We start from the raw sequence: 56277 nt of genomic DNA on the forward strand, positions 1-56277 counted from the left end.
CAAATCGCACGGGCCCTCGATCGATCTCGCCGAGAAGCTGGTGGCGCTCGCGCCGGTGCCCATGAGCAAGGTGTTTTTCACCAATTCCGGCTCGGAGGCGAACGACACTGTCCTGAAGCTGATCGCCTACCGCTCCAACGCGCTTGGCCAGCCACAGCGCAAGAAGGTGATAAGCCGGATGCGCGCCTATCACGGCGTCACCATCGCGTCCGCCAGCCTGACCGGGCTGCCGAACAACCACCGCTCATTCGACCTGCCGCTGCCGAACATCCTGCACACGGGCTCGCCGCATTTCTACAAGGACGGCGCGCCCGGCGAGAGCGAGGAAGCCTTCGCGACACGGCGGGCCGAGGAGCTCGATGCGCTGATCCAGAAGGAAGGCCCGGACACGATCGCGGCCTTCTTCGGCGAGCCGGTGATGGGGGCGGGCGGCGTCATCGTGCCGCCGGCGACCTATTGGGACAAGATCCAGAAGGTTTTGAACAAATACGACATCCTGCTGGTCGCCGACGAGGTGATCTGCGGTTTTGGCCGCACCGGCAAGATGTTCGGCTGCGAGACCTATGGCATCAAGCCTGACGCGATCGTGGTCTCCAAGCAGATCACCTCGAGCTATTTCCCGCTGTCGGCAATCCTCCTGAACGAGCGCATGTTCGAGCCGATCGCGGACGAGAGCAACAAGATCGGCGTGCTCGGCCACGGCTTTACCGCGGGCGGTCATCCGGTCGGCTCGGCGATTGCGCTGGAGAATTTGAAGATCATCGAGGAGCGTGGCCTGGTCGCACATGCCGCCGAGCTCGGCGGCTACATGCAAGCCAAGCTGCGCGAACTCACCAGCCATCCGCTGGTCGGCGAGGTTCGCGGCGTCGGCATGATCGCTGCGATCGAATTGGTACTGGATAAGGGGCGCAAGACCGCAGCGGCGACGCCCGGCGCCGTTGGCGGCATGGCCAGCCGCATGCTGCAGGAGCGCGGCGTCATTTCGCGTAACATGCTGGACGCCATCGCCATCTGCCCCCCGCTGATCGTCACCAAGGCCCAGATCGACGAGCTGATCGCGGCGATCTCAGGCGTGCTGGATGACATGAAGCCGGAAGTGGCGAAACTGACGCCGGCGTAGGCTCTCGCTTCGTACGGCGTTCGGTCTGACACCGTCACCCCCGCGCAACGGCGAAGCCGTTGTCGCTGGAGGTGCTCGCCCCTTTGGCGAGCCTCGAAGGGCGACGGCCCGACTGCGGCAGCGGGGCCGTGCATCCTTCCGAGGCTCCCCGTGCGATGCTTCGCACCGCGCGCCTCGCACCTCAGGATGACGGTGCAACACTGTTTTCGCGTTGGCAGTTAGCGACTTGCCTATTCCGCCCGCTGAACCCCGATCACGCGGCCTTTCTCGACCGCCAGCGCCAGCTCGCCGCGCTTCAGTTTCAGTGCGGCTTCGCCGAACAGTTCGCGGCGCCAGCCGCGTAGCGCCGGCACGTCGGCCTCGTCGCTGGCCGCGATCTCCTCGAGATCGTCGACGGTCGCAATCACCTTGCTGGCGACCGCATGGCGCTCCGCGGTCATCCGCAGCAGCACCTTCAATAGCTCCACGATCGCGGCGCCATTGTTATTGTTGCGCGGCTTCTCCAGCTTCGGCAGCGTGGCGGGATCCCGCGCCAGCCCGCGCTCGACCGCGGCGACGATGTCCGCGCCCCATTTTGATTTCTCGAAACCCTTCGGCACGGAGCGCAAGTTTGCGAGCTTTTCGATCGTGTTCGGCGCGTGGGTCGCGATGTCGCTGACGGCCTCGTCGCGCAGCACGCGGCCGCGCGGCACGTCGCGGCTCTGCGCCTCCTGCTCGCGCCAGGCGGCGACCTCCATCAGGACCGCAAGGTCCTTGGGCTTGCGCACCCGCGTCTTGAGCCGTTCCCAGGCGCGTTCGGGGTGGAAGTCGTAGGTCTTCGGCGAGGTCAGGACCTCCATCTCGATGGAGACCCACTCGCTGCGGCGGCGCTTCTTCAGATCGGCATCGAGCGCGGCGAACACGTCACGCAGATGCGTGACGTCGGACACGGCGTAATGCATCTGCTCCTTGGTCAGCGGCCGGCGCGACCAGTCGGTAAAGCGGTGGGTCTTGTCGGGCCGGTGGCCGGCGACCTTCTCGACCAGCGCGTCATAGGCGATGCTGTCGCCGTAGCCGAGCACCATGGCCGCGACCTGGGTGTCGAACACCGGGTGCGGAATGATGTTGGCCTGGTGCCAGATGATCTCGATGTCCTGGCGGGCGGCGTGGAACACCTTCAGCACGCCCTCGTTGGCCATCAGCTCGAAGAACGGCTTGAGGTCGATGCCCTCGGCCAGGGTGTCGATGACGATCGCTTCCTCGGCGCTGGCCATCTGCACCACGCACAGCAGCGGGTAATAGGTGGTCTCGCGCAGGAACTCGGTATCGACTGTTATGACGGGGTGCTTGGCCAGCCGGCTGCAGGCAGCCGCAAGGTCAGCGGTGGTGGTAATCAAATCCATGAACGGCCCATGACAAGTCCATCAGCCGTTCTGCCGAAAGCGCTGTGATGTCAAGGGGCTCTAAGCGAATTCGAGCCTTGCATTTGGGCCGGAATCGCATTTTCCGACGATAATCCTATTCGTAGCGGACCCGCCGCGAGGGTTTTCGGGCGCAAGGCAGTGCCACCACGACCACGCACATGGCGACCAGCGCCAGTCCCAGGAACTCGAAAACCAACAGATCCATGGCAAAACCCCTCGGAAACATTGCTAAACTTGTCCGGGGCGAATTGAGGGTCTGTTAATTCTCGTGGTTACCGGCGGCGGGCCGGGCCGGATGGTGGACGCGGGGTTAACGGGACTTGAGGCCCACGATCACGCCACGACCGCGGCGGCATCGGCGATCGCCTCGAGATCGTCGAGCCTCAGCCTGCCTGAAGGCATGATCTCGCGTGGAGGCCGGTCTGTTTGCGGAAACAGCCACGGCCGGACACGCCCCGCATCATAGGTTACGCCTTCGGCTAATCTAATCCTACAAATTGAACGTCCTCACGTCCCGCAGAACGTCTGCAACACCCGTTGGTCCGGCAGCGGCGGATCGGCGTAGGCCGCGTACTCGGGCTGGTCCTCGTAGGGCTTGGCCAGCACCTTTACCAATTCCTCGAACGGCGCGTAGTCGTCGTTGTTCACCGCGGCCAGGATCACGGCTTCGACGCGGTGGTTGCGGGGAATGAACATCGGGTTGATGGCGTGCATGGCGGCTTGCCGCTCGGTTGCAGACTGCGGCTCCAAAGCCGTGCGCTCGTGCCAGCGCCTGGCCCACTCGTCGAAGGCTGTGGGGTCCGTGAACTGCGCGCGCGCCTCATCCGCAACGAGACTGCCTGCGGCGTCGCCCAGCTTGCGGAAGGTGAGGGTGAAATCAGCCTGGTTCTTCGCCATCGCATCCAGCAGGTCCTGGATCAGCGCCTCGTCGCCGTCGCGCTCGGTGAATAGCCCGATCTTCCGGCGCAGGCCTGCCTGATAGGCTTTGCTGAAGGTGTCCGGAAATGCGCCAAGGATCTCCTGCGCCTGCTCGATCGCCTTTTCCTGCTCTTCACCAAACAGCGGCAACAGGCATTCGGCCAGTCGGGTCAGATTCCACAACGCGATGCGCGGCTGGTTGGCATAGGCATAGCGGCCCATCTCGTCGATCGAGGAAAACACCTGCGCGGGATTATAGGCGTCCATGAAGGCGCACGGACCGTAATCGATGGTCTCGCCGGAGACGGAGCTGTTGTCGGTGTTCATCACGCCGTGGATGAAGCCGACCAGCAGCCAGCGCGCGACGAGGCCGGCCTGGCGCGCGACGACACCGGCGAGCAGCGCGTGGTAGGGCCGATCGACGCCAAGCAGCTCCGGATAGTGCCTGGCGATGACGTGGTCGGCGAGCCTTCGGATCGCGTCGGTGTCGCGACGGACGGCAAAGAACTGGAAGGTGCCGACGCGGATGTGGCTCGAGGCCACGCGGGTCAGCACCGCGCCGGGCAGCGCGGTCTCGCGAATGACGTGCTCGCCGGTGACGACGGCGGCGAGCGAGCGGGTGGTCGGAATGCCCAGCGCGAACATCGCCTCGCTGACAATGTATTCGCGCAGCACCGGCCCGAGCGCGGCGCGGCCATCGCCGCGGCGGGAAAACGGGGTGGGGCCCGAGCCCTTGAGCTGGATGTCGCGGCGGATGCCGTCTTTGTCGATGACCTCGCCGAGCAGGACCGCCCGGCCGTCGCCGAGCTGTGGGACGAATTGCCCGAACTGGTGGCCGGCATAGGCCATGGCGATGGGATCGGCGCCTGCGGGAACCGTCTTGCCGGCCAGGATCTCGGCGCCCTCCGGCGTCTCCAAGACATCAGGGTCGAGTCCGAGCTGGAGCGCCAGCGGCCGGTTCAGCTTGATCAGCCGGGGCGCTGCCACCGGCGTCGGTGCGACCCGGGCGAAGAAGCTGTCCGGCAGCGCCGAATAGGAGTTCTGGAAGGGGAAATGAACCGTCATGGCCTCAAGATAGGCGTGGAACGCCTGATGGCAAAGGCTTGAGCCCAGATTGACCAGAAATGGGCACTTCCAGCCGAAAACAGGGCGTTCCCTTGGTTGCCGCCTTGGGCCCCGTCGGGTAAACCCTGCCGCAACTTTGGACCGGCCGTTTTCGGCGGTCCGATTCGATCCTCCGACATTGATTTTGGGACGACCATGCATCGCTACCGGTCACATACATGCGGCGCGCTCCGCGAGAACAACATCGGCGAGACGGTCCGCCTTTCAGGCTGGGTCCATCGCGTTCGCGACCATGGCGGCGTGCTGTTCATCGACCTGCGCGACCATTACGGCCTGACCCAATGCGTGGTCGATCCGGACTCGCCGGCGTTCTCGCAGGCTGAAAAGCTGCGCTCGGAATTCGTGGTGCGGATGGACGGCAAGGCCCGTCGTCGCCCCGAAGGCACCGACAATGACGATTTGCCGACCGGCAAGATCGAGATCTATGTCAGCGAGATCGAAGTTCTGGGCCCGGCCGGCGACCTGCCGCTGCCGGTGTTCGGCGAGCAGGAATATCCCGAAGACATCCGCCTGAAGTACCGCTTCCTCGATTTGCGCCGCGAGAAGCTGCATCAGAACATCATGACGCGCGTCGAGATCATCAAGTCGATGCGCCGGCGCATGGAGGGGCAAGGCTTCTTCGAGTTCAACACCCCGATCCTGACCGCGTCCTCGCCGGAAGGCGCGCGCGACTTCCTGGTGCCCTCGCGCATCCATCCGGGAAAATTCTACGCGCTGCCGCAGGCGCCGCAGCAGTACAAGCAGCTCTTGATGATGTCGGGCTTCGATCGTTACTTCCAGATCGCGCCCTGCTTCCGCGACGAGGATCCGCGTGCCGACCGTCTGCCCGGCGAGTTCTACCAGCTCGACGTCGAGATGAGCTTTGTCACGCAGGAAGACGTCTTCGCGGCGATGGAACCTGTCATCACCGGCGTGTTCGAGGAGTTCGCAAAGGGCAAGCCGGTGACCAAGGGCTGGCGTCGGATTCCGTTCGCCGAGTCGCTGCGAAAGTACGGCAGCGACAAGCCGGACCTGCGCAACCCCATCGAGATGCAGGACGTCTCCGAGCATTTTCGCGGCTCGGGTTTCAAGGTGTTCGCGCGCATGCTCGAAGATCCCAAGAACCAGGTCTGGGCGATCCCCGCGCCGGGCGGCGGCAGCCGTGCCTTCTGCGACCGCATGAATTCATGGGCGCAGGGCGAAGGCCAGCCGGGCCTCGGCTACATCATGTGGCGCGAGGGCGGCGAGGGTGCCGGTCCGCTCGCGAACAACATCGGGCCCGAGCGCACTGCTGCGATCCGCGCGCAGATCGGCACCAAGGAGGGCGATGCCGCCTTCTTCGTCGCCGGCGATCCCGACAAGTTCTGGAAGTTTTCAGGGTTGGCCCGCAACAAGGTCGGCGAGGAATTGAACCTCACCGACAAGGAGCGGTTCGAACTGGCCTGGATCGTCGACTTCCCGATGTACGAGTACAACGAGGAGGACAAGAAGGTCGACTTCTCGCACAACCCGTTCTCGATGCCGCAGGGCGGCTTGGAAACGTTGAAGTCGCAGGATCCGCTGACCATCAAGGCGTTCCAGTACGACATCACCTGCAACGGGTACGAGATTGCCTCGGGCGGCATCCGCAACCACGTACCGGAAGCCATGGTGAAGGCGTTCGAGATCGCCGGCTATGGCGAGCAGGAAGTGGTCGATCGCTTCGGCGGCATGTACCGCGCTTTCCAGTACGGCGCGCCGCCGCATGGCGGCATGGCCGCGGGCGTTGACCGCATCGTGATGCTCTTGTGCGGCACCAACAATCTGCGCGAGATCTCGCTGTTCCCGATGAACCAGCAGGCCATGGATTTGCTGATGGGCGCGCCGTCGGACGCCAGCACCAAGCAGCTCCGCGATCTGCATGTGAAGGTGAGCCTGCCGCAGAAGTGAGGCTGTCTCCGCAATGACGCCGACAGAGCTGCGCCTCGTTTCCCTACAGCCCCGTCGACGCCTCGATATTGAACTGCGCCAGCGTGCCCTCCGGGTCGGCATTGAAGAGCTGCATCAATTGCATCAGCGGCACCTTCGCGCGCGGCGTGACTTTGACGACGAGCGTCTGGCCCGGCGTTTCGATGAAGCTTGCGACCGCATCCACTGCCGTGCCTGCCTCCGGATTGGCGGGCGATATCTGCTCGGTAGGCTTTGACGCTGTCGACGAGTGTCTGGCGCGCGGCGTCGCGGCTGACATTTCGCCCCCGTGCATTCTGCGTCACCGCGGAATCGACGAAACCATTGTCGCGCACTGAGAACTCGAGCGCGACAGCCTCAATCCGGGCCGCTTGACCCATCAGTTGGGCGGGATCGGTCGAAAACACTTCGCGTCGTACGTTGCTGAGCGCGATACGCAATTGCACTTTTGCGATCCCGATGTCGAGGGTCGCGGGCGTCAGAACGAAGCTGTTGGACTGTTCTGTCCACGCCGCGCCGAGATCGAGGTCGATCGCGAGCTTGTCGATCCCGCTGAGCATCAATGTAATCTGCTTCGGGGCGGATGGATCGGTGGGCATGACCATCTTGGCGACCGCATGTACCTTGCTCGGGATCGAGCCGATCATCTAGATATTTGACCGCGCGCCCTGTTGATGGGGCCGCAATCGGATGTTGCCACCGGGGCGCCCGCCGTGCTTCATCCCGTTTCCATGACCCGGAAATACCACCCGAAGGCGGGCCGGTCAGGACAACGTAGTTTGAGGCCGGTAACGCGAGGCGAGACACCGCATGTCGTCTTATTCCGATGATCTCCACCAGGCGGCGCTGGCCTATCACCGTCTGCCGCGCCCCGGAAAGCTCGAGATCCAGGCGAGCAAGCCGCTCGCCAACCAGCGCGACCTCGCGCTTGCCTATTCTCCAGGCGTCGCCGCCGCCTGCATGGAGATCGCCAAGAACCCGGCGGAAGCGGCGACGCTGACGATCCGCTCCAATCTGGTCGCCGTGGTCTCGAACGGCACCGCCGTGCTTGGTCTCGGCAATATCGGCCCGCTGGCCTCGAAGCCGGTGATGGAAGGCAAGGCGGTCCTGTTCAAGAAATTCGCCGGCATCGACGTGTTCGACATCGAGATCGCCGCCGACACTATCGATCGCGTGGTCGAGACCGTGGCCGCGCTCGAGCCGACCTTCGGCGGCATCAATCTCGAGGACATCCGCGGACCGGAGTGCTTCGAGATCGAGGCGCAGCTCAAGGAGCGCATGAAGATCCCGGTCTTCCACGACGACCAGCACGGCACTGCGATCATCGTTGCCGCCGCCATCACCAATGGTCTCAGGCTGAACGGCAAGAAGCTGTCCGACGTCAAGATTGTGGCGTCGGGGGCAGGGGCCGCAGCGATCGCGACGCTGAACCTGCTGGTGTCGATGGGCGCGCAGCGCAAGAACATCTGGGTCTGCGACATCGACGGCCTCGTGCACGAGGGCCGCAACACCACGATGGACCGCTGGAAGGCGGTCTATGCGCAGAAGACCGACAAGCGCACGCTGGCCGACGTGATCGGCGGCGCCGACATCTTCATCGGCCTGTCGGCACCGGGCGTGCTCAAGCCCGAGATGGCCAAGGTGATGGGCGACAAGCCCCTGATCATGGCGCTCGCGAACCCGACGCCGGAGATCATGCCGGAAGAGGCGCGCAAGGCCCGCCCTGACGCCATGATCTGCACCGGGCGCTCGGACTATCCGAACCAGGTCAACAACGTCCTGTGCTTTCCCTTCATCTTCCGCGGCGCGCTCGACGTCGGCGCCACCGCGATCAACGAGGAGATGAAGCACGCCGCCGTGGAGGCCATCGCACAGCTCGCGCGCGAGGCGCCGTCCGACGCGGTCGCGCAAGGCTTTGACACCGGCGAAACGCAGGGTTTCGGACCGGGCTCGCTGATCCCGAGTCCGTTTGATCCCCGATTGATCCTGCGCATTGCGCCGGCGGTAGCGAAAGCGGCGATAGAATCGGGCGTTGCGACCCGGCCCATCACGAATTTCGACGAATACACCGCGCTGCTCGAGCGCTTCGCCTTCCGCTCCGGCCTCGTCATGAAGCCGATGTTCGCCAAGGCCAAGACCCAGCCGGTGCGCGTGATCTACGCCGAAGGCGAGGACGAGCGCGTGCTGCGCGCCACGCAAGTGGTGCTGGAAGAGAAACTGGCGACGCCGATCCTGGTCGGACGTCCGTCGGTGGTCGAGGCGCGCATCAAGCGCTTCGGCCTCTCGATCAAGGCCGGCAAGGACTTCGACCTCATCAATCCCGAGGACGATCCGCGCTACCGCTCCTACGTGCAGTCCTATGTCGAGGTCGCCGGCCGCTGCGGCGTCACGCCGGATGCGGCGCGCACGGTGGTGCGCACCAACAACACCGTCATCGCCGCGCTCGCGGTGGTGCGCGGAGAGGCCGACGCCATGCTCTGCGGAGTCGAGGGGCGCTACATGAGCCATCTGCGCCATGTCCGCGAGATCGTCGGGTTCTGCCCGGGGATCAGCGACTATGCGGCGCTGGCGCTGCTGATCACGAGCAAGGGCGCCTTCTTCATCGCCGACACCCAGGTGCGGCCCAATCCGAGCGCCGAGGAGCTCGCCGAGATCGCTTCGCTCGCGGCGGTTCACGTCCAGCGCTTCAACATCAAGCCGAAGATCGCCTTTGTGTCGCATTCGGATTTCGGCAGCTACGACACGGACTCCTCGCGCAAGATGCGCCGGGCAACCCAGCTCCTGAAGGAGAAGCATCCGGAGATCGAGGCCGACGGCGAGATGCAGGGCGACACCGCCCTCTCGGCCGCGGCGCGAAAAATGGTGCTGCCGCACTCCAAGCTCGAGGGCGAGGCCAACATTATGATGATGCCGAGCCTCGACACCGCCAACGTCGCCTATCAGATGATCAAGTCGCTGGCGGACGCGCTCCCCGTCGGCCCGATCCTGATCGGCCCGGCGCGCCCGGCCCACATCCTCACCCCGTCGGTGACGGCACGTGGCATCCTCAACATGACCGCGGTGGCCGTGGTCGAAGCGCAGGAGCGCGCGGCCCGGCAGCAGCCGACGTTGTTTACCTGAGGCGAACTGAAGCGCCGCCGGAGGTGCAATCCCTTCTCCCCTTGTTGTGGGAGAAGGTGGCGCGAAGCGCCGGATGAGGGGAAGTTCGTGCGCGGGGCTATTTTTGAATTACTTGCAGTTAGCGATTTCCCCGTTTGTAAACCGGCGAATGACTCTTCATAATCGCTCGGTGCTTTCGTCAAGGTTGCGATTTCAGAAAGCCTGAGCCAAGAGGCCGATCATGCCAGCGTTCGTGACTTTCGGGCGAATCCTGTTCGCCGTGCTGTTCATCTACACGGGCGCGGCAAGACTGTTTGCCATGCAGGCGACGGTTGATTTCATCACCGCCAAGGTCGTGGTGCCCGAGATGATCGCGCCTTACGCCAAGCAGATCGAGACGGCGACGGCCATGTCCACGCCGCAACTGCTGGCGATCGCGGTCGGCGTGCTCGAGATCATCGGGGGGGTGATGATCGCGCTGAATTTCGGTGCGCGCTTCTTCGCGATGCTGATGATCATCTATGTCGCGGTCGCGACCTTCCTGTTCTACGACTTCTGGAACCAGGCGGCGCCCGAGAACGCCAAGATGCTGGTTGACGCGCTCAAGAACCTCTCCATCATCGGCGCGCTGTTCATGATCATGGGCTACGGCCGCGCCACGCGTCCGGCCGAGGCGGCCTACGGGGACGTGTGAGGCTAAACCACCTACGTCCTACGCCACGGCGTGACGGTTACGTCATGCGCCGCATCGAGCAGATACGGCGTGCCCGGCTTCATCCCGTGTGACGCAAGCACCTCGTGCGGCGTCCGCGCCGGTACATCCACAAAACAGCCTTCGCCGCCGGGCAGCCGCAGATGGGGGGCTTCCGACAGCCAGAACGTGTCGTAGCGGTCCATGAACATGTCGAACACGACGGGGCCGCCGATGATCGCGATGGTGCCGGAGGCGACATCGGCGAAGGCGCAGGCCTCCTCGAAGCTCGCATGATCCGGATTCCACAATGTCGCGTTCGGCATCTCGGGATCGACGGTCAGAGCCTTGATCTTGCGGGTCAGGATCAGGCGCTTGCGCTTGGGTGAATTCGGCTGCTGCTCGTGGGAGTGCCGGCCGTGCACGACCAGCGCGGCGCGATCGAGCGCCTGTTCGAAGAACAGCTTGTCGCCTTCGAACTTCAGGCTGTCTGGCATGACGTGCGCCGGATCGGCGAGCATGCCGTCCGCGGAGACGATGACGTAGCCTTCGAAGCGGAAAGACAATTGCCGGCTATTCGGAAACTGTCGTGACGACGCTGTTGACCGGCCGGGTGCTGACTGTCGGCAGCTTGACGTCCTTGAGCAGCTCCTGATCGTATTCGGGCAGCGACGAAGCGGGGAACTTGGCGCGCATCGCCACCACCTTGTAGCCGCCCGCCTTCAGGCGCTTGAGCAACTCGGGCAAGGCCTCCGCCGTATGCTTCTGGAAGTCGTGCATCAAGATGATGCCCTTGCCCTTGCTGTCGAGCTTCTTCATCACGGTCTCGATCACCTTCTCGGGCTTCGAGGCCTTGAAGTCGAAGGAGTCGATGTCGCAGGAGAAGATCGCGACGTTGCGGTTGCCGAGATAGGTGACCATCTCCGGCGGGTGCTGGAGCGCCGGGAAGCGGAAGAACGGCGAGGGCGAGATGCCGCCGAGCGCCCATTTCACCGCGGAAAGACCCTTCTCGATCTCTTCCTTGCGCTGCTGCTCGCTGAGCTTCTTGTTGTTGAGGTTGGCGTGCGACCAGGTGTGGGTGCCCACGGTGTGGCCGGCCGCGTAGACCTGCTTCAGGATCTCCGGCTCATAGGTCGCGTGCTTGCCGATCGAGAAGAAGATGCCGGTGGTGCATTCGTCGGCGAGCGCCTTCAGCACAGCGGGTGTGTTCTTCGGCCAGGGACCGTCGTCGAAGGTCAGCACCACCTCCTTGTCGCGCAGGAAGTCGAGCTCCTTGAAATGCTCGAAGCCAAAGCCGGGGCCCCCCGTGGTGTCGATCTCGACGGTGCGGGCGACGCCGAGCGCGCCGGGCGTGTTGCAGGCGGCACGGGCAGGCTGCGGCGCTTGCTTCGGCGGCGGTGGGAAGGCCGGTTGCGCCGGTGCGGCGGCTGCAGCCGCGGGAGCAGCAGGTGCTGGAGCGGGCACAGCGGCGGGTGCCGCCTGGGTAGCGGCTGCAGGTTTTGCCGCGGGGGTCTGCGACCATGCCGCGCCTGTCAACGCAACTGACATCGCGCTTGCCAAAATCAGTCCTGCTGCCACACGCATGGTGTTGTCCTCGAGATTGATCCCGTTGTTCTGCCGTGGCTTTTCGCTTCCGGCAAAACCATCCTGCCCCAAACAATCCTAGCCTAGATGGTGGGCCCTCGCCATTGCAACGGCTGTTTGGCGCCTCACAACAATTGTGCCCAACCGGATTGGGCTGCGGCCCGTCAGCTGTCGGCCAGCGTCTTGGCGATTGCCGTCTTGATCCGCGTGTCGGCCGGCTCGACCGTGGATGCAAAGACGTCGGCGATGTAGCCGTCACGGCCGATCAGATATTTGTGGAAGTTCCATTTCGGGACCTCCTTTGGCCGCGCCTCTGCCGCCCATTTGTAGAACGGATGCGCCTTCGCACCGACCACGACGGCCTTGGCCGCAATCGGGAAGGTAACGCCATATTGGTGGTGCGCGGTCTCCGAGATCTCGCTGATGCCGCCGGGCTCCTGTCCGCCAAAATCGTTGGAGGGAACGCCGATCACGGTGAGCCCGCGTTCGCGAAACTCGCTCCAGATTTCTTGCAGGCCGGCATATTGCGGCGTGTAACCGCAGAGCGAGGCGGTGTTGACCACCAGCAGCGGCTTGCCGGTGAAAGCCGCAAGGCGGATGTCGTCGCCTGACAATGCAGGGAAGGAAAAGGCGTAGGCCGGTATACGGCTCATGCCGCCGTTGGCCAACGCGCGCGTTGCCGATGCGGCCGTCATCAGAAGCGCGGCGAGCATGGTCCTGCGGTTCAGCATGGCGGCGTCCCCCGACCTGATCCGGGACTCACCTTACTCCGCCGCGGCGATCAGCCTGCTCAACACCACGTTATCTGACGGGGCGAACTGCTCAGTAGAGCCGCACGATGAAGTCGGTGCCTTCGCCGGTCTCGCCCTGGTTGATGCCCTGGTCGGAGATGATGATCGATCCGCCCGATGTCAGCATCTCGTTGATCTTGACCATGGTGTCGGCAGGCATCGAGACGCGGTCGAGCGCCTCGGCCGGGCTGTCCGGTGTCACCACCGGCTTGATGGCGACGGGGATGACGGCGGCACCACGCTGGCGGCGTGTCGCGCGGCCGTCATCTTCGCGCGCGGCAGAGCGGACGGACACCGGCAAGGACACCACCGACCAATGCAGCGCATTGGCATCGGCCTTGTCGACTTCGGCGGTGAAGACATGCGTGCCGAGCGGCCGATCGCTCGCTGCGATCGTGACGGGCACCTCGAATAGCGGCGCAAAGTTCTGCCGCACGTAGAGCTTGGAATCCTTGCGGCTGATGAAGACCGCGATCTGGCCGGCGCGCTTGGGCGCTTCCGGCTTTGCGGCCGGCGCCGGATCGGCGGCGTGGGCTTCGTCCTTCTTGACGTCGGGCATGGCGGCCTGTGCCGGCGCGGTGGCCGGTGCATCGGACGTCTTCGCGGGCTCGGACTTTGCGGTGTCAGACTTTGCGGCGTCAGACTTTACGGCGTCAGACTTGGCAGCCTCTATCTTGTCTCCGGCAGCCGCCGAAGCCTTGGTCGTTTCTTTGGTCGTTTCTTTAAGCGCCTCCGCGGCTTCGACAGGCTTCGCTTCGGTGGTCGCGGGTTCCTGTGGCTTGGCCGCGTCAGATGCCTCAGCGGTCTTGGTCTCAGGCTTTGCCGTCGGCTCGGTCTGGGCCGATGCCGCGGCTTCGCCGCGGGTCGGCGCATTGCCGGTGGTCACGTCCGACATTACGGTGTGGCCTACCGACGAGCGCAGCTCGAGCTCGCCGGCGGCGCTGGCGGTCTTCGTTTCAGCCGGCTTGGCTTCGGCGGCCCAGGTATTGGCCGCGTCCTTGTCGGCCTTGTCGCTGGCATTGGTCTGCGGCTCCAGGCTGGCCGCGGGTTGCGGCGGCACGCGCACGGAGGCGAGCAGCGGATGTGAGAAGTTCTGCGGCGATATCTGGCGGGGCGAAACGATCACGCGCGCGCCCATCCTGGTCCAGTTCCACATCTTCACCGCGAACGCCATCGGCATGCGGATGCAGCCATGCGAGGCCGGATAGCCCGGCAGCACGCCGGCATGCATGGCGATGCCGGACCACGTGACCCGCTGCATGTACGGCATCGGCGCGCCGCTATAGATGTTGGAGTGGTGGAATTTGTGCTTTTGGATGACACTGAACACACCCATCGGCGTCGAATGGCCCTTCATGCCCGTCGACACCGGAGATTCCGCGAACACGCCGTTGGTGTCGTAGACCGTGACTCTCTGCCGGTCGATCGAGACGACGATGACGAGAGGACCTTGCGGTTTCGTGCCGGCTTCTTTCTCGGCAACGACGCCTTTCTTGCCGGCCGCGCCGCGCTTCTGTGGCTTCTGGCGCGGGACTTCGGAATGGCGCTCCTGGCGCCCGTAGAACCCGTCGGAATAATCGGTCCAGTAATAAAACGCTGCGTCTGCCTGGCTTGCGGTACCGATCGCACCCGCCGCCGTCAAAATGGCGACCTGCCAAAGCCGCGTCGGTTTGGCAGAAAAACCGGACCCTTTCACGCTATTCATCTTCCAATCCACAATCCAAATCAGATGTTAGTCTCTCAGAGGGGATACGCGTTCACCAGCACGGCAGTTCTGCCATCAGCTACTTTTGTCCAAACCGTAGCAAGAAAGCCTCACGGAGCGGTAAACGGCGGGCGTGTCGGATTGCGGGCCGTCTTCCTGATCGGCCGCCAGATGCCTACATTGCAGGGACTTGTTACCGGAGAACTTCATGTCATCTCGTTTCCCCGGTCTTTCCGGCATCCGCTTGAAAGGCCTCGCTTTATTCTTCCTGGCGCTGACCGGGTCGGCAACGTCTGCCTCCGCCGCGGACGAGCCCGATCTGATCTTCCGCCGATCGACCGTGTTCAAATGGATGAGCCCGAACGACAAGCTCGCGACCTACGGGTTGGACGATCCTGAGGTCGAGGGCGTGGCCTGTCATTTCACGATACCGGAGAAGGGCGGCTTCAAGGGCTGGTTGGGCCTTGCCGAGGAGGTTTCGGACATCTCGCTCGCCTGCCGTCAGGTCGGCCCGATCAAGTTCAAGAACAAGATGGAGCAGGGCGACGACATGTTCCGCCAGCGCCGCTCGCTGTTCTTCAAGAAGATGCAGATCGTTCGCGGCTGTGACGCCAAGCGCAACGTGCTGGTCTACATGGTTTATTCGGACAGGCTGATCGAGGGTTCACCGAAGAACTCGACCTCGACCGTACCGATCATGCCATGGGGGCCTGCGGACGCAAACGTCCAGAAGTGCGGCGAATTCTTCACTCAGTGACGCGCTTGCGTTCACTCAATGACGTTTGCGTTCACTCAGTGATGCCTGCGCGGCAGGCGCGGGGCTTTGCAAGATGCGAGCCGGTCAGCCGCACGAACATCTGTGGCACGGCCTCAAAGCCGCGGCTCGATTGCAGCACCATTTCGCCCGACGAGGCGGCGCCGCTGCGAACGGGTCGTTGATCTCCGCGGTCTGTCCGTAGGTCCGCATCGCGCGGCCGTGCGCGATCTTGCGCCATCATGATGGCCATTCCTCAAATGAGCGCGCCCAGTGATCCGGACGTCCAGGTTTCGATGGCTTGGGTCGCAGCCGAAGCGCCCCCAGTTCAACAGGGCCCAGCCTTCGTTCGGCTTCTCTTCAGCAGAAAAACGTAAAATGCATGTGAACCGTGTGAGGCGGGACCATGACGGCGCCTATCGTCCGGCGCACGTCCGAGCTCGCACGGAACCTGCCAACGACATTGGGCAGCGGCACGACCCATTTGAAAAGACTGAGATTTTCCGTCGAATGTGTCGTCGCCCCGAGCGGGACGAAACAATTCTCACGGAGATGAAACCATTTTCGGCCTTTGGCGCATCACACGCGAAACCGCCCATGGTTATCACCTCACAACGACGACGGTTCACCGCCGGCCACCGAATTCGGAGACAAGTCCATGCGCACGCTCAGCCTCATCCTTGCTTTTGGTTTCGTGCTCGCCGGCTCCTCGTTCGCAGGCTCGCCGGACGGCAATCTCCCGGGTGTCGGCACCTTCCGGTACAGCGGCTCGCCAATCACGACCACTGCGCCGCAGCCGATCGTGGTCGCCGCGCGCTTCTGATCGCCAACAACAAAAAAACAGCCGATAAAGGCCATCATGCTTGTTCGTTTCGGCGCTGCGGCGTTCATATCTGTTCTGATGATCAGTGCCGCCCAGGCCCAGGTGCGTTCGCCCGCGAGGCTGCCGGATCCCCGCACCGAATTCGTGCGTCAGTGTGCGCCGCGCATGCTCGGGCGCTGGGAACATCCGGAGGAAGTCTGCGGCTGCCTGCACGACCATGCCGCCGCGGTCGTCGAGGATCGGGATTTGCGCGAGGCGCTGCTGCGCGGCATCAGCGAGACCGGCGTGCCGACGATCGAGACCGATTGGGTGCCGACGTCCAAGCAAGGCGAGATCGGGCCGACCTTCACCAAAATCGCCAAGCCGACCCTGCAATGCATGTTCGATCCGGCCAAATCGTAGCCGTCACCTCGATCTTGGACCGTGTCGCGGCACGCAGACGCTGGTCCGCGCCACGCCCTTCTCGGTCATCTTGGCGCCGCGCACTTCCTTGATCTGTCCGGCGGGGCAGGTTCCGTCATCCACCTGAACGCGCTGGCCGAGCTTGAGATCGACGATGTCCTGCTCGCGTCCGATCGTGCCTGCGTGCGCCGTCGCGGCGAGTGCGATGGAGATCAGGAGCGAGAGTCCAGTCGCACGGCACAGCAGCATGGTGTGAGGTCCCCATCGATGCCGCAATGTAGGGAGCGGCAGCCGATTCTCATAGTGAACGTTCGTCATGCCCGCCGGGCCGGCTTGCTCCTCGCACGCAAGGCCGCGCGCGATTCCCGCGCGAGCCGCTCGGCGGAAGCCACGAGCTTCGGAACCGAGTGGCCGGAAAATCCCAGCACGAAACCGGGCAGGGGACGTGCCCGTGAATAGGTGTCGGCCAATAGCCAGCCTTCGGCGCCGGCGGCCTGCTTGGCTTCTGCCGCAACGGGCAGGTCCACCGAGGGATCGAACCGGGCGACAAGATGCAGACCCTGTGACGGGACCGGCACCGACAGCACGCCGTCGGATGCGGCTTCCAGGGTCTCGGCCAGCGCGTCGCGCGCCTCGCGGTACAGCTTGCGCACCCGCTTCAGGTTCGCGGCAAACGCGCCGGAGTTGAGCATGTCGGCCACCGCGCCCTCCATCAGCGTGCCGGGAAACCGGTCGAGCGCGGCCCGCGCGGCGGTGACGTCCGCGATCAGGCGCTCGGGCAGGGCGCAATAGCCGATGCGCAGGCCCGGAAACAGCGTCTTGGCGAACGTGCCCATGTAGATCACGCGCTGGAGGTGATCGATGCCTGCAAGCGACATCAGCGGCGCGCCATCATAACGGAACTCACTGTCGTAATCGTCCTCCAGCACGAAGGCGCCAGCCTGCTTCGCCCAGTCCAGCAGCTCGAGCCGCCGCGGCATCGACATCTGCACGCCCAGCGGAAACTGGTGCGACGGCGTCACATAGGCTGCGCGCGCGGACCGCGCCGCATTGCGGCCCCTGGCGACACGCATGCCGTACGCGTCGACGGGAACGGGCACGGCGCGATAGCCGCAATGCGCGATAGTTTTCCGCGCAGCCGGGTAGCCGGGGTCTTCGCACCAAACCTGGTCGTTCGGCTTCAGAATCGCGCTCAGCACGATGCGTAGCGCATGCAGCGTGCCTGACGTCAGCATGATCTGATCGGGATCGCAGCGCAGGCCACGCGCCGACAAAAGATGATCGGCGATGGCGGCACGCAGCTCGCGGCTTCCACGAGGATCGCCATAATGCAGATGCTCCGCGCCGAAGGCGCGCATGCGCCGGCCGATGAAGGCGCGGAAACGCTGCACGGCTCGCGCGTCGATATGGGTGCAGCCGAGCGAAAACGCGCCTTGCCCCGGCGTTTCGACGATGATCTTCGGCCGCTTCGGCTCGGCCGCGCGCGCGGGGATACGCGCGGCGACGAACGTGCCGGAGCCGACGGCGGCGTCGGCAAAGCCGTCGGCGATCAGGCGCTCATAGGCGGTGACGACGGCGTTGCGCCGAAAGCCGGTCTGTTTGGCCAGCGTGCGCGACGGCGGCAGCGGCTCCCCGGGTTTCACCAGGCCGTCGACGATCATCTCGCACAGTGCCTGATACAGCCGGTGCGCCGACGAGGCGGCGGCCGTGATGTGCGGGCCCGTGAGGTCGAGCGGCAGCTCGGCCTTGGCCGGCGAGGGGACAGAATTGGTCGGAATTTTTTGCATGGAATTGGCACTATCGCAGACCAAATCCAGGGCTACAACTGCTCGGGAATTGTACCAGTCCGACAGGAGCGGCCGTGAGCCAGACCGAGAGCCAAAATTCCTATCCGACGTCCGCGCGCAACCAGGTGAAGCGCCGTCACGACCGCGGCTTCTACGATCACGATACCGTTCATCGCATCCTGGATTCTTCGATGCTCTGCCACGTCTCTTACGCGATCAACGGCCAACCCTATTGCACGCCCACTTTCTTCTGGCGCGAAGGGACCAAGCTGTACTGGCACGGATCGAGCGCCAGCCGCATGCTGCGCAACCAGACCAAGGGCGAACGCGTGTGCCTGACGGTCGCCCATCTCGACAGCCTGGTGCTGGCGCGCTGCGGGTTCAATCACTCGGCCGACTACCGCGCCGTGATGGCGTTCGGCACCGCCTATCTCGTCACCGATCCAGAGGAGAAAGAGCGCGCGGTGATCGCCATGGTCGACCGCTTCTTCCCGGATCGCACCGCAAGCCTGCGGGCGACCAATACGCAGGAGATCAAGGCGACCTCCTTCATCGCGATGGAGATCGAGGAAGCCTCCGCGAAAGTCCGTGCCAAGGGTGTCGCCGACGATGACGAGGACTACGAATTGCCGATCTATGCCGAACGCATTCCGGTGCGCACCGTGCTCGGCGCGCCGGAACCTTGCCCGCGGCTGCTCGACGGCGTGAGCCGGCCGGCGACACTGAATGGCTATTCCGAGGGCCGGCTGCTCGAAGATGCATTGCGGGATGCCTATTTTGCAGAGTACCCGAACGGCTGAAATCGGCTAGCTTGCGCTCCATCGATGATCTGAATGCCCAATTGGAGTTGCCTGATGAATGCCGAAACGCAGCAGAGGATTCTTGGCGCCGTCGACGCCGGCTTCGAAGCCCAGCTTGCGATCACAAGCGATTTCGTCGCGATCCCCTCGACCCGCGGGGCGGAGGGACCGTGCCAGGACATGATCGGCGACCTTCTGCGCGAGCGCGGCTACGAGGTCGACGACTGGCACATCAATGTCGACGACCTCAAGGATTTGCGCGGCTTCGGGCCCATCGAGCATGACTTCTCGAAGGCGCGCTCGGTGGTCGGGACCTATCGTCCGCAAACGAATGGCGGCAAATCGCTGATCCTGCAGGGCCACTGCGACGTCGTGCCCGCGGGGCCGCTGGAACTGTGGGACACCCCGCCATTCTCGCCCGTCATTAAGGACGGCAAGATGTTCGGCCGCGGTGCCTGCGACATGAAGTCGGGCACCATCGCAGCCCTGTCAGCGCTCGATGCGATCAAGGCCGCGGGCCTCAAGCCGACGGCGCGGATTCATTTCCAGTCCGTGATCGAGGAGGAGAGCACCGGCGTCGGTGCGCTCTCGACGCTTCAGCGCGGCTATCGTGCGGACGCCTGCTTCATCCCTGAGCCGACCGGCGGCAAGATGGTGCGCTCGCAGGTCGGCGTGATCTGGTTTCGTCTGCGCGTGAAGGGCCATCCGACCCACGTCGCCTTCGCCGGCTCCGGCGCGAACGCAATCATGGCTGCCTATCATTTGATCCAGTCGCTGCAAAAGCTCGAGGTCGAGTGGAACGAGCGTGCGAAAGCCGATCGGCACTTCAAGACGCTGAACCATCCCATCAACTTCAACCCCGGCATCATCAAGGGCGGCGACTGGGCTTCCAGTGTGCCGGCCTGGTGCGACGTCGATTGCCGCATTGCAGTGTTGCCGGGCTGGTCGATCGCCGATCACCAGAAGGAGATCATGGCCTGCGTTGCTGCTGCCGCGCGCAACCACCGCTTCCTCGCCAACAATCCGCCGGAGATCGAATGGTCGGGCTTCTTGTCGGAGGGGTATGAACTGACTGACGCCGCCGCGCCCGAGGCGGCGTTCGGCAAGGCCTTCAACAGCGTCTATGGCGGCGAGGTCGAAGACCTCGTCTTCACCGCGCTCACCGACACCCGCTTCTATGGCCTCAATCACGGTATCCCAAGCCTCTGCTTCGGCGCGAGCGGCGGCGAGATGCACGGCTTCAATGAATTCGTCGATCTGGACTCGCTAAGGAAGACGACCAAGGCGATGGCGCTGTTCATCGCGGATTGGTGCGGGGTCGAGAAGGGGTAGGTCTCGTGTCCCGGCTCTGCGGCGTAGCGCGAAGCTGTGCGCCGCAGAGCCGGGACCCACGTCACCGCACACGTTGGACCCCGGTTCAGCAGCGCACCGCTTCGCGCTGCGCTGCGCCCGGGGAACGAACCAGACAAAGCTTCGCCTGCCCAATCCACCGGCGCCCCAAATCCTTTAAGCTTAAACTAAAGACTAGGATGCCGCCCGCGCCGGTGGCAGACTGGCGTCAGGTCCACAAGGCCTGAGTCCGTCGAGGAAGCAGCGATGCGCGATTGGGATGATGCTTACGCCAATTCAGCCCATATCCCGGGCTCGGACAAGATGCCGGCGCAATGGACGGAGCGGGCGGCGGCTTACCGCGCCGGTCTGAAAGGTTTTCGCGCTGACATCGCCTATGGCCCGGCTGAGCGCCAGTGCCTCGACCTGATCCTGCCCGACGGCGACAGTAAGGGCCTCGTCGTGTTCGTCCACGGCGGCTACTGGATGCGCTTCGACAAATCGACATGGACTGATCTCGCCGAAGGCGCGCGTCAACACAGCTGGACGGTGGCATTGCCGAGCTACACGCTGGCGCCATCCGCGCGCATCTCAGACATCACCGCCGAGATCACCGCCGCCATCTCCAAGGCGGCTTCGCTCGTCGCAGGCCCGATCCGGCTCGCCGGCCACTCCGCCGGCGGGCATCTCGTCACGCGCATGCTGTGCGATGATAGCCGGCTCGAGCCCGCCGTCTTCAACCGCATCGTCGGCACGCTCTCGATCAGCGGGCTGCATGATCTGCGTCCGCTGCTCAAGACCAGGATGAACGAAACGCTGCGCATGACGATGGAGGAGGCGACGCTGGAAAGCGCGGCGCTGCATCTGCCGCGCGGGCATTCGCCCGTGACCGTCTGGGTCGGCGGCAACGAGCGACCCGAATTCATCCGCCAGTCCGATCTGATGGCCAATGTCTGGACTGGATTCGACGTGTCGACGCGCCTCGTTGTCGATCCCGGGCTGAACCATTTTACCGTGATCGACGCCCTCAAGGACCCGTCATCGCCAATCACCGCGCGCCTGATCGGCCTCGACTGACGAGGCCTGGAAGATCGATCGAAAGGGCTTGTCATGACGTCCAGCGACTACGATCCCGCAAGCGACGGCGCCGAGACCGATTTCGCCCGGCGCATGTCCTATGGCAACTATCTGGCGCTGGACGCCATTCTCGGCGCGCAGCATCCGCTCTCGGAAGCGCATGACGAGATGCTGTTCATCATCCAGCATCAGACCACCGAACTCTGGATGCGGCTCGCTATCCACGAGCTCAGCGCCGCACGCCGCGCGATCGGAAAGGACGAGGTCGCCCCCGCGATGAAGATGCTGGCGCGGATGTCGCGCATCTTTGAACAGCTCAACAATGCCTGGGACGTGCTGCGCACCATGACGCCCAGCGAGTACACGCGCTTCCGCTCGCAGCTTGGCCAGTCCTCAGGCTTCCAGTCGCGGCAATACCGGCTGATCGAATTCCTGCTCGGCAACCGCAACCACGCCATGCTCAAGCCGCACGCGCACGATGTGGAAACCACGCAGCTGCTCGAAGCCGAGCTGGCGACGCCAAGCCTCTATGACGAGGTGCTGCGGCTCGCCGACCGCAACGGGCTCAAAATGCCCGCGGCCGTGCTGGCGCGCGATGTTCGAGAGACCCATAGCTTCAATGAAGGCGTTCTGCAGGCCTGGCGTATCGTCTACGAGGCGCCGGAGACGCACTGGATGCTCTACGAGGTCGCCGAAAAGCTGGTCGATTTCGAGGATTATTTCCGGCGCTGGCGTTTCAACCATGTGACGACGGTCGAGCGCGTCATCGGCTTCAAGCGCGGCACCGGCGGCACCGGCGGCGTCAGCTATCTCAAGCGCATGCTGGAAGTGGAGCTGTTCCCCGAACTCTGGCGCGTGCGCACGATCCTGTAGAGATTTTCATGACCAAGCTTCGCGTCTACGTCGACACCAAAGCGCTGTTCCATATGCCTGACGGTGTAATCTATCTCGACGGTAATTCGCTCGGCGCGTTGCCGCTTGGCGTTGCCGAGCGCGTCAGCCGCATCATCACCGCCGAGTGGGGCGACCAGCTGATCCGCGCCTGGAACAGTGCGGGCTGGTATGCCCAGCCGCGCCATGTCGGCGATCGCATCGCGCGACTGATCGGTGCGGAAGCCTGCTCAGTGATGGTGGGCGATACTCTGTCGCTGAAAGTCTATCAAGCGCTCGCGGCCGCGCTCGACATGAACGCGTCGCGCAAGGTCGTCCTGTCAGACGCCGGCAATTTCCCGACCGACCTCTACATGGCCGAAGGCCTGATCGCGACGCTCGGCCGTGGCCATCAATTGCGCCTGGTGGCGCCGGAGGAGATCGAGGCTTCGTTGTCGGAGGAGATCGCGGTGCTCTACATCACCGAGGTCGATTACCGCACCGGACGACGCCACGACATCTCGAAGCTGACCGCAAGAGCGCATGCGCTCGGCATTGTCACGGTCTGGGACCTCGCGCATTCGGCCGGCGCACTGCCGGTTGACCTTGCCGGCACCGGCGCTGATTTCGCCGCCGGGTGCACCTACAAATACATCAACGCCGGCCCCGGCGCGCCGGCCTTCCTCTACGTCGCGCCGCGCCACGCCGACAGCGTGCGCGCCGCGCTGTCGGGGTGGATGGGCCACGCAAAGCCGTTCGCGTTCGAATTGGCCTATGCGGCTGCGGGCGGCGTCGAGCGCATGCGCATCGGGACACCTCCAGTGCTGGCGATGGCGGCGCTGGAGGCCTCGCTCGATATCTGGGACAGGGTCGATATCGCGGAGGTCCGGGCCCGCTCGCTGGCGCTCGGCGATCTCCTCATCAGCGAAGTCGAGCGCCGCTGCCCGCAGCTGACGCTCGTTACCCCGCGCGCCCATGAGCGCCGCGGCTCGCAAGTCTCGTTCGCCTTCGAGGGCGGCTATGCCGCGATGCAGGCCCTCATCGCCCGCGGCGTCATCGGCGATTTCCGCGCGCCTGACATCATGAGGTTCGGCATCACGCCGCTGTATATCGGCGAGGCCGAGGTCATGAAGGCAGCCGAGATCATCGAGGAGGTGATCGCGGGCGAGGTGTGGCGGCGGCCGGAGTATCAGGTCGTGAATGCGGTGACTTGAGAAGGGTCTGCCGTGAAGTGGCGCATGGCGGCACCATACGCGCAAACGCTCCGTCCAATGTCACGGCGGCTATGACCTCGGACGTCATTGCTTTGCCGCGCGAAGCAATTCACGCTGACTCAACAATGAATTGGGAGGAGATCCGATGACGCCGCTCGAGAAACTTAAAGCAATGAAGATGCCGTTCGCCGAGCTTAAGGGCGTCGAGTTCGTCGAGGCCGGGAAAGATCGCGTGGTGGCGCGGATGATGGTCAGGCCCGATCTCTGCACGCTTCATCACACCATCCACGGCGGCGCGGTGATGGCGCTCGCCGATTCCGTTGGCGCTGCGGCGACCGTGATCAACCTGCCGGAGGACGCCAAGGGCACGACCACACTCGAGAGCAAGACCAATTTCATCGGCGGAGCCAAGGAGGGAACCACGGTCGTTGCAACCGCTACCCCGATCCATCGGGGCCGGCGGACCCAGGTCTGGACCACCCGGCTGGAGACCGAGGACGGCAAGCTGGTCGCGGTGGTGACCCAGACCCAGCTGGTCCTCGTATGAATACAGCGGTTGATTTTGTTAACGAATTGGTCGTCTGCGATGCCCGAAACTTGGGCAGGTTCCCATCTTGAAAGGCTTGTTGCGATGCACAATATTGGAGGTCTAGGGATTCGAACGCCTCCTCGAGGGACACCAAGAGGAGTTTAGACTTGTCACTCGAAGCAGATTTCGCACTTGAAGAAACCAACCGCACGAAGTCCGTTCAGGGCTATGTGCGGACCTTGAGCCAACAGGAAGAATTGCCGCTTTTGCGCGATCACCTGCTGAGGCTCGATGCCGGAAGCCGGCACGACCGTTTCAACGGTTTTCTCGACGACAGTTTTATCGAGCGTTACGCCGGCCGCTGTGCCGAGGACGGCACTGTGATCGTCGCCTACATCGTCGACGGCGTGGTCCGCGGTGCAGCCGAGCTGCATCCGCCTGAGGACGATTCACTGCCCGAGGTCGCCTTCAGCGTGGAGGCCTCAGCGCGGCGCCAGAACGTCGGCACCGTGCTGTTCAGCCGCCTGATCGCGGAAGCGCGCTGGAAAGGCTACAAGCGCCTGCGCATCACCACGGGCGCCGAGAATCACGCGATGCGGGCGCTCGCCAGGAAGTTCGGGGCGGATCTGCAATTCCGTCATGGCGAATCGACCGGGACGATCGATCTCGCCAGGGCACCTGAGGACGAGTTCGCCGATCTCGCGGCCTCGCCATTCACGGCCGGCCGCGCTCTGCTCAGCTTCAACTCGACCTGCTGGAAGATCATCTCCAGCATCTATGGCAATCGCGCCGCCTGACCTGAAACAGCCGACTGGAATCAAAAAAGCGGACCGGCAAAACTGGTCCGCTTTCGTATTGGAAACAGAGAACTGAGCGCTCAGGTGCCGGTGCGCTTGTCGTTGCCGAAGCGGCGCACGACGCGGCGTTCGACCACCACCGAGCGCTGCGCGCCCTGTTCGCCGGCGATCACGCGGGTCGAGGTGATGCGGCTGTTGGTGCGAACCTGCTTCTTGACCTCGGCCTGGACGACATCGAGCGGCATGCCCATCAGGGCTGCGGCGATCTCGGCCTGCTGCTCCTGATCGTCAGTGATGCCGACGGCGGCGAAGATCGCCTCGTCCAGGGTCGGCGGATCGTGGCGCACGCGCCGCGTGCCATATTTGGTATTCCAGTCTGTGTTCATAACGGCCTCGTTTCGATGCCGGGATACCTAGTGCCGTCCATGTTGCATTGCAATATGAATTTCATGTGGCAGCTCAGCTATGCACCGGTTGGGTGTCAGGGCGGTGACGCGACACCCTCAACAACCTCAGCCCGCTGTTGCGGCCAGCGCTTCAGCGCCGCGCGTCCGGCCTCGGTCAGCCCGTAGATTCCCCGCTCCGTGCGTTCGAACCAGCCATACACATTGTTAAGCATGATCTTGCCGGCATCGGGACAGCGTTGGCGCAATTCGACCACGCGCCGCGGGCCGGCCGCAAGCTCCGAGGCGCAGGCGAGAGCCTGCTGCCGATAGGCCGTCATGATCGGCGCGCGGGTGCTGCCGCCCAGCACAGGATCGCCCTGGCGGCGCTGATGCTCTGCGACCAGGCGCGAACGCACCTTCGGCTCACGGCGCGGAGCTGCCGTCGGCGGCTTCACCAGCACCTCGACCTGGCCGCGGTCGGTCACTCCGAGCATACCGAAGCCGAGACGGCGGCAGAGATTGCGATAGCGCGCGTCAGTCTCGCGTCCCTTGCCGCGCGCTGACATCTTTGCGGCGATCCAGACCTCGTCGCCGGCGGGTGCGCGGTCGACCGCCTGAAGAATCAGCTCGAGATTGAAGGCGAGCTTGAGCTCGCCGATCACTACGACAGGCGGATCGCCGGCGCTGAGGCCCACGAGATCGCAGCCGACGATCTCGCCCTTGACCGTGAAGCCCAGCTCTTCGAGGAAGCGTTTGACAGGCAGATAGAGCGTGGTTTCCACGGCACGTCCGATCGGAGAATCAGTTGCGGGCAGTGTAGAGCTTTCCTGGTCCCGATTGAATCGGAGCAGGGGCAGAGACAATCAAGCCGGTATGCGACTAAACCCGCCCGCCCACCGGGATCAGCGCGCCGGTAACGCCGCTTGCGGCGTCGCTGGCGAGGAACAGGATGACCTCCGCGAGCTCCTGGGGCGTCACCCATTTGGCGAAGTCCGCTTTCGGCATGTCGGCGCGGTTGGCCTTGGTATCGATGATCGAAGGGAGCACTGCGTTCACCGTGACCTTGCCTTTCCACTCGCTCGCAAGCGCCTCGGTGAGGCGATGGACGCCGGCTTTCGACGCCGCATAGGGGCCCATGCCCGAGCCGGCCTGAAGCGCGCCCATGGCGCCGACATTGACGATGCGACCGGCATTGGAGGCTGCCAGATGCCGCAGCGCCGCGTGCGAGGCGTTGAGCGCCGTCAGCACGTTGAGCGCATGCATGTGCTGCCATGTCTTGATATCGCCGTCGCCGATGGTCTCGAAGGCGAATCCGCCGGCGATGTTGATCAACCCATCGAGCTTGCCGAAGTGCTTCGCGGCCGCATCGACCGCCGTCTTCGCCTGCGCCGCGTCGGACAGATCGACGCCGCCGATCTCGATGCGCTCAGGCGTCGCGGAGATTTGCGATGGCGCATGGTCGATGCCGGCGACGCGCGCGCCGCGCGACTGCGCGGCCTCGGCGACGACTTTTCCAAGTGCGCCGAGTGCTCCGGTCACGATCAGAACCTTGCCTTGCATCGTCGTTCTCCCGGCACGGCCAATTCAGATTTACGGCCGCTTACGATTGCAGATAACGCGCCTTCAGCGCGGTCCGCTCCGGTGTGCCGAGCTTGAGGCCGTCGCGCAAGTAGGTTTCGAGATCGCCATATTCCTTGCCGACGGCTTCGAAAGCCGCGGCAAGATACGAGGCATCGACGTTACCGATGGCATTGCGGACGTCCTCGGGCAGATCGGTGGCGGCCGTCGCATCGCGCTTGTAGTGCTGGTTGGTCAGCAGGTAGTCCTCTGCAATGACCTCGTCGGCGACGCCGAGCGCATGCAGGATGAGCGCGCTGGCAAAGCCGGTGCGATCCTTGCCGGCGGTGCAGTGAATGACGAGCGGCGCGCGGTCCTCCAGGAGATAACCGAACAGGGTGCGGAAACTGGCCGTGTTGTGGCGGACATAGTTGCGATAGGATTCGCGCATGAGTTCGAGCGCGACCGGCGCGGTCAGCGAGCCCCGGGCGAGTTCGGCGCGCAATGCGGCCACGACCGTCGGCTCGATCGGCAGTGAATGCACGGCGATCTCGTTCACCACACAGACGCCCGCCGTCCGCTCCTCGACACCGCGAAAGTCGAACGCGCTGCGCACGCCGAGCGCACGGACGATCTCGATATCCGCGACGGTGAGCTGGCCGAGATGGTTGGAACGGAAGATGTGCCGCCAGCGCGTGGTACGGCCATCTGCGGTCGGATAGCCGCCGAGGTCGCGAAAATTGCTGGCGCCTTGCAGGGCGAGGTGGCGAGCGGGGGCGACTTGCAAAGAGGAGTCTTGTAAAGAGGAGTCTTGCATGAGATCAGCTTGGGTTATGGTTCCATGGACGCGCGACGGGCGTCCTTGAGATCTATTACAGGGGGCGATCATGGGCCGGCACAAGGCCATTCTTTTGGCGGTCGCCATGCTGGCGGGCGGAATTATCGGTGCACGGCAGGCCGATGCGCAGACGTTCCGAAGCTATCGCTGCGCCGATGGTACGCAATTCATCGTTGGGTTTTATGACGAGGACAAGCGCGCCTTCCTCCAGATCGACGGCGAGCCGGTCACGCTCGCCAAGCGGCTGACGGTTTCCGGCGCGCGCTACTCGGGGGTGGGGATCACGCTTGTGATCGGCAAGACCGGGAGCACCACCGTCAGGCATCTGAAGCGGCCGGTCACGGCTTGTGCGGGGATCTGAACGGCGGCAATCCCGCAGGAATCAAAAAGGCCGAAACATCGTTGTTTCGACCCTTTTTCAAACTGCCGCCGGTTGCCCAAGAGAGCGCGGCGATATCAAACCGACCAAAGGCATCAGCGATCCCATTTCGGCTTGGCTTCGTCGATCGCGTCCTGATGATACCAGCTGCCGCTGCAGATCGTCTCGTTCACGGGGAGAGAGACGTGATCGGCAAGGCCGGTTTCACCGTAGCGGCGTCCTGCGAGCGCCGCGCGGCCCCCGACAGGGAATTGGTAGATCGTTGCAGATCCGTGACTCAGACCATTGTTCATCATTTCGATTTCTCCTCCGGCCCAGGCGATCGCCTCCATGGTGCGCCCGACTCGTTCGATTGTGGTTACTGGATTCCCCATATCGGCCGCGCATCCTGAAATGCAAAGTGCTGAAAAGGAAATCAGTTGCAGCCCATTTTGTAGGCAAGAAGCCTTCTGCATCCCCCAAGGCACCATGGCAGTGACCAACGCGTTGGCCATTCCAAAGGTTGCTAGCCGGGGGCAGCGCTTTTGCGAAAATTGCTGGACGCTGATGCGCGTTTCATCGGCAACCTCCGGCACGCGTTCGCCTGCTCCAGAATCAGGCGTTTTCAGCGGGATTTTTGCGGTGCAGCTTCACGCAAAGGTGCGCCGCTATGACGCACGCCGCGGTGGTCGATCTGCCTCGATCGAGGGCAGGCCGGTAGCGGTGGAAAACCTCCCGCACTGCGGCCTTTTGGCACGTTAAATGCTTGTGAAGGGTCGGCCGATGGTGGCCGGGTAAACAATCGTGCGGGGGCCTACGGCCCCCACCTTTCGCATCATCTACAGAGAGGCTCAATGACCAAGTACAAGCTCGAGTACATCTGGCTCGACGGATATTCGCCGACTCCGAACTTGCGCGGCAAAACTCAGATCAAGGAATTTTCGTCGTTCCCCACGCTCGAGCAGCTTCCGCTCTGGGGCTTCGATGGCTCCTCCACCCAGCAGGCCGAGGGCCACAGCTCCGATTGCGTGCTGAAGCCGGTCGCCGTGTATCCCGACGCCGCGCGTGAGAACGGCGCGCTCGTGATGTGCGAAGTCATGATGCCCGATGGCAAGACCCCGCACTCCACCAACAAGCGCGCGACCATTCTCGACGATTCCGGCGCCTGGTTTGGCTTCGAGCAGGAATACTTCTTCTACAAGGACGGCCGTCCGCTCGGCTTCCCGGCCTCGGGCTATCCCGCGCCGCAGGGTCCGTACTACACCGGCGTCGGCTACGCGAACGTCGGCGACGTCGCGCGCAAGATCGTCGAAGAGCATCTCAACCTCTGCCTTGCGGCAGGCATCAATCACGAAGGCATCAACGCGGAAGTTGCGAAGGGCCAGTGGGAATTCCAGATCTTCGGCAAGGGCTCCAAGAAGGCCGCTGACGAAATGTGGATGGCTCGCTACCTGTTGCTGCGTCTCACCGAGAGCTACGGCATCGACATCGAATTCCACTGCAAGCCGCTCGGCGACACCGACTGGAACGGCTCCGGCATGCACGCCAACTTCTCGACCGAGTATATGCGTACGGTCGGCGGCAAGGAGTACTTCGAGGCGCTGATGGCGGCCTTCGACAAGAACATCATGGACCACATCGCCGTCTACGGCCCGGACAACGACAAGCGTCTGACCGGCAAGCACGAGACCGCGCCGTGGAACAAGTTCAGCTACGGCATTGCCGATCGCGGTGCCTCGATCCGCGTTCCGCACTCCTTCGCCAACAACGGCTACAAGGGCTATCTGGAAGACCGGCGTCCGAACTCGCAAGGCGACCCATACCAGATCGCTTCGCAGATTCTGAAGACGATCGCGTCCGTGCCGGTCGACAAGAAGGCCGCGGCCTAAGATCCTCCCGGCCCGGGCTGGGGAACTGGCCCGGGTTGGACTTTGATCCGCCGGAGTCGAAAGACTCCGGCGGATTTTTGCATCCTGATGACAGTCGTTGCGGAGGCCCCTCGGACCTCGATCGCGCGAAATTTGTCCATCGCCGCCGAAAGCGGGATAGAGTGCGTCTGGATGCACGCAGGGCCGGGGACGGCTGGTGTTTGAAGGCTTCTACAAGGTGAGATTTCAACTCGGCGACGGGGTCGGCCGAAGCGTGATGCATGCCAGCAACGGCAAGATGCTGGGCGGCAATTCGGCGTTCGCCCATATCGGCACCTACGCCAAGACCGAAGGCGGCGTCGAGGTCGTGATCAGCACCGTTCGCCACAACCCCGACCCGAGCTACCGCGCCATGGCGGGGACCGACGACGCGACCTTGCTGGCCAAGGGTTGGGCCGACGGCGATCTCTATCGTTTCAAGGGCGAGCTGAAAGAGCTGCCCGGCGTGCCCTTCCAGTCGTTGATGACGCCGATCACCGAAGACGAGGTGCCGATCGCCGGCGGCGTCGGCGAAGCCGGCATCGCCGACGGGCTCTACTCCTTGCATCTGCGCCTGCTCGACGGCGTCGACGGCGGCCTCACCGGCGTGATGCTGCTCAACAAGGGCCGTATCCTCGGCGGCGATGCCTCGTTCTACTATCTCGGCAGCTACACCGCCGCCAACGGGCGCTGGAAGGGCCAGATCCTCAATCAGGAGCACACGCCGGCCAAGGACGATCCGATCTTCGGCGGCCACGAGGTCGGCATCGGCTTCTCCGGCACCTATGACGCTGAGCAGGCGGTGCTGGAGGCGACGGCGCTCGCCGGCAAGCGCAGCCTGCGCCTGACCGCCGCCCTCAAGCTGATGCACCGCGCCTGATCGCTACAGGAATCGCTTATGGAAAAAATTCGCATGCTCTCGACGCTCGGCCTGATGGGCGCGATGCGCAGCCTGTCCTCCGCCTTCGAAGACGCGACAGGCATCCATATCGATGCCGACTTCGCGCCGACCCTGGCCTTGCTGAAGCGGCTGCGCGACGGCGAGGCCGCCGACCTCGTGATCCTCACCCGTGAGGGGCTCGACGAGATGATCGGCGAGGGCCGCGTGGTCGCCGAAAGCGCGGCCGACCTGGCGCGCTCCTTCGTCGGCATCGCGGTGCGGGCAGGGCAAGTGCATCCCACCATCTCCAGCGAAGCCACATTGCGCAAGACGCTGCTCGCGGCGCGGTCCGTCGCCTATTCGCGGCTGGGTGCGAGCGGGGTTTATTTCGCGCAGTTGATCGTGCGGATGGGGATCGCGGCAGAGATCAGCGCCAAGGCTGCTATCGTCGAGCAAGGCTTTACCGCGGAGCGGCTCGTGAGCGGCGAAGCAGACCTCGCCGTGCAGCAGATCAGCGAGCTGAAGCAGGTCGAAGGCATCGAGGTGATCGGCCCGATCCCGCACGACCTGCAAACGCCGGCCGTGTTCTCCGCCGGCCGCATGGCCAGCGCGAAGCAAGCCGACGCAGCGGACCGGCTGCTGCGCTACCTGGCATCGCCCGAGGTCGTCCCCGTGCTGCGCCAATCGGGACTCGAGCCTTGAATTTGCCGGGGCGGGGACCCAGCGTAGTGTCCATGCGGACTTTCCTCGTTGCCATCCTCCTCACGCTTGCGGCGCCGTTGTCGGCGCATGCGCAATCGGCCGATCTCGTCCTGTGCGACCGGGTCGCCGCCGATCCCGGCGATCCCGACAAGCCGACCGATATGAGAGGCGTGACGGAGATTGCAGCTTCCGACGTCGCGACCGCGATCAAATTCTGCAAGCAGGCCGCGTCGTCAGCGCGGCGCGCGATGTTCGCGCTCGGCCGCGCCTATGCGGCCAACCAGCAGACGGCCGAAGCGATGGCTGCCTGGCGCAAGGCTGCCGACAAGGGATCGAGTGCGGCAATGGTCGAACTCGGTGTGGCCTACGGCACCGGCTCCGGCGTCGCCAGGGATGAAGCGCAGGCGCGCAAATTGTTCGAGAAGGCGGCGCAGGCCGGCAATCCCCGCGGCGTCAGCAATCTCGCAGCGCTCGGCGGTACCGGCGGCGCCGCCCCGGCCGATCCCGCGCAGGCGCGCGCATTGCTCGGCAAGGCGGCCGAGACCAATGCGGAGGCGCAGTACCAGCTCGGTGTGATGCTCTCCGAAGGCACAGGCGGTGCGAAGGACGACGCCGCGGCGCGCGCGCTGTTCGAGAAAGCGGCGGCGCAAAACCATCCCGGCGCGCTGGAGCGGATGGGCGCCTTCGCGCAGGAAGGCCGCGGCGGGCCAAAGGACAAGGACGCCGCGAAATCCTATTACGAGCGCGCCGCAGCGCTCGGCGACGAGGATGCCAAGCAGGCACTAGAGCGGCTGCGCTGTCCCTATGCGATCAAGGACAAGCAGGGCAAGCTCGTCACCACGCTGTGCTTCTGAGCGTCGCCGGAGGGAAGCGGTCTTTCGGCCGTTGGCAGGCAAGCGTGACGGAACCTGGCTCGTCCGTACACTGTTGATGGCGAGACAGAACGGAGTGCAACTATGATCCGCAAACTGGCATCCGGCGAATACCGCCTCTATTCACGCAAGGTGAATCCCAAGACCGGCAAGCGCCGCAACCTCGGCACATTCAGAAGCAGAGCTGCGGCCGAAAAGCACGAGCGCGATGTGCAGTATTTCAAGCGTCACTGACGCATGAGGAGGGCCGTCCAGCGCCGGCCGCAACAAAAAAGTCGAAAAACAACCCCATGCACAGTAGCCAAGTCGTTGAAATCACTTGGCTGCTGAAATCACCCTTTTGGGTGAAATCGCTCATTGCGGATTTAGCGAAAGCAACTTGCTCCGTCGGGCAAAACAGGGGCATGATGGCATCATGGCAAGCGTGGCTCCGCGAATGGCCCTGCGCGGAAAAGCCGGATGGCCTTGGTGGGGCGGCGGTGCTAGTTAGCCCGCTATTCCATTTTATTTTACAGGTCAATTGCGTTGCTGGACGGACTTTACAAGGTTGAATACGGCATCCACGATGCGTTCGGCCGCAGCATCATGTGCTTGCATGACGGCAAGATGCTGGGCGGCAATTCGGCGTTCGCGCACCTTGGAACGTATCAGGAGCGCGACAACGGCGAGATCGTAGCCGAAGTGATCACCGAACGGCATAACGACGATCCTCACCACAAGCCGCTGATGGGCGCGGACGTCGCCTCGATCGGCGCACGCGGGCGATTAATCGGCGACCAGATTCGTCTAGCGGGCAGCGCGGACACCATGCCGGGGGGGCATTTCTGGGCCAATCTGACGCGGCTCGACGATGGAGCGCTGCCGCCACGCGGCACGATCGGAGTGGGTGGCATCGCCAACGGGCTCTACGGCATCGGCCTGCGCGCGCTCGACGGTGTCGATGCCGGACTCTCCGGTGTCATGCTGCTGATCGACGGCCGCATCCTGGGCGGAGATGCGTTCTTCTACTATCTCGGCTCCTATTCCTCGGCGGACGGCCGCTGGAAGGGCGAGATGCTCAACCAGGAGCATACGCCGGCGAAAGGCGAAAACCCCGTGTTCGGCGGCTACGAGGTCGGGATCGGCTTCTCCGGGACCTGCACGGCGGACAGCGGCGAGCTCGAAGGCATCGCGCTCGCCGGCAAGCGCAGCCTGCGCCTCGCGGCCTCGCTCAAGCTGATGAGAAGGGCCTAGGACGGTACTCAAAGATCCGGGATGTCCGCTTGCGAGGATAAAGCGGCGGCCTGACGTGCCACTCACGGCGAGCTCGGCAAGTGGGCCCGTTCGAGACGTGCCGGTCCGATCTGACCCTGTCCGCTTGCCCAGTCAGACCGGAAGTCATCGCCCCAGGGGCGAACCGACGCGATTGACTCAAAGCGGCCTTTTCAGAACGGATTTGCGGGGCAGTATTGGGAAAGTGCTTTTCAGTTCACGTATAATCCAGCAACCACAATGCCTTGCGGCAAGTTGCCGTTTTCGCATAGACCGCCAAAGCTATTCCGAGAATAATCATCGCTGCACTATTTTTGCGTGCGTGTCGGTATGGGAGATTCACATGACTATTCGAGCGAGAGCGCTGGCCGCTGCTTTATTGGGATCGATATGTGCATTGTCGCCCAAAGTTGCACAGGCGCAATGGCCGGATATCCGTGAGACAAAGGCCATCGCCGAGGAAGGTTTCATCTACGGGCTGCCCATCGTCATGAACTACGCGGTGATGGACGAGTATGCGGTGGACAGGAATTCGGGACAATTCAAGGCGCCGTTCAATCAGATCAATAACGAGGCGAGGGTCTTCACCTACAAAGACACGGCCGTCATAACCCCCAATAGCGACACGCCATATTCGATCTTGTGGACCGATCTGCGTGCCGAACCGATCGTTCTCTCAGTGCCGGCTGTCGAGAAGAGCCGCTATTATTCGGTGATGCTGTGCGACGGCAATACGTTCAATTACGGATATGTCGGTAGCCGCGCAACCGGCAGCGAGGCCGGTGACTATATGGTTGTCGGTCCCGATTGGCAGGGCGCCACGCCGCCCGGCATCAAAAAGGTCTTCCAGTCCTCAACGCAGTTTTCGGCCGTTGCCTACCGCACGCAACTTTTCAATGCTGCAGACATGCCGAACGTTGAGAAGGTCCAGGCCGGCTACAAGGCGCAACCCTTGTCGGCCTATCTCAACCAGCCGGCACCGCCCGCTGCGCCCGCGATCGACTTTCCCAAGGCCAATGCGGAGTTAGTGAAGAAGAACTTCTTCGAGTATCTCGACTTCGCCTTGCAGTTCGCGCCAGCCGGACCAGAGGAAAAGGAAATTCGGGCCAAGCTTGCGCGCATTGGCGTCGGTGCAGGCAAGACCTTCGAATTCAAGAATCTTCCGATCACGCACAAGCTTGAAATCGGGCTGGGGATGAAAGACGGCGAAGAGAAGGTTGAAAAGTATCTGGCCAGCGGACAGAAAGACGTCAATGGATGGAAAATCGGATCATTATTCGGGGACCGGCAGTTCTACAATGGCGATTGGCTGAAGCGTGCTGCCGCAGCCAAGGGCGGCATCTATGGCAACGACGCGGTCGAGGCCGTTTATCCAATGACGAAGACGCTTGCTGATGGCGAGGTCCTCGACGGCTCGAAGCACCAATACACCCTCACTTTTCCTGCCGGACAATTCCCGCCGGTGGACGCCTTTTGGTCTGTCACCATGTACGACGGCAAGACGCAGTTGCTGATCGAAAACCCGATCAACCGCTACCTGATCAATTCGCCGATGCTGCCGGGCATGAAGATGAACGCCGACGGCTCGTTGACGCTCTACATTCAGAACAAATCACCGGGCGCCGACAAAGAATCCAATTGGTTGCCTGCACCGAACGGGGACATCTACCTCGTCATGCGGCTCTATTGGCCGAAGACCGAAGCACCCTCGATCCTGCCGCCGGGTACAGGCGCATGGCAACCGCCCGACATCAAGAAGGTCTCATAGTTTCGTACCTGACATGGCAGTTCGACTCGAACGAAGCGGAGAGGTTTAGACATGAAGAGCATCACACGCAGAGGCTTTGTCGGCGGGATTGCTGTCCTCCCTGCACTCCATTCCTCGGCAGCCCGCGCCCAGGCCGGCATCAGTCCGGCAGAAGCCCGCGCCATTGCGAAGGAGGCTTATATCTACGGCTTCCCGATCGTGGACAATTATCGCATCCAGCATGCATATTGGATGGATAAGACGAACCCGGAATACAAGGGGCCCTTTAACCAGATATGGAACAGCGCGCGTGTCTTTACACCCGCGGACAAGGCGATTCAGACACCCAACTCGGATACGCCTTACTCATTCATCGGCGCGGACCTGCGCTCCGAACCTCTCGTGCTCACGGTGCCGGCGATCGAAAAGGAGCGCTATTTCAGCGTCCAGCTGATCGATTACTACACCTTCAACTTCGACTACATCGGCACACGCGCGACCGGCAACGGAGGCGGCAGCTTCCTGCTCGCTGGGCCCGGCTGGAAAGGCGCAACGCCGAAGGGCATCAAGAAAGTGTTTCGTTGCGAGACGGAATTGGCGATCCCCACCTATCGCACGCAGCTCTTCAACCCTGAGGACATCGACAATGTGAAGAAGGTCCAGGCCGGCTACAAGGTACAGCCGCTATCCGCGTTTCTCGGCCAGCCTGCACCCATCGCCGCCCCGGCCGTTGATTTCATCAAACCGCTGACACCTGGAGAGGAGAAGACCTCACTCCAGTTCTTCAACATCCTGAACTTCGTCCTGCAAGTCTGCCCAACGGCCCCATCCGAGAAAGCGCTGATGGCGCGCTTCGCCAGGATCGGCGTCGGCGCGGGCAAGACCTTCGACGCGAGCAAGCTCTCGCCCGAGATGAAGACGGCCATCGAGCAGGGGATGGCCGATGCCTGGATTGCCTTCGCCGGCCTGAAGAAAGATTTTGAAGAGAGAAAGCTGGCCTCCGGCGACGTCTTCGGCACGCGGCAGTATCTGAAGAACAACTACCTCTACCGGATGGGTGCCGCCGTGCTCGGTATCTACGGCAATTCGAAGCAGGAGGCGATGTATCCCGCTTATTACGTGGATGCGACGAAGCAGAAGCTGGACGGCACCAGCCGTTACACCATGCGCTTTGCGCCGGGCCAGTTGCCGCCGGTCAATGCGTTCTGGTCGCTGACCATGTATGATGAGCCGCAGAGTCTGCTGGTGGCCAACCCAATCGACCGCTATCTGATCAATTCACCGATGCTGCCGCAGCTCAAGCGCGATGCCGACGGCGGGCTGACGCTGATCATCCAGAACGAAACCCCGGGTAAGGAAAAGGAAGCCAACTGGCTGCCTGCCCCCAGGGGGCCGTTCTCCATGATCATGCGCCTCTATTGGCCGAAAGAAGCAGCGGTGGAAGACAAGTGGGAGCGACCGCCGCTGCAGCGAGCAGGATAAGATTCAATGGAATCATCCCGGTGACCACTTCTGCTATTGGCCCATCGCGTCGGTTGGCGCAGTGCAGCGGCAGGTCTGGAGTGGGGAGTCGGGCGAAGTCGCGCCGCGTGGAGCCCAGAGGCGCTTGTGATCCGCAACGGACATCGCGCGCCCTTGCGGCTTCACTAGGTCATGTCGATAATGAGCGACCGAAATATTATCCGGCAATGAGGCAGGACTACCATCTGCAAATTGAATGCCTGAACCTCTGATCGAACGTACGGTAATTGTTGGAAACAGCGGCTCAGGCAAAAGCACGTTGGCCGAAGCCGTTGCGATTCTCGCCGACATCCCCGCGATTGATCTTGATCTGTTGCACCGGCAAGACGGTGGCTTTGGCTCAAAGCGAAATGAAGCCGTCGCGCGAAAGATGGTTCTCGATATTTCAGGTCAGCCGCGCTGGATCATCGAAGGTGCATTCGGATGGCTTGCGGAAGTCGCCCTTCCCAAAGCAACCGCTCTCATTTGGCTAGGTTTTCCCTGGAGCCTTTGCCGCGCCGGTCTGCTGGCTCGCGGTCTGCGGCGAGGAGCAACAAATCATGACGCCGCCGAACTGATGAAGTGGGCGGAGGCCTACTGGACTCGGCAGACACCTTCGTCGTTTGCTGGTCACTCTAAGCTGTTCAACGATTTCCCAGGTACGAAGTTGCGGCTGGAGAGCCGAGAACAAGTTGCCCAATTGATCGATAAGTCGCGAGACGGGACGACCAATATTGATCCAAGTTTTAGGCCTTAGGCTGCGAAGTAGGCCGCTTTACCCTCGGGAACCGACATTTAGTTGATGAGTGCTCGTCTTCGCGTCACGGCGCGGGACACGCCGCTCCGGTCTTCACCCAGGCCTCCACCAGCGCGCCGGCCTGCTCCTGCGTGCCCGGCGCGGGCGAGCGGCCGAAGCCGGGCTTCCAGGCCCAGCCGACGAGGGTGTCCTTGCCGATATGGTCGATCAGGTCTTCCACCTTGCGCCCGCCATTGCGCGCGGGATCGCTGATCTGCTCGCAGATCTCGCCGATGGTCTTGCCCTCCCACGCCATCTCGCGCGGTGCCAGATGCCATTCGGGATGGCCGGGCATGCGGCCGGGCTCGAAATTGGCCTTCTGATGGCAGGTGTTGCAGCGCATCGCGTCGAGCCCATGGCCGTCGGCGCCGCGTGTGACCGGCGGCTGATGCAGGCGGGCATTGTCGCCCTGGTGCGGCCTGTCACCGGCCGGATGGCAATTGGTGCAGCGCGGATGCGTCAGCACCTTGCCGAGCTCGGTGAAGATCGCAGCCGATCGCTTCTCGGTCTCAGTGATGCCGGCGAAGCTTTCCGGCGCGGCCAGCGCATGGCCCGCGCTTTCCGAGGCGGCGTAGCCCGCACTGAGACTGCCGGCGAGTGCCGCGACCATGGCAATCAGCTTGAACCGCACGTCGGAGATCATGGCGCGTGTCACTTGGTGGCCATGAGGTAGCGGCTCGAATCGGCCAGGATCACGTCGCGCACCGCCGCGTGATATTTGATGTAGCCGGTGCAGCGGCAGAGATGGCCGTCGAGCGCGTCTGCGATGGTCTGCTCCAGCGCCTCGCGCGCGACCGGTGTCCGCGACAGGCGCTCCAGCAAGACCTGGCCCTCATTGAGGAAGCCGGCGGTGCAATAACCGCATTGAAAAGCGAAATGATCGATGAAGGCCTGTTGCAGCACCGAGAGCTGGCCGCCTTGGGCGTGGCCCTCGACAGTGCGGATCGATTTGCCGTCAAACGACACGGCGGGCGCGACGCAGGTCGGGCTGGTGGTGCTGGTGCCGTCGGGCGCGTCGACGATGATGGCGCAGCTCAGGCACTGCGCGGCCCCGCAGCCGAACTTTGTCCCGGTCATCCCGAGCATCTCGCGCAAAAAATCGTTCATCGAGAGGTCGTCGCGGACGTCCATCGGGCCGTGCTTCTGGCCGTTGATGGTGAGGCTGAGGGTGGTCACGCGAGCACTCCCTTCAAGAGGTTTGCTGTGACCGGCAGCGCGCGGAAGCGGTGGCCGGTGGCGTCGTGGATGGCGTTGATCAGCGCCGGCACGATCGGGATCATCACGACCTCCGCCATGCCCTTCGGTGCTTCGTCTGCTGTCTGCGGCTTCAGCATCTCGATCTCGAGATCCCGGAGCGGCAGGTCGGAGCCGCGTGCGACCAGATAGCGCCCGAGATTCCATTCGCCGTTGCCGGGACCGCCCTCGAACGGGGGCAGGGTTTCGAGCAACGCGTAGCCGACACCCATGGCGAAACCGCCCTGGGCCTGGCCCATCACGACTTCCGGCACCAGCGCGGTGCCGCATTCGAACACGCTATAAGCCTTGGCGATGCGAAGCGCGCCGGTTGCGCGCTCGATCTCGACGCGAACGACCGTGCCGCACATCGAGGTGTAGGCGGTGCCGATCCGGTTGTTGTCGGTCGGCGGAAACTTGACGCTGCCGCGGTTGATCCGCTCGAACTTGCCATTGGCGCGGCGGATCGCGAGCGCGTCGATGTCGGCGCGGTATTGCTCGCCGGACAGCGGAAAGCGTGCGCGCGACCACGCCCAGCGCGAAAAACTGTGGGCGACTGCGCCGGTGACGAAGCCGCGCGCATGCGCAGTTGCGGCGAGCGCAGGGAGGGCCAGCGGTTCGAGGCCGGGCATCGTGAGCTTCCCGTTCTGCCAGCTTGCGCTGGCCCATTGGCGACCGCGCGGATCAGTCCTTGCGATGCGCCACAGCTCAAGCGCCGCTGGCCACAGGCCGAAGCGGAAGATGACGCGGGCGGCTTCCGCGGCGGAATGCGTGCCGACATGCGCGCCGATCGAGGAGCTTGTCGGCGAGCTGATCGCGGGCACCCAGCGCGGATTTTTCTCCGCGGCATCCTGGGTCTTCTGGTCGATGGTGGAGGGATCGCCTGATGTGACCAGCCCGAGCACGTCATAGCTGTCGACGCGGGCGACCGAGACCTCGTCGGCGATGGCACCGAGATGGCTGGCGACCCGGTTGGCCAGCGCCGTCCCGATGCCGTTGCCCATCTCGACATGATCGCAATAGATGACGATCCTGCCGTCGGGGGCAAGCTCCACGCGCCCGAGCGAGCCGTCCGCGCCGGAGCCATAGTCTTTCGTCACGCAGGCGACGCCGGTGCCGACCAGCCGATCCGACGATGTCTGTTTGAACTGTGCCCGCTGCTGCCAGATCGGGTGCTTCTCGAGCTTGTCGAGGATTTCGGGCGTGCGAACCGAGACGATGTAGGGATTGCCCGTCATGGTCCGGCCGTTCTGGGGCAGCGCATTGCGCCGCCGGAATTCGATCGGATCGCGCTTGAGCTCGGACGCCGCCTCGTCGATCAGGACCTCCAGCGCCGTCATGGCTTGCAGTATGCCGTAGCCGCGCATCGAGCCCGCGCTCACGCCGCGCGAGTGCACGGCGACGGTCCTGACGTCGACCTTCGGAATGTCGTAGATGCCGATTGCGCCAGTGGCCGCGACGACGGCGACGCTGGCCGAGAAATGGGCGAGGCCGCCGCCGTCGAGCACGTGGTCGGCGGCAAAAGCCTTGATCTTGCCGGTCGCGCGATCAATGCCGATGCGCGAGCGCATCTTGATCGCGTGGCGCTTGATGCCGGCCTGAAACTGCTGGTAGCGGTCATGCGCCAGCCGCACCGGCTTGCCGGGAAAGCAGACCGCCGCGAGCGCAACATAGAGAATGAAAGGTGTGTGATCGCGGCCACCAAAACCGCCGCCGACATGGGCGAACTGCGCGTTGATGTGCGCCGGCTTGTAGGGCGCGTGGGCCTTGCCCAACAGATGCGCGATCGACTCCGCCGCCTCGTAGGGCGACTGGACGCCAAGCAGCAGTTCGAGGTTGCCGCCCTTGCCGTTGTACCAGGCGAGCCCGCATTCGGGCTCGAGGAACATCGGGTCGACCGATTGCGTCTCGAACTCGCGGTCGAGCACCAGCATGGAGGCGTCATCCGCTGCAAGCTCGGCACGGATCTGCTCGCCATATTTCGCCGCCTTGGCGTAATCCGCCGGCATTTCATTGGCGAGCGGTGACCACACCGGCAGCGCCGCGCTCTGCACTTTCTTCGGCGAGACCCAGCCGGCCTGGAGCGGCGAATAGACATCCGGTTTGTCAGGCGAGGGACCTGCCACGCGGGTGAAGCGGAAGGCCCGTAATCCGGGACGACGACAGGCCCGGTCTCCTCGCCGAATTGGACGAAAGTGCCGTCGCGCAGCGCGAGACGCGCCTGGTCGAAGGCGTCGAACTTTTCGAAGATCAAAAGCGCGACCGGCTGGCCGAGATAGAGCGGCGTCTTGCCGATCGGACAGAACAGGTCGCCCGCATAGAATTCCGGCACCTGCGTCCCGATCCGGTCGAGATCGGCGGCCGTCACGACCACCGACGGCTTGAGCGCGCCGCCGAGGCGGCCGAGGTCCATGCCGGTATAGACATGCGTGGCGTCATTGGCGCGGACCAGGATCGCGTGCGAGGTGGCCTGCGGCCAGCCCGGCAGATCATTGGCGCGGAAGTCGGAGGCGTAAAGCTTTGCGCCGGTGACCTTGGCGACCCCGTCGACACGGCCGGCGCCCGTTGTCGCGGGATTGAACTTGCCGCGTCCAGGCAGCGTCTCCTGGGCTGCGAAGGGAGCTCCTGCCGCCGAGGCAAGATGCGACAGGCTGACCGAAATGCCTCCCGCCGATAACCACTTCACGAACTCGCGTCGCGAAGGCCCCATGATCAGATCCTTGTACAAGGTTTCGAGAATATCATGATGCTGGCGGCATCGACGCCCGGAGAGTACGCGTCAATGCTAGCTCGAATCCGTCATGATTCGTCATACGACGATAGAAAGGGTCTGGGCGTTTACAACCGGTGAATGCGGTATGCTTGCCGGATGGAATTGTCGTTTCGCGCTTGCTTTAGGATCGAATCAAACTGAAGACGGATTGGCAACGGGGGCGAAGCGCAAATGCAGCACGATTCGAACGACGTCTCACGCGTCAGGGCGGAAACGACGAACTTCTCGCGGCGCCAATTGCTCGATTACGGTCTCAAGGCAGGCGCCTTGTCCCTGGTCGCGGGGGCAGCGAATGCCCAGCATGCCATGCACGACCATGCGGGCGCCTCGCACGCCGCAGACATGTCGCCGACCATGGGCATGGTGCCGGAAACGCCGGCTCCCGCCATGGACCAGCCGCTGGTCGAGCCCGAGGTGCGCAGATCCGTCAATGGCGTGCTCAGCACCACATTGCGCGTCGGCTATGCCTATCGCCAGATCGGCGGCGTCAAGCTCTATGTCAGATCCTATGAAGGCGGCAGTCCCGGTCCGACCTTGCGGATGAAGCCCGGTGAGACGCTGCGGATCAAGATGATCAACGACCTGCCGCCGAACCGCGATGGGTTGCCCGCGGACATCAGCCATCCGCACCAGTTCAACAACACCAATTTCCATTTCCACGGCGCGCATGCGAGCCCGAGCGGGATTGCGGACAATGTCATGCGCTCGATGGCGCCGGGTCACAGCTACAACATCGAGATCTCGCTGCCCGCCGACCACACCAGCGGCACCTGTTGGTATCACCCGCATCACCACGGCAGCGCCGATATCCAGATGTCCAGCGGCATGGTGGGCGCCGTCGTCATCGAGGGCGATTTCGCCGGTGTGCCGGAGATCACGGCCGCGCGCGAGCGGCTGCTGGTGCTGACCCAGGTGGTCTACGACGCCAAGGGCATGGTCGAAAATTTCGAGACGCTGTTTCCGGAGACCGCGACGCGCTTTCTGGCGATCAACGGACAACGGCGGCCGGCGATCGAGATGCGTCCGGGCGAAGTGCAGCGCTGGCGCATCCTCAACGCCGCCTATCAGGACGACATGCTGCTCGACCTGGAAAAGCACGATCTGCATGCGATCGCCTATGACGGCATCCAGCTCGGCGCCATGCAGTCGCTCAAGCAGGTCCTGATCGCGCCCGGCCAGCGCGCGGACATTCTGGTGAAGGCAGGCGGCCCCGGCACCTACGCCTTCAACGCCGCGCCCTACGACCAGGGGCATCCTTCGCCGGTCGGGCCGCTGGCGCGGGTCGTCGTGACTGGCGCGCCGATGGACATGAAGCTGCCGCGCGCCCTGCCGCCGGCGCCGCTCGCGACCATCAAGGATTCCGAGATTACCAACCGTCGCAAGGTGACTTTGTCGGCAACCGCGCCTGAGGCCGATGCGGCCGGCCATTGGCAGGAGTTCGAGTTCTTCGTCGACGGCAAGAAGTTCGATCCCGGCCGCATCGATCAGCGGGTCAAGTTGGGCGCGGTCGAGGAGTGGACCATCGTCAACACGCATGAGCATGACGACCACGTCTTTCACATCCATACCAATCCGTTCCAGGTGGTGTCGGTCAACGGCAAGGCGCTGGCCGTGCCGGAATGGCGGGATTCCGTGATCGTGGAGCGCAAGGGCGGCGAGGTCGTGTTCCGCTCGCGCTTCATCGATTTCACCGGTGTCTATATGCTCCACTGCCACATGATGAACCATGAGGAGATGGGCATGATGCAGACCGTGGAGGTCTACAAGCCCTAAGCCCAACCCCTGATTCTTTGTCGAATTGCGCGAGTTTGGGGGCCGGCGAAGGCGGAATCCGGGCCCGGCCGGGCTTCCCCTGGCGGCCGGCATGGCCTATGACGCTGCAACGCAACAATCCCCCAAAAAGACCCCATGATCCGCCTCGACAACGTCAGCAAGCAAGCCGGCCACCAGATCCTGTTCATCGAAGCTTCTGCCGCCCTCAATAAGGGCGAGAAGATCGGCCTTGTCGGCCCGAACGGCGCCGGCAAGACCACGCTATTCCGGATGATCGCCGGCGAGGAACTGCCCGACGAGGGGCAGGTCTCGACCGATCGCGGCATCACCATCGGCTATTTCAACCAGGACGTCGGCGAGATGGCCGGTCGCAGCGCCGTGGCCGAGGTCATGGACGGGGCAGGACCGGTGAGTGCGGTGGCCGCCGAGTTGCGCGAACTCGAGACGGCGATGGCCGATCCCGACAAAGCCGACCAGATGGACGAGATCATCGCGCGTTACGGCGAGGTGCAGCACGCGTTCGAGGAGCTCGACGGCTACGCGCTCGACGGCCGTGCGCGCGAGGCGCTGTCAGGCCTCGGCTTCAGCCAGGAGATGATGGACGGCGACGTCGGCAAGCTCTCCGGCGGCTGGAAGATGCGGGTGGCGCTCGCCCGCATTCTCTTGATGCGTCCCGATGTCATGCTGCTCGACGAGCCGAGCAACCATCTCGATCTCGAAAGCCTGATCTGGCTGGAAAAATTCCTGCACGATTACGAAGGCACGCTGTTGATGACCTCGCACGACCGCGAGTTCATCAACCGCGTGATTTCGAAAGTCGTCGAGATCGATAGCGGCTCGCTGACGACCTATGCCGGCGATTACGAGTTCTACGAGCAGCAGCGGGCGCTGAACGAGAAGCAGCAGCAGGCGCAGTTCGAGCGCCAGCAGGCGATGCTCGCCAAGGAGATCAAGTTCATCGAGCGCTTCAAGGCGCGCGCGTCTCATGCCGCTCAGGTGCAGAGCCGGGTGAAGAAGCTCGACAAGATCGAGCGGGTCGAGCCGCCGCGCCGCCGCCAGACGGTGGCGTTCGATTTTCTGCCCGCGCCGCGCTCGGGCGAGGACGTCGTGGCGTTGAAGAACGTCTACAAGGGCTATGGCAGCAAGCGCATCTATGACGGCCTCGATTTCATGATCCGCCGCCGCGAGCGCTGGTGCGTGATGGGCATCAACGGCGCCGGCAAGTCGACGCTGCTCAAGTTGATCGCCGGCGCGAGCGAGCCCGACAAGGGCACCGTGGCGGTGGGCGGCAGCGTCAAGATGGGCTATTTTGCCCAGCACGCCATGGACCTGCTCGACGGCGAGCACACCGTGTTCCAGTCGCTGGAAGAACAGTTTCCGACCGCGGGGCAGGGATCATTGCGCGCGCTCGCCGGCTGTTTCGGCTTCTCCGGCGACGACGTGGAGAAGCGCTGCCGCGTGCTGTCAGGCGGCGAGAAGGCACGCCTGGTGATGGCCAAGATGCTGTTCGATCCGCCGAATTTTCTGGTGCTGGACGAGCCGACCAACCATCTCGATCTCGCCACCAAGGAAATGCTGATCACGGCGCTGTCGGATTTCGAGGGCACCATGCTGTTCGTCTCGCACGACCGGCATTTTCTCAGCGTTCTGTCGAACCGCGTGCTGGAGCTGACGCCGGAGGGCATCCACCAGTTTGGCGGCGGCTACACCGAATACGTCGCGCGCACGGGGCAGGAAGCGCCGGGGCTGCGGAGCTAGCATTCCGCTACGCGCCTTGACCCGTTGCTGCCGCCCGCTACGCTCCTTCCAAAAAGGGGAGCGAAACAAACATGAAGCAACTCCGGATCGGCGACATCACCATCGATGCGGTGATCGAACGGGAAGGGCCGTGGCGGCGGCCGCAGGATTTTTTCCCGGCCTATGACGAGGGCGTGTTCAAGCGCCATCTGCCGACGATGGAGCCTGAGGTGTTCGACGCCGCGCGCGGCATGATGGTGATCACCTATCAGACCTTCGTGGTGCGGACGCCACGCTACACTATTCTGGTCGACACCTGCACCGGCGAGGACAAGGGCCATCCGCCGCCGTTCGATTTTCCGGGCAAGGAGCGCTGGCGCAACGAATTGTTCGCGCTTGGCATCGGCTTCGAGCAGATCGACTACGTCTTCTGCACGCATCTGCATATCGACCACACCGGCTGGAATACGAGCTTGCGCGACGGGCGCTGGGTGCCGACGTTTCCGAATGCGAAATACGTCTTCCACAGGGGTGAGTATGCGGCATGGGAGGCGGAGAATGCCAAGGGCAGCAATCCGCCCGGCACCGTGTTTCGCGACAATTGCCTGCCGATCGTCGAAGCCGGGCAGGCGCTATTGGTCGATGATGATTACGCGTTAGACGACACCGTCACGCTGACGCCGACGCCGGGGCATTCGCCCTGTCATTGCTGCGTGAACATTTTCTCAAAAAGCCAGCGGGCGGTGGTCGCCGGCGATCTCATGCATCACCAGATCCAGTGCCGCGAGCCGGACTGGTCGGCGAAGCCGGATTGGGATGCCAGGCAATCAGCGGTGTCACGGCGGAAGTTTTTCGCCTCCGTTGCCGATACCGACACGCTGATCCTGCCGGTGCATTTCCCGACGCCGACGGTGGGGCTGATCAAGCCGCTCGGTGGAGCGCTCGATTATCGCTTCAAGCGGGAGTAGGGCGACAGCGGATGATCTAATAAGTGTAGAACATCCGCTGGATCTCCTTGCTGTCGGTCGTCTTGGTCAGCGCCAGCATCAGCAAAATACGCGCCTTCTGAGGATTAAGCGTATCCGAGACGATGAAGTCGTGTTCGTCGTCCTTGGCTTCCCCATTGCGCGCGACGATGCCGTTCCCGACACGGCTGCTGCGAACGATCGCGACCCCCTTCTTGTGGGCGTCATCGAGAGCTGGCTCGACCGCGGGCCGGGCAAGGCTGCCATCACCGACGCCAGCATGCACGATCCCCTTCGCCCCGGCAGCGACAAAAGCGTCGATCGCGAGCCGGTTCATGTTGGCGTAGCCGTAGACAATGTCGACTTGCGGCAGGACATCGAGGTTAGAAACGTCAAATTCGGAGTCCGCCGTGTGCCGGCGCGTCGATTGACGATAGAAGTACGGCTTGTTGCCCTGCATGTAGCCGAGAAAGCCGAGTTCGGGTGTGCGGAAGGTGTCTGCCGTCGAGGTGTTGCTCTTGGTCACCTCGCGCGCCGCGTTGATCTGATCGTTGAGAGCAACGAGCATGCCCTTGCCGACCGCCTCGTCACTGCCTGCGAGGATCACCGCATTAAAGAGGTTGATCGGCCCATCCGCGCTGATCGCTGTCGATGGCCGCATCGCGCCCGCGATGACGACAGGTTTCCTGCTCTTGACAACCAGGTTCAAAAAATAGCTGGTTTCCTCGATCGTATCAGTCCCGTGCGTGATCACAATCCCATCGACGTCGTCCTGCGCGAGGAGCGAGTTGACGCGCTTTGCAAGCTTCAGCCAGTAGTCATTGTTCATGTTCTCGCTGGCGATCTGGAAAACCTGCTCGCCCTTGACGTTAGCCACGGTTTTCAGTTCGGGGACGGCGTTCAGGAGGGTCTCTATGCCCACCGTGGCTGCGGTGTAACCGACCACGGTGGTGCTGCTCGCCCCCGTGCCGGCGATCGTGCCGCCGGTTGCCAGAACCATGACGTTGGGCAGACCGGAGCCCCTTGCGTTCGCGACGTCAAAACTGATGAGCAGCGCGAACAGAAAGCTCATTGTCGCCATTATCTGACCACGCACTCGAAGTTGCCACATCTCGACCTCCCTTTTCTAGAAAGCCATGTCGATGCGCCCCATTTCGCTCAGCACTGCATGATCCGTCAGCCCAGGCCTTCTGTCTAGGGTGGCGATGGTTTCGGATGATTTGGTTTGGGCGGTCGGCGCGCGCGGGAGGCGGCAAAAGTTCTTCGCCTCTGTTATTCGGAAACACACACGCGAATGGCCGGGACAAGCCCGGCCATGACGCAGTTCGTTTGGCGATTGCGCGCTAAAGCAACAGCAAATTCGCAGCGCGATTACGCGCCGACTTCGCACTTCTTCATGAAGCTGTTCTTGGCGGCGCCGGCGAGCGGCTTGCCGTCGGCGCTGACCGCCTTTGGCGCGCAGGCGTCCGCCTTGCATTTCTTCATGAACGACGTCTTCGCCGCACCGGCGAGCGCCTTGCCGTCCTTGCCGACCGCCTTGCTCTCGCAGGTGTCGTCCGCGAAAGCCGAACCCACTGCAAAGGTGGCAACGATCGCAGCCAGGAAAATCCGCTTCATCATGATTGTCTCCCTAAACCAAAAGATGGCGAGCGGATTGGAACTGGGAATCGTGGCGCAATCAAGCAGGATCGGCGCCTGTGGCGCCATTTTGATCACCCGCGGGGGAGGATTGCGGCGTGTTGCGCTGCGCGCTGACCTGGCCGGGCAACCCTGCTAGCTTCGGCCGAGTTTAGCTGGAGGAGCATCGTGATGGACGCCGTGATCCCGAAAGTGCCGGAGGCCGCCGCTGATCAGCATTCGCATCTGGTCCGGCCTCAAGAGATGGAATGGCAGAAGACGCGCGGTCTGATGACCGCCCTGATGCGCTTTGCGCCGGGATCGGTGCTGCCCGATCACGAGCATGTCGGCGTCGAGCAGAGTTACGTCATCGAGGGCGCTCTCGTCGACAAGGAGGGGCCGGCCAAGGGGATCGCCTGCAAGGCCGGCGAATTCATCTGGCGCGAGGCGGGCAGCCGGCATGCCGCCTGGTGCCCGGAGGGTGCCTTGATCCTGGCGATCTTCCAGGTGCCGAACAAGTTCTTCGAATCCGACGGCCGCGTCGTCGATGCCGCCGGGCAGGATTGGGACGAAACGTGGGGGCGCACCGACGCGCAACCGGCGCGGCGCGCCTAGCGGTCTCATACGCCCCGCGCGAGCAGCGCCTTGAAGTCCGCGCGTGCACGCTGCGCTTCGGCGCGCGCCACCTCGGAGGCGTCGCCGAGGCCGAAATAGCCGTGGATCAGGCCGGCGCCCTCATGATGCTTCACCCGCACACCGGCCGTCTCCAGCGCCCGTGCATAGGCCGCGCCCTCGTCGCGCAGGGGATCGTACCAGGCTGTGGTGACGATCGCGGGCGCGACGCCGGCGAGCGATGTGGCGCGTAGCGGTGAAACGCGCCAGTCCGTCGCGTGAGCCGGATCGGCGAGATAGTGGCCGCAAAACCACTCCATCACGGCGCGCGAGAGGAAGTAGCCTTCGGCATTCTCGGCGCGCGAGGGAAAGGGCGCGTTCTCGCGCGGGTCCGCATAGCTGCCAACCACGTCGGTCACGGGATAGACCAGGAGTTGCGCGGCGAGCTTGATGCCGGCGTCGCGGCAGGCGATCGCGGTGGTGGCGGCGAGATTGCCGCCGGCGCTGTCGCCGGCAACGCCGAGGCGTTTTGCATCGCCGCCAAATTCCGCGACGCGGTTGAACATGTCGCTGACCGCGGCGAAGGCGTCCTCGAAGGCGCCGGGAAAGCGCGTCTCCGGCGGCCGCCGGTAGTCGACGGAGATAACGACGGCGCCGGTCTCGATCGCAAGGTTGCGCGCCTGCCGGTCATGGGTCTCGAGGTCGCCCGCGACCCAGCCGCCACCATGGAAGAACACCACGGTCGGCGCGGGATTGGTGCCGACCCGGTAGACCCGTGCATCGAGCGGGCCAGCGCCGCCTTTCACCTTGATATCCGCGACGATGTCGACCGGCGGCGGCGCTATGGCCGCGCGCGAGGCAGCCAGTGCGCGCAAGGAATCGCGGGCGCTCTGTGGCGTCATCGTCGTGTGATCGCGCATCGGCAGCAGCGGAATGATCTGGGCGATGACGGGATCGAGCGGTGCGGCCATGGGATCCTCACAGGGTTCTTGGTCTTGCTTGCGGGTTAGCATAGATATTGCGCGCCGCATCGGCAACCGCTCGCATGTTGCGATGCCAGGGGATGAACGGGCAGGGAGGTCTTGAGGTGGAATTCGAAACGCTGGTCCAGTCGCGCCGCAGCGTGCGTGGCTTCAGGAACGAGCCGGTGCCGCGCGCGATGATCGAGGCGATCATCGACAGCGCCAAGCGTGCGCCGTCGTCGATGAACACCCAGCCCTGGCATGTCCACGTGCTCACAGGCAGCCCGCTGGAACAGCTGCGCCGGCGCAACATGCAAGAAATGGTCGGCGGCGCCAAGGTCAAGCGCGACATCGTCAGCCACGGCGAGTACCAGGGCGTTCACCGGACACGGCAGGTCGACATCGCCAAGCAATTGTTCGGCGCGATGGGGATCGCGCGCGACGACAAGCCGATGCGGCAGGACTGGGTGCTGCGCGGCTTCCGCCAGTTCGACGCGCCGGTCTCGCTGGTGCTGACGTATGATCGCGTGCTGGATCCCGGCGCAGTCTGCCATTTCGATCTGGGCGCGCTCTGCTACGGCATCGTGCTCGCGGCCTGGGACCGCGGTCTCGGTTCGGTGATCAACGGGCAGGGCATCATGCGCTCCGACATCGTGCGCGAGGTCGCAAACGTTCCGGAGGACGAGGTGATCATGACCTGCGTCGCGATGGGCTATCCCGACGACAACTTTGCCGCGAACGGGGTGCGCTCGGACCGCGAGGGCAATGACGATTTCGTTCGCTATGTCGGATTCGCCGAGTAGTGCACGTCGAGTAGTGCACGCAGAGGAGATTATTCTCTCGACGATTTTTTTGGCGTAGAGCCAAGCGGCCTCTTGCAATCTCGATCATGCAGGAGGAACAATATGCGGACTGAGAGGTTTGTTGCTGGCGCGAGGGAATTGACATGCGGCGGCTGGCTAGCCTGGTTCGGCGGTTCTTCGGCCCGCGGGTGCGGCGCCCGATCGATGATGATCCAACTCTTCCTTTCACACCCGACGAACTCGGCCGGCTGATCCGCAGCGGGCGGCACGAGGACATGAAGCTGCTGGCCGAAGGGCTGGCCTGCCGGTCCATCCCGCGCCGCGCCAGACATCGCGCCGCGCACTAGACTTGGGCACTAGACTTGCGCACTAGACTTGGGTCGAGACGGGTTGCTGCGCTCACCTCGTGAGAGCGACCTGCCTGAACGCGGTCAGCAGTGCCTTCTCCAGCTTTCCGCTCATCCCGCAGAGAATGTCATAGGCCTCGCCGCGTGGCAGTGTCGGCTTGTAATGCCGATACTCGATCAGGGCCGCGAAGATGTCCGAGATCGTGAGAATCCGCACGACGTCGCCGATGCTCTCGGCCCCGAGCGCATCCGGATAGCCGCTGCCGTCGAGAAATTCGTGATGGTGGCGCACGGCGTCGAGGATCTCCGGAGATATTTTCTCGTGATCCTTCAGGAAGTCGTAGCCCGCGGCCGGATGCGTCTCGATCATGGTGCGCTCGTCCGCATCGAGGCGGCCGGGCTTGTCCAGGATCGCGAGCGGGATCTGCGCCTTGCCGATATCGTGGAACATGGCGGCCGAATACAGCCGCTCGAGATCGGCCCGGCCCACGCCGAGACTCAGCCCGAAGTCGATCGCCACGCCGGTCACGAGCAGGCAATGCTGGTAGGTTCCCTCGTGGTGGCGCCGCACCGTGGTGAGCCACTCGGACAGGCCATGCTGGGTGATGCGATCGGCGATCTGGCGGCCGGCTTCCTTCGTGCCGTCGACGTCAAGGGGCTCGCCGAGCGTGACGGCCGTGAACATCGAAGCGATGGCGGTCGCCGCGGTTTCGACTGCATTGTCCGGCTGCGGCGCGTGACCTGAGGAAGCAGACGCCTCTTCGGCGGGATCAGCCAGCGCTGCCAGCAGCTTGATCTTGTCGATCGTCCCGGGAAGGACGAGCGTGGCCCCGAGCGCGTAGGCCTGCGAGATACTCATGTGAGAGGAGTGCTCGACCAGGAAGATGCGCTTCGTCGCCTTCGCGAGCTTTGCGGCTCGTTTCTTGATGGCCGCAACGGTGTGAACGTCACGCAATTCCGCACGGATGACGATCGCGAACGGCACCTGGGACAGCTTGGCTTCCGCGTCGAGCCGTTCGCCTGCGACGGCAAACTGTTGCGCGAGAATCGAACAGACGCTCGACAATTTGTCGGAGGAATCAGCCAGCACATGCACGAACGCGCGTGCCGCTTCCTTCTCTCGGATGCCGCCGTCGCTTTTGACCGGGCGGGATATGGTTCGCGCGTTCTGCACGGTTGACCTGAATTATGCTGGAACTGGATGGGGCTGATGAATCCTTGGGCCTATTTCCTCTGAGCGGCAGTCTGCGCGGCTGCTGCCGGTTTCTTCTTGCTATCTGCGGTGATGAAGTGAACGCCGGCCGTGGTGCCGTCGATCCACACCAGTTCGCAGCGCCGGAAGGCGAGACCGGTCGAGGACAGCAGCAGGAAGAACTCCTTGGCCTGGAGCACGTCGAGCGTGCCTTCAACCTCGATCTTCGCGCCGCTCTGAGACACGTCGAGCAGGATGCAGCTGCGTCGCCAGGTGCCGTCCGAGCCCATCAGCTTGACGCCCTGCTTGTGATCCATCCGCACGCGAAGCGCCTTGCGACCATCGAACTTCATCGGTTAATCCCCATTTTCGCGCCGCGATTTCCCCGATCGCTTGTGCCGGCGCTTGCTGCGATTTCCCCCCAGCGCACGGTCCATTGGCTGGTCGACAGAAGAAGTGTCTCGAACATGTGTTGCGCACGTTCGCGCTCGGCAAAGGACAGCCGTGTGCCGCTGCGATTGGTGAGGATCGCAAGTGTGGTTGCCCAGTTCAGCCGTGACGCCCGACAGGCCATGACCAGCCCCTCGCAGTCGTCATCGGTCATGACGTGCTCGACAATCTCGATCGGAGCCGCCGACAGCACCGACAGCGCCGTGAACAGGTTGGCGGTCTCGCCGCGGATCGCGAAGCGGTTCACCGTGGAATCGTTGAGCTTGCCGACGCGGTTAAGGGCGACGATCTCCGGCCGTGCACCCGCATAGTCGGCCGGACAGACGGGCTTGAGCGGAGCCGGTGCTGGAACCTGCGCGGGCGAAACTTCCGATGCATTGAGCTTGGCTGGCTTCGTCGGGCCGGGTGAGGCCGAGAGCAGCTTTCGCACGACCAGCTCGGGCGTGCCGGGCCGCAGCGCCAGCGCCTTCATGATCTCGCCGTCCTGCTCGGCCTTCGCGACCAGCGTGTCATAAGCCGCGTCGGAAAATTCGACCCCCGGGTTCTTGATCAGGGCAAGGCAGATCGAGCTGCCGCGCCTGATCAGCGCCTCGGTCACGGCCGGCTCGATCGCGTTGCGGGCGGCGATCGCGCGTAGATGCCGCTCGCCACCGGAGGCTGCGACCACCACGAGGTCGGCTGCGGCGAGTGCCTGAGATCTGAGCAGGACGGGACACGCCACGTCCGCATCGGCGTGCGAGGCGAGCCGCCGCAACGTCTCCGGCGGAGCCGCCTTGAGTTCGGCAAGCGCGGCACTGAGCTGAATCAGAGCAATGGCATCGACCCGTTCCGTCAAACGCAGCAGAACGCTGTCGACCACACCGCAGAGCAATTCCTGAGATCGGTCGCCGCTGCCAGTGAGCAACTGCACAATACCGGAAAGGATCCGTGCGCAGCGGTCCGGCGGACACGTTGCGACCGCATCTTCCAGTTCAACCAGAATATCAGCAGGCGAATTTGCCGTCATGGCAGGGGCCTGTATTCAAAATGAACTTCGACTAACCAATGACCTCCATTGTGCCCCACAGGCGTTAATTTGAAATTTAGACCTTGAGCGCCCGGGTATTGGTGCACCGCCGATACTGCCGGAAACGATATCGAAATTCGGCGAGGCTTGATCCGGCGACTTGTCCTTTCAACGGGACCCTCGCCAACTGATCGAGACGGATTAAGATGATTCTTTCGGTCCAACGGGACGCCGAAAGGGGGAAACTCGAACCGGCATCGTCGCCGGGCGCGCGTCTGTTGCGACGCGACGTTTCGTATTGCCATGAACAGTGTTGATGACGCGCCCAGGTTGGCGCCAAAGATATTTCGTTTTTCCGACGTCGATGAATTTCGGAATGCCATACGCGGCCTGAATTTCGAGTTCACGCCCTTCGTACGGAGGATTTCGGCCGAGCAGACGATTCTGTCGCTGCCCGGCTGCGACGTGAATTTGACGCGCGCGTTTCCCCGCATCGTTGACGCACAGCTGGTCGAGAACTGCACCGCGATCGGGTTCACGATGGACGACCTCAACGTGCCCATCCGCTTCAATGGCTCACAGCGCGCCCGGCCGGTTATCGTCATCGGCAGCAGCGGCGCCGCTTACACCACCATCGAGGAGGTGCAGCGGCAAATTGCCTCGGTGGTGTTCAGGCCGGGGGTGATGGATCGCGGCTGGCCCCACGCAGCCTCGAGCTTCAAGATTTTTGAAACGCCCGTCGCGGGCCTGAACCGGCTGCGCAGCGTAGTTCGGGAGGTGCTGGCTGCCGCGTCGGAACCCGTCGGTGCAGCGGAGGTGCCGCTGAAGGGCGCAGCCATGAAGGAATCGCTGCTTGGAGCCGTCGATGACGCGTTCGACAGCGTTGTCCCCGCGCGATGGACCCTGCGTCCCAACGACGAGCGGAATTTCAAGATCTTTCGGAACATTCGCGCGCTTCTGTCCGACGACCTCTCGCAGCCGATCTACAGCGAGGAGATCGCGCGCAAGCTTAACCTGCCCGTGCGCACCATGCACGACGTCGTCCGCCGTTATCGCGGCATGAGCCTGCATCGCTATTTGCGCCTGCGCCGGCTGTGGCTGGTGCGCCAGCGGCTGCTCGCTGGCGCCGACAGCGTCAAGGCCGTGGCCCTGGCGTTCGGCTTCTGGCATCTCAGCGACTTCTCCAGAAGCTATCGCGATCAGTTCGGCGAGACGCCATCGCTAACGCTGGAGCGCGGCCGAGGCCGATAGCGGGATAAATGGATTGGAGCTGTGCCTTCGTGCTAGACTGCGGCCATGAGTAATCGCATCCTCGTCCTGTACGGTTCCTACCGTTCCGACCGCATGGGCATCCGCCTTGCGAATTTCGTCATCGATCGCCTGCGCGGCCGCGGCGACGACGTCGTGTTGATCGACGCCAAGGCGATCGGCCTGCCGATGCTCGATCGCATGTACAAGGAATATCCCAAGGGCGCAGCACCCGAGGCGCTGGAGAAGCTGGCCGGAGAGATCCGCGGCGCAGACGGTTTTGTCTTCGTTACCGGCGAATACAATTGGGGAATCCAGCCGGGGTTGAAGAACCTCACAGACCATTTCCTCGAAGAGTGGTTCTGGCGTCCGGCCGCGATCGTCAGCTATTCCGCCGGCCGGCTGTCGGGTGCGCGCGCCTCGACCGCATGGCATGGCACGCTCTCGGAGATGGGCATGGTGGTGGTATCGAGCACCATCGGCGTCGGCCCGATCGCGCAGACGCTGTCGGAGGCGGGCGAACCGATCGGCGAGGGCGGCAAGGCGCTGGAACGCTCGTTCCCGCGCTTCGCCGACGATCTCGCATGGTGGATCGAGGCCGCCAAGGCGCAGCGGGCGCGCAAGGCGCCGCCGTATTGAACGGCCTTACGCGGCCCTGACCTCGCCGAGGAAGCGGTCGAACTGTCCGGCGAGATCGCGTGACTGCGTCGACAGCTGCTCGGCGGCGCCCAGCACCTCCCTCGCGGCCGTGCCGGTGTCGTCGGCGGCGCGCTGCACGCCTGATATGTTGGTGTTGACCTCCTGGGTGCCGCGCGCGGCCTCCTGGACGCTGCGTGAAATCTCCTTGGTCGCCGAGCCCTGTTGCTCGATCGCGGCGGCAATCGCGGTGCCGATCTGGTCGATCTCGCCGATCACGTCGGCGACGTTGCGGATCGCCGCCACGGTCTCGTCGCTCGCGGCCTGGATCGCCGAAATCTGCTCGGAGATTTCGGTGGTGGCCTTGGCGGTCTGGCCCGCCAGCGACTTCACCTCGGACGCAACCACCGCAAAGCCGCGGCCGGCGTCGCCGGCGCGTGCGGCCTCGATGGTGGCGTTCAGCGCCAGCAGATTGGTCTGCTCGGCGATGCTCTGAATCAGCGTGACGACGTCGCCGATCTTCTGCGCGCCCTCGGCCAGCGAGCGCGCGGTGTCGCCGGTGCGGCGGGCGTTGTCGACGGCCCGGGCCGCGATCTCGGTGCTTTGTGCGACTTGACGGCCGATCTCCGCGATCGAGGAGGTCAGCTCTTCGGTGGCGCTGGCGACGGTCTGCACGTTGGTCGAGGTCTGCTCGGAGGCGGCGGCGACGACCGCGGCCTGGCTGTTGGTCTGGGCCGCCGTCGTGGTCATCGACTGCGCCGTGCTCTCCATAGTGGATGAAGCGCGGGACAGGCCGCCGACAAGCTCGGTGACCTTGGTTTCGAACGCACGAGTGAGCCCGTCGAGCGCCTGTGCGCGGCGCATCTTGCCGTCGTTCTCGGTCTGCTTCTCCGCCGCGAGCCGGTCGGCCCGGATCATGTTGTCCTTGAACACTTGAACGGCGGCGGCCATCGCGCCGATTTCATCGGAGCGCTCCGCGCCGGGGATATCTTCCGCAACATCGCCGTCGGCAAGCCGCGACATCCGTGTTGTCAGGTTGACGATCGGGGCGCAGACGCGGCGGCGGACCATGACGATAAGGCCGGCGCTGGCGATCAGCACGGCGAGAAGGCCGATGAGAGCGACCGTGAAGCTGGTGCGCGCGGCTGAAGACGCACCGGTGAGGATCTGCTCCGCGTTGTCGTAAAAGGCATCGCGAACGCCGATGATCGAGCCGAGCCCCTTTTGTGACGCCGCGTAATAGGTCTCGACGTCGTGCTCGTATTTGCCGCTGACGGCGCCGTCCTTGACGAGCTTGAGCTCGCGGCCGAACTCCTCGACGTAGCGCGAATTCATGGTTTCGAGCGCGCTGCCGACATTGGCCGGGGTCGCGGGATTGCCACGCA

General features: G+C 63.8%; 57 protein-coding genes and 2 pseudogenes (2 of these 59 running past the window's edge). 33 read left to right on the forward strand and 26 right to left on the reverse strand.

Features of this window, described 5'->3' with window-relative positions:
- A protein-coding gene (locus IVA74_RS17620) for an aspartate aminotransferase family protein (RefSeq protein ID WP_247346405.1) crosses the window boundary here: on the forward strand, positions 1–1120 show its 3' portion. It extends 263 nt beyond the left edge of the window; the window shows 1120 of its 1383 coding nt (coding positions 264–1383); the start codon falls outside the window, past its left edge; it ends in the stop codon at positions 1118–1120.
- Between the two features lie 230 nt (positions 1121–1350).
- On the opposite strand, the gene rnd is transcribed toward IVA74_RS17620, so the two are convergent.
- From rnd to IVA74_RS17635, 3 genes and pseudogenes are all read right to left on the reverse strand, one after another.
- A complete protein-coding gene (rnd, locus tag IVA74_RS17625) occupies positions 1351–2502 on the reverse strand; it encodes a ribonuclease D (protein ID WP_247346408.1) in 1152 nt (383 codons plus the stop codon).
- Positions 2503–2868: 366 nt separating this feature from the next.
- Positions 2869–2982, reverse strand: a pseudogene (locus IVA74_RS17630) (LysR family transcriptional regulator); the annotation flags it as partial.
- A 48-nt stretch (positions 2983–3030) separates the two neighbouring features.
- The gene (locus IVA74_RS17635) at positions 3031–4506 is read right to left on the reverse strand and encodes a protein adenylyltransferase SelO (protein WP_247346410.1); all 1476 of its coding nucleotides are present in this window, start codon (positions 4504–4506) and stop codon (positions 3031–3033) included.
- Positions 4507–4701: 195 nt separating this feature from the next.
- On the opposite strand from IVA74_RS17635, the gene aspS reads away from it, so the two are divergent.
- Positions 4702–6474 carry an aspartate--tRNA ligase gene (aspS, locus tag IVA74_RS17640; protein ID WP_247346412.1) on the forward strand — a complete coding sequence of 591 codons (1773 nt, stop codon included), beginning with the start codon at positions 4702–4704 and terminating at the stop codon, positions 6472–6474.
- A 43-nt stretch (positions 6475–6517) separates the two neighbouring features.
- On the opposite strand, the gene IVA74_RS17645 is transcribed toward aspS, so the two are convergent.
- Entirely contained in the window at positions 6518–6772 is a 255-nt protein-coding gene (locus IVA74_RS17645) for a hypothetical protein (RefSeq protein WP_247346414.1), read from the reverse strand.
- A 91-nt stretch (positions 6773–6863) separates the two neighbouring features.
- Here IVA74_RS17645 and IVA74_RS17650 point away from each other — a divergent pair, with 91 nt between their 5' ends.
- The 3 genes from IVA74_RS17650 to IVA74_RS17660 all read left to right on the forward strand — a co-directional run bounded on the left by IVA74_RS17650 (position 6864) and on the right by IVA74_RS17660 (position 10285).
- A complete protein-coding gene (locus IVA74_RS17650; protein WP_247346417.1) occupies positions 6864–7151 on the forward strand; it encodes a hypothetical protein in 288 nt (95 codons plus the stop codon).
- Positions 7152–7302: 151 nt separating this feature from the next.
- Entirely contained in the window at positions 7303–9612 is a 2310-nt protein-coding gene (locus IVA74_RS17655; protein WP_247346419.1) for an NADP-dependent malic enzyme, read from the forward strand.
- 220 nt (positions 9613–9832) lie between these two features.
- Entirely contained in the window at positions 9833–10285 is a 453-nt protein-coding gene (locus IVA74_RS17660; RefSeq protein WP_247346422.1) for a DoxX family membrane protein, read from the forward strand.
- Between the two features lie 11 nt (positions 10286–10296).
- Here IVA74_RS17660 and IVA74_RS17665 read toward each other — a convergent pair whose 3' ends face one another.
- The 4 genes from IVA74_RS17665 to IVA74_RS17680 form a co-directional block, all read right to left on the reverse strand.
- On the reverse strand, positions 10297–10848 hold the full coding sequence (locus IVA74_RS17665) for a dihydrofolate reductase (RefSeq protein WP_247346424.1): 552 nt from the start codon (positions 10846–10848) through the stop codon (positions 10297–10299).
- 7 nt (positions 10849–10855) lie between these two features.
- Positions 10856–11866 (reverse strand): polysaccharide deacetylase family protein, encoded by a 1011-nt coding sequence (locus tag IVA74_RS17670; RefSeq protein ID WP_247346437.1) that lies wholly within the window; start codon positions 11864–11866, stop codon positions 10856–10858.
- Positions 11867–12030: 164 nt separating this feature from the next.
- Positions 12031–12597 carry a glutathione peroxidase gene (locus IVA74_RS17675; protein ID WP_247346439.1) on the reverse strand — a complete coding sequence of 189 codons (567 nt, stop codon included), beginning with the start codon at positions 12595–12597 and terminating at the stop codon, positions 12031–12033.
- A gap of 91 nt (positions 12598–12688) precedes the next feature.
- Positions 12689–14362: a L,D-transpeptidase family protein gene (locus IVA74_RS17680; protein WP_247346462.1), complete on the reverse strand. Its 1674-nt coding sequence runs from the start codon at positions 14360–14362 to the stop codon at positions 12689–12691.
- Between the two features lie 208 nt (positions 14363–14570).
- On the opposite strand from IVA74_RS17680, the gene IVA74_RS17685 reads away from it, so the two are divergent.
- Positions 14571–15119 (forward strand): CreA family protein, encoded by a 549-nt coding sequence (locus tag IVA74_RS17685; protein ID WP_247346465.1) that lies wholly within the window; start codon positions 14571–14573, stop codon positions 15117–15119.
- A 31-nt stretch (positions 15120–15150) separates the two neighbouring features.
- Here the strand turns inward: IVA74_RS17685 and IVA74_RS17690 are convergent, their stop codons facing one another.
- Positions 15151–15360, reverse strand: a complete 210-nt coding sequence (locus IVA74_RS17690; protein ID WP_247346467.1) for a hypothetical protein — start codon at positions 15358–15360, stop codon at positions 15151–15153.
- Positions 15361–15774: 414 nt separating this feature from the next.
- Between IVA74_RS17690 and IVA74_RS17695 the strand changes: the two genes are divergently transcribed.
- Together IVA74_RS17695 and IVA74_RS17700 are read left to right on the forward strand one after the other, a co-directional pair.
- On the forward strand, positions 15775–15939 hold the full coding sequence (locus IVA74_RS17695; protein WP_247346471.1) for a hypothetical protein: 165 nt from the start codon (positions 15775–15777) through the stop codon (positions 15937–15939).
- Positions 15940–15975: 36 nt separating this feature from the next.
- A complete protein-coding gene (locus IVA74_RS17700; RefSeq protein WP_247346472.1) occupies positions 15976–16341 on the forward strand; it encodes a hypothetical protein in 366 nt (121 codons plus the stop codon).
- 3 nt (positions 16342–16344) lie between these two features.
- On the opposite strand, the gene IVA74_RS17705 is transcribed toward IVA74_RS17700, so the two are convergent.
- Both IVA74_RS17705 and IVA74_RS17710 read right to left on the reverse strand, forming a co-directional pair.
- Positions 16345–16590, reverse strand: coding sequence for a DUF6719 family protein (locus IVA74_RS17705; protein ID WP_247346474.1), 246 nt, complete (start codon positions 16588–16590; stop codon positions 16345–16347).
- A gap of 65 nt (positions 16591–16655) precedes the next feature.
- Complete coding sequence (locus tag IVA74_RS17710; RefSeq protein WP_247346476.1) at positions 16656–18128, reverse strand: PLP-dependent aminotransferase family protein; 1473 nt, start codon at positions 18126–18128, stop codon at positions 16656–16658.
- A gap of 74 nt (positions 18129–18202) precedes the next feature.
- Here IVA74_RS17710 and IVA74_RS17715 point away from each other — a divergent pair, with 74 nt between their 5' ends.
- The 7 genes from IVA74_RS17715 (at position 18203) to IVA74_RS17745 (ending at position 24744) form a co-directional block, all read left to right on the forward strand.
- A complete protein-coding gene (locus IVA74_RS17715; protein ID WP_247346488.1) occupies positions 18203–18928 on the forward strand; it encodes a pyridoxamine 5'-phosphate oxidase family protein in 726 nt (241 codons plus the stop codon).
- A gap of 54 nt (positions 18929–18982) precedes the next feature.
- Entirely contained in the window at positions 18983–20260 is a 1278-nt protein-coding gene (locus IVA74_RS17720; protein WP_247346510.1) for an ArgE/DapE family deacylase, read from the forward strand.
- 264 nt (positions 20261–20524) lie between these two features.
- Complete coding sequence (locus IVA74_RS17725; RefSeq protein WP_247346513.1) at positions 20525–21334, forward strand: alpha/beta hydrolase; 810 nt, start codon at positions 20525–20527, stop codon at positions 21332–21334.
- 33 nt (positions 21335–21367) lie between these two features.
- Positions 21368–22207 carry a tryptophan 2,3-dioxygenase gene (gene kynA, locus IVA74_RS17730; RefSeq protein WP_247346527.1) on the forward strand — a complete coding sequence of 280 codons (840 nt, stop codon included), beginning with the start codon at positions 21368–21370 and terminating at the stop codon, positions 22205–22207.
- Positions 22208–22215: 8 nt separating this feature from the next.
- Positions 22216–23418: a kynureninase gene (gene kynU / locus IVA74_RS17735; RefSeq protein WP_247346530.1), complete on the forward strand. Its 1203-nt coding sequence runs from the start codon at positions 22216–22218 to the stop codon at positions 23416–23418.
- 145 nt (positions 23419–23563) lie between these two features.
- Positions 23564–23965, forward strand: coding sequence for a PaaI family thioesterase (locus IVA74_RS17740; RefSeq protein WP_247346541.1), 402 nt, complete (start codon positions 23564–23566; stop codon positions 23963–23965).
- Between the two features lie 149 nt (positions 23966–24114).
- Positions 24115–24744, forward strand: coding sequence for a GNAT family N-acetyltransferase (locus IVA74_RS17745; protein WP_247346543.1), 630 nt, complete (start codon positions 24115–24117; stop codon positions 24742–24744).
- 80 nt (positions 24745–24824) lie between these two features.
- On the opposite strand, the gene IVA74_RS17750 is transcribed toward IVA74_RS17745, so the two are convergent.
- From IVA74_RS17750 to IVA74_RS17765, 4 genes are all read right to left on the reverse strand, one after another.
- Complete coding sequence (locus tag IVA74_RS17750) at positions 24825–25130, reverse strand: hypothetical protein (protein WP_247346545.1); 306 nt, start codon at positions 25128–25130, stop codon at positions 24825–24827.
- 95 nt (positions 25131–25225) lie between these two features.
- Positions 25226–25912: a DUF2161 family putative PD-(D/E)XK-type phosphodiesterase gene (locus IVA74_RS17755; RefSeq protein ID WP_247346547.1), complete on the reverse strand. Its 687-nt coding sequence runs from the start codon at positions 25910–25912 to the stop codon at positions 25226–25228.
- A 97-nt stretch (positions 25913–26009) separates the two neighbouring features.
- A complete protein-coding gene (locus IVA74_RS17760) occupies positions 26010–26690 on the reverse strand; it encodes an SDR family oxidoreductase (protein ID WP_247346549.1) in 681 nt (226 codons plus the stop codon).
- A gap of 40 nt (positions 26691–26730) precedes the next feature.
- The gene (locus tag IVA74_RS17765) at positions 26731–27474 is read right to left on the reverse strand and encodes a tyrosine-protein phosphatase (protein ID WP_247346551.1); all 744 of its coding nucleotides are present in this window, start codon (positions 27472–27474) and stop codon (positions 26731–26733) included.
- Between the two features lie 100 nt (positions 27475–27574).
- On the opposite strand from IVA74_RS17765, the gene IVA74_RS17770 reads away from it, so the two are divergent.
- Positions 27575–27886: an MliC family protein gene (locus IVA74_RS17770; RefSeq protein ID WP_247346553.1), complete on the forward strand. Its 312-nt coding sequence runs from the start codon at positions 27575–27577 to the stop codon at positions 27884–27886.
- 113 nt (positions 27887–27999) lie between these two features.
- Here IVA74_RS17770 and IVA74_RS17775 read toward each other — a convergent pair whose 3' ends face one another.
- A complete protein-coding gene (locus IVA74_RS17775) occupies positions 28000–28200 on the reverse strand; it encodes a DUF2735 domain-containing protein (RefSeq protein WP_247346789.1) in 201 nt (66 codons plus the stop codon).
- 537 nt (positions 28201–28737) lie between these two features.
- On the opposite strand from IVA74_RS17775, the gene IVA74_RS17780 reads away from it, so the two are divergent.
- The 9 genes from IVA74_RS17780 (at position 28738) to IVA74_RS17820 (ending at position 37499) form a co-directional block, all read left to right on the forward strand.
- Positions 28738–29772: a glutamine synthetase beta-grasp domain-containing protein gene (locus IVA74_RS17780; RefSeq protein WP_247346555.1), complete on the forward strand. Its 1035-nt coding sequence runs from the start codon at positions 28738–28740 to the stop codon at positions 29770–29772.
- A gap of 196 nt (positions 29773–29968) precedes the next feature.
- Complete coding sequence (locus tag IVA74_RS17785; RefSeq protein ID WP_247346557.1) at positions 29969–30670, forward strand: GrlR family regulatory protein; 702 nt, start codon at positions 29969–29971, stop codon at positions 30668–30670.
- Positions 30671–30688: 18 nt separating this feature from the next.
- Positions 30689–31372: a substrate-binding domain-containing protein gene (locus IVA74_RS17790; RefSeq protein WP_247346567.1), complete on the forward strand. Its 684-nt coding sequence runs from the start codon at positions 30689–30691 to the stop codon at positions 31370–31372.
- 32 nt (positions 31373–31404) lie between these two features.
- A complete protein-coding gene (locus tag IVA74_RS17795) occupies positions 31405–32226 on the forward strand; it encodes a tetratricopeptide repeat protein (RefSeq protein ID WP_247346791.1) in 822 nt (273 codons plus the stop codon).
- A 102-nt stretch (positions 32227–32328) separates the two neighbouring features.
- Entirely contained in the window at positions 32329–32478 is a 150-nt protein-coding gene (locus IVA74_RS17800) for a hypothetical protein (RefSeq protein ID WP_212299541.1), read from the forward strand.
- Positions 32479–32769: 291 nt separating this feature from the next.
- Positions 32770–33477: a hypothetical protein gene (locus tag IVA74_RS17805; protein WP_247346572.1), complete on the forward strand. Its 708-nt coding sequence runs from the start codon at positions 32770–32772 to the stop codon at positions 33475–33477.
- A gap of 361 nt (positions 33478–33838) precedes the next feature.
- A complete protein-coding gene (locus tag IVA74_RS17810; protein WP_247346596.1) occupies positions 33839–35263 on the forward strand; it encodes a DUF1254 domain-containing protein in 1425 nt (474 codons plus the stop codon).
- Between the two features lie 51 nt (positions 35264–35314).
- The gene (locus IVA74_RS17815) at positions 35315–36724 is read left to right on the forward strand and encodes a DUF1254 domain-containing protein (RefSeq protein ID WP_247346604.1); all 1410 of its coding nucleotides are present in this window, start codon (positions 35315–35317) and stop codon (positions 36722–36724) included.
- A gap of 235 nt (positions 36725–36959) precedes the next feature.
- Positions 36960–37499 (forward strand): hypothetical protein, encoded by a 540-nt coding sequence (locus tag IVA74_RS17820; protein ID WP_247346606.1) that lies wholly within the window; start codon positions 36960–36962, stop codon positions 37497–37499.
- A 64-nt stretch (positions 37500–37563) separates the two neighbouring features.
- Here the strand turns inward: IVA74_RS17820 and IVA74_RS17825 are convergent, their stop codons facing one another.
- The 3 genes and pseudogenes from IVA74_RS17825 to IVA74_RS17835 form a co-directional block, all read right to left on the reverse strand.
- Entirely contained in the window at positions 37564–38181 is a 618-nt protein-coding gene (locus tag IVA74_RS17825) for an Isoquinoline 1-oxidoreductase subunit (protein WP_247346608.1), read from the reverse strand.
- Positions 38182–38189: 8 nt separating this feature from the next.
- Complete coding sequence (locus tag IVA74_RS17830) at positions 38190–38714, reverse strand: (2Fe-2S)-binding protein (protein ID WP_247346610.1); 525 nt, start codon at positions 38712–38714, stop codon at positions 38190–38192.
- A pseudogene (locus tag IVA74_RS17835) lies at positions 38711–41481 on the reverse strand (molybdopterin cofactor-binding domain-containing protein). The gene IVA74_RS17830 and the pseudogene IVA74_RS17835 overlap by 4 nt, the downstream one beginning before the upstream one ends.
- A 234-nt stretch (positions 41482–41715) precedes the next feature.
- Here IVA74_RS17835 and IVA74_RS17840 point away from each other — a divergent pair.
- The 3 genes from IVA74_RS17840 (at position 41716) to IVA74_RS17850 (ending at position 46022) form a co-directional block, all read left to right on the forward strand.
- On the forward strand, positions 41716–43317 hold the full coding sequence (locus IVA74_RS17840; protein WP_247346613.1) for a multicopper oxidase family protein: 1602 nt from the start codon (positions 41716–41718) through the stop codon (positions 43315–43317).
- 135 nt (positions 43318–43452) lie between these two features.
- Positions 43453–45075, forward strand: coding sequence for an ABC-F family ATP-binding cassette domain-containing protein (locus IVA74_RS17845; RefSeq protein ID WP_247346615.1), 1623 nt, complete (start codon positions 43453–43455; stop codon positions 45073–45075).
- A 71-nt stretch (positions 45076–45146) separates the two neighbouring features.
- A complete protein-coding gene (locus IVA74_RS17850; protein WP_247346617.1) occupies positions 45147–46022 on the forward strand; it encodes an MBL fold metallo-hydrolase in 876 nt (291 codons plus the stop codon).
- Positions 46023–46038: 16 nt separating this feature from the next.
- On the opposite strand, the gene IVA74_RS17855 is transcribed toward IVA74_RS17850, so the two are convergent.
- The gene (locus tag IVA74_RS17855) at positions 46039–47091 is read right to left on the reverse strand and encodes a type II asparaginase (protein ID WP_247346619.1); all 1053 of its coding nucleotides are present in this window, start codon (positions 47089–47091) and stop codon (positions 46039–46041) included.
- Between the two features lie 299 nt (positions 47092–47390).
- The gene (locus IVA74_RS17860; protein ID WP_247346621.1) at positions 47391–47639 is read right to left on the reverse strand and encodes a hypothetical protein; all 249 of its coding nucleotides are present in this window, start codon (positions 47637–47639) and stop codon (positions 47391–47393) included.
- A gap of 189 nt (positions 47640–47828) precedes the next feature.
- Between IVA74_RS17860 and IVA74_RS17865 the strand changes: the two genes are divergently transcribed.
- Positions 47829–48251, forward strand: coding sequence for a cupin domain-containing protein (locus tag IVA74_RS17865; protein ID WP_247346623.1), 423 nt, complete (start codon positions 47829–47831; stop codon positions 48249–48251).
- A 5-nt stretch (positions 48252–48256) separates the two neighbouring features.
- Here IVA74_RS17865 and IVA74_RS17870 read toward each other — a convergent pair whose 3' ends face one another.
- Positions 48257–49219 (reverse strand): alpha/beta hydrolase, encoded by a 963-nt coding sequence (locus tag IVA74_RS17870; RefSeq protein ID WP_247346625.1) that lies wholly within the window; start codon positions 49217–49219, stop codon positions 48257–48259.
- A gap of 116 nt (positions 49220–49335) precedes the next feature.
- Here IVA74_RS17870 and IVA74_RS17875 point away from each other — a divergent pair, with 116 nt between their 5' ends.
- Positions 49336–50013 (forward strand): nitroreductase, encoded by a 678-nt coding sequence (locus tag IVA74_RS17875; protein ID WP_247346627.1) that lies wholly within the window; start codon positions 49336–49338, stop codon positions 50011–50013.
- A 143-nt stretch (positions 50014–50156) separates the two neighbouring features.
- A complete protein-coding gene (locus IVA74_RS17880) occupies positions 50157–50360 on the forward strand; it encodes a hypothetical protein (RefSeq protein ID WP_247346629.1) in 204 nt (67 codons plus the stop codon).
- 52 nt (positions 50361–50412) lie between these two features.
- On the opposite strand, the gene IVA74_RS17885 is transcribed toward IVA74_RS17880, so the two are convergent.
- Genes IVA74_RS17885 through IVA74_RS17895 form a run of 3 tightly spaced genes read right to left on the reverse strand, consistent with a single transcriptional unit; the run spans position 50413 to position 53008 of the window.
- A complete protein-coding gene (locus IVA74_RS17885; RefSeq protein WP_247346641.1) occupies positions 50413–51534 on the reverse strand; it encodes an HD domain-containing phosphohydrolase in 1122 nt (373 codons plus the stop codon).
- Between the two features lie 50 nt (positions 51535–51584).
- Positions 51585–51905, reverse strand: coding sequence for a PilZ domain-containing protein (locus tag IVA74_RS17890; RefSeq protein ID WP_247346643.1), 321 nt, complete (start codon positions 51903–51905; stop codon positions 51585–51587).
- On the reverse strand, positions 51902–53008 hold the full coding sequence (locus tag IVA74_RS17895) for a DUF2336 domain-containing protein (protein ID WP_247346645.1): 1107 nt from the start codon (positions 53006–53008) through the stop codon (positions 51902–51904). The genes IVA74_RS17890 and IVA74_RS17895 overlap by 4 nt, the downstream gene beginning before the upstream one ends.
- Before the next feature lie 303 nt (positions 53009–53311).
- Here IVA74_RS17895 and IVA74_RS17900 point away from each other — a divergent pair, with 303 nt between their 5' ends.
- Together IVA74_RS17900 and IVA74_RS17905 are read left to right on the forward strand one after the other, a co-directional pair.
- On the forward strand, positions 53312–54259 hold the full coding sequence (locus tag IVA74_RS17900; protein ID WP_247346647.1) for an AraC family transcriptional regulator: 948 nt from the start codon (positions 53312–53314) through the stop codon (positions 54257–54259).
- A 45-nt stretch (positions 54260–54304) separates the two neighbouring features.
- Positions 54305–54895, forward strand: a complete 591-nt coding sequence (locus tag IVA74_RS17905) for an NAD(P)H-dependent oxidoreductase (protein WP_247346649.1) — start codon at positions 54305–54307, stop codon at positions 54893–54895.
- Positions 54896–54901: 6 nt separating this feature from the next.
- Here IVA74_RS17905 and IVA74_RS17910 read toward each other — a convergent pair whose 3' ends face one another.
- Positions 54902–56277, reverse strand: the 3' portion of a protein-coding gene (locus IVA74_RS17910; RefSeq protein WP_247346652.1) for a HAMP domain-containing methyl-accepting chemotaxis protein. The gene runs 706 nt beyond the window's last position; only the last 1376 of its 2082 coding nucleotides appear in the window; the start codon falls outside the window, past its right edge; it ends in the stop codon at positions 54902–54904.

The organism is Bradyrhizobium sp. 132, assembly GCF_023074185.1.
In the GTDB taxonomy this organism is placed as follows: domain Bacteria; phylum Pseudomonadota; class Alphaproteobacteria; order Rhizobiales; family Xanthobacteraceae; genus Bradyrhizobium.

Coding starts and splice junctions, on each gene's coding strand:
- rnd (WP_247346408.1), bottom strand. CDS start 2,502: ATGGATTTGATTACCACCACCGCTGACCTTGCGGCTGCCTGCAGCCGG.
- IVA74_RS17635 (WP_247346410.1), bottom strand. CDS start 4,506: ATGACGGTTCATTTCCCCTTCCAGAACTCCTATTCGGCGCTGCCGGAC.
- aspS (WP_247346412.1), top strand. CDS start 4,702: ATGCATCGCTACCGGTCACATACATGCGGCGCGCTCCGCGAGAACAAC.
- IVA74_RS17645 (WP_247346414.1), bottom strand. CDS start 6,772: ATGTCAGCCGCGACGCCGCGCGCCAGACACTCGTCGACAGCGTCAAAG.
- IVA74_RS17655 (WP_247346419.1), top strand. CDS start 7,303: ATGTCGTCTTATTCCGATGATCTCCACCAGGCGGCGCTGGCCTATCAC.
- IVA74_RS17660 (WP_247346422.1), top strand. CDS start 9,833: ATGCCAGCGTTCGTGACTTTCGGGCGAATCCTGTTCGCCGTGCTGTTC.
- IVA74_RS17670 (WP_247346437.1), bottom strand. CDS start 11,866: ATGCGTGTGGCAGCAGGACTGATTTTGGCAAGCGCGATGTCAGTTGCG.
- IVA74_RS17675 (WP_247346439.1), bottom strand. CDS start 12,597: ATGCTGAACCGCAGGACCATGCTCGCCGCGCTTCTGATGACGGCCGCA.
- IVA74_RS17680 (WP_247346462.1), bottom strand. CDS start 14,362: ATGAATAGCGTGAAAGGGTCCGGTTTTTCTGCCAAACCGACGCGGCTT.
- IVA74_RS17685 (WP_247346465.1), top strand. CDS start 14,571: ATGTCATCTCGTTTCCCCGGTCTTTCCGGCATCCGCTTGAAAGGCCTC.
- IVA74_RS17690 (WP_247346467.1), bottom strand. CDS start 15,360: ATGATGGCGCAAGATCGCGCACGGCCGCGCGATGCGGACCTACGGACA.
- IVA74_RS17695 (WP_247346471.1), top strand. CDS start 15,775: ATGCGCACGCTCAGCCTCATCCTTGCTTTTGGTTTCGTGCTCGCCGGC.
- IVA74_RS17700 (WP_247346472.1), top strand. CDS start 15,976: ATGCTTGTTCGTTTCGGCGCTGCGGCGTTCATATCTGTTCTGATGATC.
- IVA74_RS17705 (WP_247346474.1), bottom strand. CDS start 16,590: ATGCTGCTGTGCCGTGCGACTGGACTCTCGCTCCTGATCTCCATCGCA.
- IVA74_RS17710 (WP_247346476.1), bottom strand. CDS start 18,128: ATGCAAAAAATTCCGACCAATTCTGTCCCCTCGCCGGCCAAGGCCGAG.
- IVA74_RS17720 (WP_247346510.1), top strand. CDS start 18,983: ATGAATGCCGAAACGCAGCAGAGGATTCTTGGCGCCGTCGACGCCGGC.
- IVA74_RS17725 (WP_247346513.1), top strand. CDS start 20,525: ATGCGCGATTGGGATGATGCTTACGCCAATTCAGCCCATATCCCGGGC.
- kynA (WP_247346527.1), top strand. CDS start 21,368: ATGACGTCCAGCGACTACGATCCCGCAAGCGACGGCGCCGAGACCGAT.
- kynU (WP_247346530.1), top strand. CDS start 22,216: ATGACCAAGCTTCGCGTCTACGTCGACACCAAAGCGCTGTTCCATATG.
- IVA74_RS17740 (WP_247346541.1), top strand. CDS start 23,564: ATGACGCCGCTCGAGAAACTTAAAGCAATGAAGATGCCGTTCGCCGAG.
- IVA74_RS17750 (WP_247346545.1), bottom strand. CDS start 25,130: ATGAACACAGACTGGAATACCAAATATGGCACGCGGCGCGTGCGCCAC.
- IVA74_RS17760 (WP_247346549.1), bottom strand. CDS start 26,690: ATGCAAGGCAAGGTTCTGATCGTGACCGGAGCACTCGGCGCACTTGGA.
- IVA74_RS17770 (WP_247346553.1), top strand. CDS start 27,575: ATGGGCCGGCACAAGGCCATTCTTTTGGCGGTCGCCATGCTGGCGGGC.
- IVA74_RS17775 (WP_247346789.1), bottom strand. CDS start 28,200: ATGATGAACAATGGTCTGAGTCACGGATCTGCAACGATCTACCAATTC.
- IVA74_RS17780 (WP_247346555.1), top strand. CDS start 28,738: ATGACCAAGTACAAGCTCGAGTACATCTGGCTCGACGGATATTCGCCG.
- IVA74_RS17790 (WP_247346567.1), top strand. CDS start 30,689: ATGGAAAAAATTCGCATGCTCTCGACGCTCGGCCTGATGGGCGCGATG.
- IVA74_RS17795 (WP_247346791.1), top strand. CDS start 31,405: ATGCGGACTTTCCTCGTTGCCATCCTCCTCACGCTTGCGGCGCCGTTG.
- IVA74_RS17800 (WP_212299541.1), top strand. CDS start 32,329: ATGATCCGCAAACTGGCATCCGGCGAATACCGCCTCTATTCACGCAAG.
- IVA74_RS17810 (WP_247346596.1), top strand. CDS start 33,839: ATGACTATTCGAGCGAGAGCGCTGGCCGCTGCTTTATTGGGATCGATA.
- IVA74_RS17815 (WP_247346604.1), top strand. CDS start 35,315: ATGAAGAGCATCACACGCAGAGGCTTTGTCGGCGGGATTGCTGTCCTC.
- IVA74_RS17820 (WP_247346606.1), top strand. CDS start 36,960: ATGCCTGAACCTCTGATCGAACGTACGGTAATTGTTGGAAACAGCGGC.
- IVA74_RS17825 (WP_247346608.1), bottom strand. CDS start 38,181: ATGATCTCCGACGTGCGGTTCAAGCTGATTGCCATGGTCGCGGCACTC.
- IVA74_RS17840 (WP_247346613.1), top strand. CDS start 41,716: ATGCAGCACGATTCGAACGACGTCTCACGCGTCAGGGCGGAAACGACG.
- IVA74_RS17845 (WP_247346615.1), top strand. CDS start 43,453: ATGATCCGCCTCGACAACGTCAGCAAGCAAGCCGGCCACCAGATCCTG.
- IVA74_RS17850 (WP_247346617.1), top strand. CDS start 45,147: ATGAAGCAACTCCGGATCGGCGACATCACCATCGATGCGGTGATCGAA.
- IVA74_RS17855 (WP_247346619.1), bottom strand. CDS start 47,091: ATGAGCTTTCTGTTCGCGCTGCTCATCAGTTTTGACGTCGCGAACGCA.
- IVA74_RS17860 (WP_247346621.1), bottom strand. CDS start 47,639: ATGATGAAGCGGATTTTCCTGGCTGCGATCGTTGCCACCTTTGCAGTG.
- IVA74_RS17865 (WP_247346623.1), top strand. CDS start 47,829: ATGGACGCCGTGATCCCGAAAGTGCCGGAGGCCGCCGCTGATCAGCAT.
- IVA74_RS17870 (WP_247346625.1), bottom strand. CDS start 49,219: ATGGCCGCACCGCTCGATCCCGTCATCGCCCAGATCATTCCGCTGCTG.
- IVA74_RS17880 (WP_247346629.1), top strand. CDS start 50,157: ATGCGGCGGCTGGCTAGCCTGGTTCGGCGGTTCTTCGGCCCGCGGGTG.
- IVA74_RS17890 (WP_247346643.1), bottom strand. CDS start 51,905: ATGAAGTTCGATGGTCGCAAGGCGCTTCGCGTGCGGATGGATCACAAG.
- IVA74_RS17895 (WP_247346645.1), bottom strand. CDS start 53,008: ATGACGGCAAATTCGCCTGCTGATATTCTGGTTGAACTGGAAGATGCG.
- IVA74_RS17900 (WP_247346647.1), top strand. CDS start 53,312: ATGAACAGTGTTGATGACGCGCCCAGGTTGGCGCCAAAGATATTTCGT.
- IVA74_RS17905 (WP_247346649.1), top strand. CDS start 54,305: ATGAGTAATCGCATCCTCGTCCTGTACGGTTCCTACCGTTCCGACCGC.